Source organism: Rhizobium acidisoli, from assembly GCF_002531755.2.
Classification (GTDB): Bacteria; Pseudomonadota; Alphaproteobacteria; order Rhizobiales; family Rhizobiaceae; genus Rhizobium; species Rhizobium acidisoli.
In genome coordinates this window covers 115,344-173,014 of the sequence record NZ_CP035002.1, presented here as the reverse complement: position 1 = coordinate 173,014, position 57,671 = coordinate 115,344, and the positions used below count along the sequence as shown (strand labels likewise).

At 61.9% G+C, this 57,671-nt stretch carries 43 protein-coding genes and 1 riboswitch (2 of these 44 cut by a window edge); of the genes, 20 read left to right on the top strand and 23 right to left on the bottom strand.

Annotated features, from left to right (window positions below; all coding sequences use genetic code 11):
* Positions 1-264 carry the end of a proline iminopeptidase-family hydrolase gene (locus CO657_RS33210; protein ID WP_054184312.1) on the top strand. Its footprint begins 639 nt before the window's first position, so the window shows 264 of its 903 coding nt (coding positions 640-903); the start codon falls outside the window, past its left edge; the stop codon is at positions 262-264.
* Between the two features lie 46 nt (positions 265-310).
* Here CO657_RS33210 and CO657_RS33205 read toward each other — a convergent pair whose 3' ends face one another.
* The 3 genes from CO657_RS33205 to CO657_RS33195 form a co-directional block, all read right to left on the bottom strand.
* The gene (locus tag CO657_RS33205) at positions 311-1,222 is read right to left on the bottom strand and encodes an acetamidase/formamidase family protein (RefSeq protein WP_054184313.1); all 912 of its coding nucleotides are present in this window, start codon (positions 1,220-1,222) and stop codon (positions 311-313) included.
* 424 nt (positions 1,223-1,646) lie between these two features.
* Positions 1,647-5,120 (bottom strand): AAA family ATPase, encoded by a 3,474-nt coding sequence (locus CO657_RS33200; protein WP_054184315.1) that lies wholly within the window; start codon positions 5,118-5,120, stop codon positions 1,647-1,649.
* Positions 5,120-6,388 carry a metallophosphoesterase family protein gene (locus CO657_RS33195; protein ID WP_054184316.1) on the bottom strand — a complete coding sequence of 423 codons (1,269 nt, stop codon included), beginning with the start codon at positions 6,386-6,388 and terminating at the stop codon, positions 5,120-5,122. Before CO657_RS33195 ends, CO657_RS33200 begins: the two co-directional genes overlap by 1 nt.
* 372 nt (positions 6,389-6,760) lie before the next feature.
* Here CO657_RS33195 and CO657_RS33190 point away from each other — a divergent pair, with 372 nt between their 5' ends.
* Both CO657_RS33190 and CO657_RS33185 read left to right on the top strand, forming a co-directional pair.
* Positions 6,761-7,465, top strand: coding sequence for a GntR family transcriptional regulator (locus tag CO657_RS33190; RefSeq protein WP_054184317.1), 705 nt, complete (start codon positions 6,761-6,763; stop codon positions 7,463-7,465).
* Between the two features lie 112 nt (positions 7,466-7,577).
* Positions 7,578-8,546 carry a dihydrodipicolinate synthase family protein gene (locus CO657_RS33185; protein WP_054184318.1) on the top strand — a complete coding sequence of 323 codons (969 nt, stop codon included), beginning with the start codon at positions 7,578-7,580 and terminating at the stop codon, positions 8,544-8,546.
* Between the two features lie 74 nt (positions 8,547-8,620).
* Here the strand turns inward: CO657_RS33185 and CO657_RS33180 are convergent, their stop codons facing one another.
* Positions 8,621-9,655 (bottom strand): Ldh family oxidoreductase, encoded by a 1,035-nt coding sequence (locus CO657_RS33180; protein WP_054184319.1) that lies wholly within the window; start codon positions 9,653-9,655, stop codon positions 8,621-8,623.
* Between the two features lie 137 nt (positions 9,656-9,792).
* Here CO657_RS33180 and CO657_RS33175 point away from each other — a divergent pair, with 137 nt between their 5' ends.
* Positions 9,793-10,032, top strand: a complete 240-nt coding sequence (locus CO657_RS33175; RefSeq protein WP_054184320.1) for a ribbon-helix-helix domain-containing protein — start codon at positions 9,793-9,795, stop codon at positions 10,030-10,032.
* Positions 10,033-10,069: 37 nt separating this feature from the next.
* Here the strand turns inward: CO657_RS33175 and rbsK are convergent, their stop codons facing one another.
* The 6 genes from rbsK to CO657_RS33145 form a co-directional block, all read right to left on the bottom strand.
* Positions 10,070-11,002 (bottom strand): ribokinase, encoded by a 933-nt coding sequence (gene rbsK / locus CO657_RS33170; protein ID WP_054184321.1) that lies wholly within the window; start codon positions 11,000-11,002, stop codon positions 10,070-10,072.
* On the bottom strand, positions 10,999-11,460 hold the full coding sequence (locus tag CO657_RS33165) for an RbsD/FucU family protein (protein ID WP_054184322.1): 462 nt from the start codon (positions 11,458-11,460) through the stop codon (positions 10,999-11,001). The genes rbsK and CO657_RS33165 overlap by 4 nt, the downstream gene beginning before the upstream one ends.
* Before the next feature lie 42 nt (positions 11,461-11,502).
* Positions 11,503-12,531, bottom strand: a complete 1,029-nt coding sequence (locus tag CO657_RS33160) for a LacI family DNA-binding transcriptional regulator (protein WP_054184323.1) — start codon at positions 12,529-12,531, stop codon at positions 11,503-11,505.
* Positions 12,532-12,547: 16 nt separating this feature from the next.
* Positions 12,548-13,459, bottom strand: a complete 912-nt coding sequence (locus tag CO657_RS33155) for a carbohydrate ABC transporter permease (RefSeq protein ID WP_054184324.1) — start codon at positions 13,457-13,459, stop codon at positions 12,548-12,550.
* On the bottom strand, positions 13,459-14,577 hold the full coding sequence (locus tag CO657_RS33150) for a carbohydrate ABC transporter permease (protein WP_054184325.1): 1,119 nt from the start codon (positions 14,575-14,577) through the stop codon (positions 13,459-13,461). Before CO657_RS33150 ends, CO657_RS33155 begins: the two co-directional genes overlap by 1 nt.
* Positions 14,578-14,649: 72 nt before the next feature.
* Complete coding sequence (locus tag CO657_RS33145) at positions 14,650-16,290, bottom strand: extracellular solute-binding protein (protein WP_054184326.1); 1,641 nt, start codon at positions 16,288-16,290, stop codon at positions 14,650-14,652.
* 339 nt (positions 16,291-16,629) lie between these two features.
* Here CO657_RS33145 and CO657_RS33140 point away from each other — a divergent pair, with 339 nt between their 5' ends.
* Positions 16,630-17,697 (top strand): ABC transporter ATP-binding protein, encoded by a 1,068-nt coding sequence (locus CO657_RS33140; RefSeq protein WP_054184327.1) that lies wholly within the window; start codon positions 16,630-16,632, stop codon positions 17,695-17,697.
* 115 nt (positions 17,698-17,812) lie between these two features.
* On the opposite strand, the gene CO657_RS33135 is transcribed toward CO657_RS33140, so the two are convergent.
* Positions 17,813-18,259: a GNAT family N-acetyltransferase gene (locus CO657_RS33135; protein WP_054184328.1), complete on the bottom strand. Its 447-nt coding sequence runs from the start codon at positions 18,257-18,259 to the stop codon at positions 17,813-17,815.
* A gap of 135 nt (positions 18,260-18,394) precedes the next feature.
* Positions 18,395-18,525, top strand: a riboswitch (TPP riboswitch).
* Positions 18,526-18,618: 93 nt separating this feature from the next.
* On the opposite strand from CO657_RS33135, the gene thiC reads away from it, so the two are divergent.
* From thiC to CO657_RS33090, 9 genes are all read left to right on the top strand, one after another.
* A complete protein-coding gene (thiC, locus tag CO657_RS33130) occupies positions 18,619-20,445 on the top strand; it encodes a phosphomethylpyrimidine synthase ThiC (RefSeq protein WP_054184329.1) in 1,827 nt (608 codons plus the stop codon).
* A 1-nt stretch (position 20,446) separates the two neighbouring features.
* Positions 20,447-21,397, top strand: a complete 951-nt coding sequence (gene thiO / locus CO657_RS33125) for a glycine oxidase ThiO (RefSeq protein WP_054184330.1) — start codon at positions 20,447-20,449, stop codon at positions 21,395-21,397.
* 19 nt (positions 21,398-21,416) lie between these two features.
* Entirely contained in the window at positions 21,417-21,614 is a 198-nt protein-coding gene (gene thiS, locus CO657_RS33120) for a sulfur carrier protein ThiS (RefSeq protein ID WP_054184331.1), read from the top strand.
* Positions 21,615-21,616: 2 nt separating this feature from the next.
* A complete protein-coding gene (locus CO657_RS33115) occupies positions 21,617-22,390 on the top strand; it encodes a thiazole synthase (RefSeq protein WP_054184332.1) in 774 nt (257 codons plus the stop codon).
* Positions 22,391-22,652: 262 nt separating this feature from the next.
* The gene (locus CO657_RS33110) at positions 22,653-23,060 is read left to right on the top strand and encodes a hypothetical protein (RefSeq protein ID WP_054184333.1); all 408 of its coding nucleotides are present in this window, start codon (positions 22,653-22,655) and stop codon (positions 23,058-23,060) included.
* A 211-nt stretch (positions 23,061-23,271) separates the two neighbouring features.
* Positions 23,272-23,559 carry a DUF971 domain-containing protein gene (locus CO657_RS33105; protein ID WP_054184334.1) on the top strand — a complete coding sequence of 96 codons (288 nt, stop codon included), beginning with the start codon at positions 23,272-23,274 and terminating at the stop codon, positions 23,557-23,559.
* A gap of 10 nt (positions 23,560-23,569) precedes the next feature.
* Complete coding sequence (locus CO657_RS33100) at positions 23,570-25,306, top strand: fumarate reductase/succinate dehydrogenase flavoprotein subunit (protein WP_054184335.1); 1,737 nt, start codon at positions 23,570-23,572, stop codon at positions 25,304-25,306.
* An 11-nt stretch (positions 25,307-25,317) separates the two neighbouring features.
* A complete protein-coding gene (locus CO657_RS33095; RefSeq protein ID WP_054184336.1) occupies positions 25,318-25,551 on the top strand; it encodes a 4Fe-4S dicluster domain-containing protein in 234 nt (77 codons plus the stop codon).
* Position 25,552: 1 nt separating this feature from the next.
* Complete coding sequence (locus tag CO657_RS33090; RefSeq protein WP_054184337.1) at positions 25,553-26,509, top strand: HEAT repeat domain-containing protein; 957 nt, start codon at positions 25,553-25,555, stop codon at positions 26,507-26,509.
* 18 nt (positions 26,510-26,527) lie between these two features.
* On the opposite strand, the gene CO657_RS33085 is transcribed toward CO657_RS33090, so the two are convergent.
* Entirely contained in the window at positions 26,528-27,334 is an 807-nt protein-coding gene (locus CO657_RS33085; RefSeq protein WP_082366310.1) for a Crp/Fnr family transcriptional regulator, read from the bottom strand.
* 338 nt (positions 27,335-27,672) lie between these two features.
* On the opposite strand from CO657_RS33085, the gene CO657_RS33080 reads away from it, so the two are divergent.
* Genes CO657_RS33080 through CO657_RS33070 form a run of 3 tightly spaced genes read left to right on the top strand, consistent with a single transcriptional unit; the run spans position 27,673 to position 30,727 of the window.
* Positions 27,673-29,085 carry an ABC transporter substrate-binding protein gene (locus tag CO657_RS33080; RefSeq protein ID WP_054184338.1) on the top strand — a complete coding sequence of 471 codons (1,413 nt, stop codon included), beginning with the start codon at positions 27,673-27,675 and terminating at the stop codon, positions 29,083-29,085.
* 8 nt (positions 29,086-29,093) lie between these two features.
* Positions 29,094-29,888: an ABC transporter permease gene (locus tag CO657_RS33075; RefSeq protein ID WP_054184339.1), complete on the top strand. Its 795-nt coding sequence runs from the start codon at positions 29,094-29,096 to the stop codon at positions 29,886-29,888.
* Complete coding sequence (locus tag CO657_RS33070; protein ID WP_054184340.1) at positions 29,885-30,727, top strand: ABC transporter ATP-binding protein; 843 nt, start codon at positions 29,885-29,887, stop codon at positions 30,725-30,727. The genes CO657_RS33075 and CO657_RS33070 overlap by 4 nt, the downstream gene beginning before the upstream one ends.
* A 179-nt stretch (positions 30,728-30,906) precedes the next feature.
* On the opposite strand, the gene CO657_RS33065 is transcribed toward CO657_RS33070, so the two are convergent.
* The 9 genes from CO657_RS33065 to CO657_RS33025 all read right to left on the bottom strand — a co-directional run bounded on the left by CO657_RS33065 (position 30,907) and on the right by CO657_RS33025 (position 51,925).
* Positions 30,907-31,803: a GGDEF domain-containing protein gene (locus tag CO657_RS33065; RefSeq protein ID WP_054184352.1), complete on the bottom strand. Its 897-nt coding sequence runs from the start codon at positions 31,801-31,803 to the stop codon at positions 30,907-30,909.
* Between the two features lie 191 nt (positions 31,804-31,994).
* Entirely contained in the window at positions 31,995-32,780 is a 786-nt protein-coding gene (locus CO657_RS33060) for a DUF6030 family protein (protein WP_054184353.1), read from the bottom strand.
* A 458-nt stretch (positions 32,781-33,238) separates the two neighbouring features.
* Positions 33,239-34,681 (bottom strand): HlyD family type I secretion periplasmic adaptor subunit, encoded by a 1,443-nt coding sequence (locus CO657_RS33055; protein ID WP_054184341.1) that lies wholly within the window; start codon positions 34,679-34,681, stop codon positions 33,239-33,241.
* The gene (locus CO657_RS33050) at positions 34,678-36,822 is read right to left on the bottom strand and encodes a peptidase domain-containing ABC transporter (RefSeq protein WP_054184342.1); all 2,145 of its coding nucleotides are present in this window, start codon (positions 36,820-36,822) and stop codon (positions 34,678-34,680) included. Before CO657_RS33050 ends, CO657_RS33055 begins: the two co-directional genes overlap by 4 nt.
* A 43-nt stretch (positions 36,823-36,865) precedes the next feature.
* Positions 36,866-37,168, bottom strand: coding sequence for a hypothetical protein (locus CO657_RS33045; RefSeq protein WP_003595516.1), 303 nt, complete (start codon positions 37,166-37,168; stop codon positions 36,866-36,868).
* Between the two features lie 65 nt (positions 37,169-37,233).
* Entirely contained in the window at positions 37,234-38,466 is a 1,233-nt protein-coding gene (locus tag CO657_RS33040; RefSeq protein WP_054184343.1) for a GTP-binding protein, read from the bottom strand.
* A 48-nt stretch (positions 38,467-38,514) separates the two neighbouring features.
* Positions 38,515-43,860, bottom strand: a complete 5,346-nt coding sequence (locus tag CO657_RS33035) for a DUF4082 domain-containing protein (protein WP_054184344.1) — start codon at positions 43,858-43,860, stop codon at positions 38,515-38,517.
* 213 nt (positions 43,861-44,073) lie between these two features.
* Positions 44,074-45,258: a GTP-binding protein gene (locus CO657_RS33030; RefSeq protein ID WP_054184354.1), complete on the bottom strand. Its 1,185-nt coding sequence runs from the start codon at positions 45,256-45,258 to the stop codon at positions 44,074-44,076.
* Between the two features lie 100 nt (positions 45,259-45,358).
* The gene (locus CO657_RS33025) at positions 45,359-51,925 is read right to left on the bottom strand and encodes a DUF4082 domain-containing protein (protein WP_425376001.1); all 6,567 of its coding nucleotides are present in this window, start codon (positions 51,923-51,925) and stop codon (positions 45,359-45,361) included.
* Positions 51,926-52,009: 84 nt separating this feature from the next.
* Here CO657_RS33025 and CO657_RS37810 point away from each other — a divergent pair, with 84 nt between their 5' ends.
* From CO657_RS37810 to CO657_RS33015, 3 genes are all read left to right on the top strand, one after another.
* Positions 52,010-52,339, top strand: a complete 330-nt coding sequence (locus CO657_RS37810; protein WP_245293055.1) for a hypothetical protein — start codon at positions 52,010-52,012, stop codon at positions 52,337-52,339.
* Positions 52,340-52,898: 559 nt separating this feature from the next.
* Entirely contained in the window at positions 52,899-54,215 is a 1,317-nt protein-coding gene (locus CO657_RS33020) for a polysaccharide biosynthesis/export family protein (RefSeq protein ID WP_054185805.1), read from the top strand.
* Positions 54,216-54,348: 133 nt separating this feature from the next.
* A complete protein-coding gene (locus CO657_RS33015) occupies positions 54,349-55,857 on the top strand; it encodes an O-antigen translocase (RefSeq protein ID WP_054185804.1) in 1,509 nt (502 codons plus the stop codon).
* Between the two features lie 71 nt (positions 55,858-55,928).
* Here CO657_RS33015 and CO657_RS33010 read toward each other — a convergent pair whose 3' ends face one another.
* Both CO657_RS33010 and CO657_RS33005 read right to left on the bottom strand, forming a co-directional pair.
* Positions 55,929-57,146 carry a DegT/DnrJ/EryC1/StrS family aminotransferase gene (locus CO657_RS33010; RefSeq protein ID WP_054185803.1) on the bottom strand — a complete coding sequence of 406 codons (1,218 nt, stop codon included), beginning with the start codon at positions 57,144-57,146 and terminating at the stop codon, positions 55,929-55,931.
* Positions 57,143-57,671 carry the 3' portion of an NAD-dependent epimerase/dehydratase family protein gene (locus tag CO657_RS33005; RefSeq protein WP_054185802.1) on the bottom strand. Its footprint extends 443 nt past the window's final position, so only the last 529 of its 972 coding nucleotides appear in the window; the start codon falls outside the window, past its right edge; the stop codon is at positions 57,143-57,145. The genes CO657_RS33010 and CO657_RS33005 overlap by 4 nt, the downstream gene beginning before the upstream one ends.

Below are 57,671 nucleotides of genomic sequence, written 5' to 3'. Positions count from 1 at the left end.
AATATGAATGGCCCGACCGAATTTCATGTCATCGGCACGATGAAGGACTGGACGATCGAAAACAGGCTCGACCGCATCGAAGCCCCAACGCTGCTGATCTCCGGCCAGTACGATGAGGCGACACCCCTGGTGGTAAGGCCCTATCTCGACCGGGTTCCCGGCTGCGAATGGGTGCTCTTCGAAAATTCCAGCCATATGCCGCATGTCGAGGAAAAGCAGCTCTGCCTGGCGACCGTTTCCGCTTTCCTGTCACGGCACGATTGAGAAAGCGGCCGACCCGTGGTGATCAAGATCGCCAGTTGGCGATCGCCTATCGACGAACCAGCCATTTCTTGGCGACCCGGCAGGCCATCGTATAGGCCGGATCAAAGACGTTGCCGACGTCGTAACGCACGATCTGCCCGAGCATATGGCTGGCTGCCGTTCTGTCCAGCCCATAATCCGACGCCAGCCAATTCAGCATTTCGGTGGTGGCATGCTGGAGCGCCTGATCGAGGGGCCGGGCGTTGCCGATCGTGAAGATGTCCTCGGCGGTTTCTCCGCGTGGCCAGACCAGCCCGGCCTTCTTTTCCACCGTCAGCCGCACGGTGACTTCGAAGGTGGTCTCGATGCCGGTACCGACAATCTCGCCATCTCCCTGCAGGGCATGGCAATCGCCGAGAAAGAACAGGGCGCCGGGAGCCGATACCGGGAAACGAACCGTGGTGCCGGGTCCGAACAGCCGATAGTCCATGTTGCCGCCATATTCGCCGCTGGTCGCGGTCGAGATCGCCTGGCCGAGGCTCGGCGCCACGCCGAAACAGCCGATCATCGGGGCAAGCGGCAGAACGAAATTTTCAAGGCCTGCGACCGGCTCGGACAGCCGGACCGTCAAGGCCTCGCGGTCGATGGCCCAGATGGCGATATCGCGCGGCGGCAGGTCGCGCACCGTTTCGGCATCGATCACGCTGGCGGCGACGACGCTTCGGGTAAACCCCGTGTCCCTGGTCGGGATCATGCTGACGATCTCGACCTTCAGCGCATCCCCGGGTTCGGCGCCTTCCACGAAGATCGGGCCGTTCATTGGATTGCCGCCGGTCGCCTGCTTGACGCCGTCCTTGTCATGTCCGGCGGCGTCGAGCGTCTCGGTCACGACGGTGTCGCCATCGGCGATGCGCAGCGCCGGCGGAAGGGAGCCGATGACATTGTGAAAACTCGTCGGGATGAAGCGGTGAGTGGTCATGAGAATACAGCTCTCACTCGTTTCGAATGCCATGAGGCCTGCGGCTCAATTGCCGGGCAGAGAGAGCTGGACTAAATCAGAGATTGCCGGCAATGCCAATATCCGCAGCTTCACTCGGGGCTTTCTTCGATCTGGATGATCGGCTCGGATAGCCAAGGCCGATATAGGTCTCGCGTCGCGCTTTAAGATGCCTCAGCCGGTCGAGCGAAGCATTGGTCACGATGCGGGCGAGCAGCTTGATGGCCGTTCTTGGACGATGTTCTCCAAAGACGAAAGGGAGCGCCGTTTGTGGCATGACTTGTGCCGGTTTTGTCTGTTTTGGTGAACGGGTAGGACGGCTGCTGATGTCTGATCTCGCCCTACATTCTCTGACAGCAGATGTAAGTAAGTACCTATGCGGCGGGCGACATGTCTTTACGGCCAATCATGGCAGCTGGTGGATGGTCACGTTCGGAACGACGTCCCGTGCGATCTCGCAGAGATGCCAGTGATGCGTGAGATAGATGACCTGTCCGACCTTTGCCATGTCGCCGAGCAGGCGGAAAACCTCTTCGGAGCGAGGATTGTCGAAGCTCTCCATAATGTCGTCGGCGACGAAGGGCACGGGCCTCCGAAGCGCTGCGAATTCCTCATAGCCTGCCAGCCGAAGGGCGAGATAGAGCTGGAACTGCGTGCCCGTCGACATCGCATCCGCAAGCTTCGAGCCGCCATCACGGGACACTCCGATCAGTATTTCCCTGTCCCGGTCGGGTTGGGTCGTCAGGCCGGAATAGTTGCCACCGGTGATCAGACGAAAGGCTTCCGATGCGCGGTTCATCATCGAGCTGCGATGTTTTTCGCGATAGATATGCAGCGCCTGCTCGGCCGCAAGCGTGCCGGCACGGAGCGTCAGATGCCGCACGGCCAGTTCCTCGATCTCAAGGAAGGTGGTTCGGCGCTTGGCCTCGATGCGCGCCACCGCGTCGTCCCCGCCGACGGCCTCGAGCTTCTGCCGCGCCAGCGACACATCGGAATAAAGAAGCTTCGCCCGCTCGGTGAGATCCTCGATCCGGGCGTCGAGTTCCATTGCATCGCGCTCGACGGCATCGGCGTCGACATCGGCAAGGCGGCGTTCGGCCTCGGCAAAACTCGTCGCGCGCAATGCTTCGGTGATCTGGCCGCGCAAGGTGGCGGCCCGCGCCTCCAGCCGGTCCCGATCCCGGGCCTGGCTCAGGAATGCGTCGACTGAGGCAAGCGAGTCCGTGCCGAAATAGCTGGTCAATTCGTTCCTGCGGGCATTGTGAACGGCCAGTTCTTCCTCCAGCGCCCGTCGTTTCTCCAGGTGTTTTTCGAGATCCGCCTGCCGGTCTGCCCGAAGTTGCGCCGCATGCCGCGCTGCCTCATAGCGTTCCACGAGCGCATTGGCGGAGGCGAGCGTATCGGCTGCCGACGGGCTGAGGCCGCAATCTGCGAGAAGACCGGCAATATCCCCGCGGAATTGCTCCTGGTCGCGTTCCATCGCGGCAACGCGGCTTGCGAGGTCATCCCGTTCCTTCAGGATGGCAGGCAGTGTGCCGAGTGCATTCAGCATGGCGCGGACGGCCGCCATCGAGCCGGCCTTGTCGGCAAACCAGCTTCGCGACAGCGCCTCCGCCCATTCCCGGTCCCAGGCCGCCATGGTGGCTTCCGCCTCCTGCCGGTCGCGCTCCCGCTCCCTCAGATCGCGGCTGAGATCGCCGATGGCCTTCTCATGCGCCTGCCGCGCCGCCCGCTCGGCTTTGCCGGCAGCAAGCATATCATTTGCAGTCTGCATCAGCTCGGTGACCGGCAGATGGTTTGCGTCGCCAAGACCGGCATCCGCAAGACTGGCCGCAAGCGTCGCAGCATGCCCGTCCAGTTCGCCGCGAAGCGCGTCCACCGTCTCTTCGGCCCGCTGCAGATCGCCCCAGGCGGCCAGCGCCGCGGCCCGCCTGGTGCTCCAGGTCTCGAGTGCCGCAATACGCGCCGAAGCTTCGGCGTCATATTCGATTGTGCCGGGCAGCAGACCACGAATGCGCTCGGCAAGCGCATCATGTTCGGCGCGCGCCTCGGCGAGCAGTTCCCTTTGCCGTTCGATCGCTGCTGCCGTCGCCGCTTCCGTCTGACGCAGCTGGCGCAGTTCCGCTAGGTCCTGCGCCCGCGACAGCCGGCCGGCGGACACCATGTCGTCCTGCCGCATCCGCTCCTCGAATGCCCGGGCCGTGGCGGCATCCAGACTGGCGAGATGCACCTGCCAGGCGGCATCGCGTTCATCGCGCAGCCTCATGGCCTCGGCATCGTCTATCGAACCGCCGGCAATGAAGGCTGCGATCCGGGCTTTGGTCAGCGCCTGCTCAGTGCCGAGATCGCGAAGCCGCGCCTCGTGGTCCCCAATCCGCTTGTCGACAGCAGTCGCCTGGCCACGCCAGGCCTCGATCTGTCGAGGCTCCGCGGCGCTTGTCAATTGCAGGGCCACAACGTCGCCGGTCCAGGGTGCAAGCTGTGCAAACTGGTTCGCCTGTATTCGCTGCGCCTGGACAAGGGTCCGTTCATCCAGGGTGAGTCGCACTGCGAGATCGGATCCGGTCAGCCGGCTCAGCGCCGCCTCAATGCGCCCAAGCCGCGCGGGATCGAGAACCGCAGCTCCGTTTTGCGAGCCGTCTTTCTTGCCCAGCCTTTCGAGATTCTCCCGCGCTCGCACCAGTTCGCGGCTCGCGGCGGCCAGCTTCGCCTCGACGCCGGAGCGTCGTTCGATGAGATCGCGGATGATGCCAATCAGCGAGGCGGGCAGCAGCAGCGCCTCGGGCGTTGCATGGCCCGGCTGTTCCAGATCGGCCAGAAGCCGGGCGAGCACCGCTTCCTGTTCGGCCAGCGCCAGCCGGCGTTTCGGCAGGTCGCTCTCAGCGGCGAGATAGCGCGCCCGACCCTGATCCAGCATGTCCATATGCGCGGCCACCGTCAGCGCCTTGTCGTCGATCACGATCGCCTCGATCTCATCGGTAAGCTGGCGCAGCGTGCGGTCGGCAGTTTCGAGAAGCGCCTGCAGCCGCGTCTCATCGCGGGAAAGCTGCGGCAGGAGCGCGAACCATTCGGACGGCGGCCGCGGCAGATCGCCCATATCGGCCGCATCTTTGTCCAGCCGCCAGAGCTCCAGCGCCGCGGGCAGGGCGCCGAGAAGACGTGTCAGGTCCTGATGCCGGGCCTTGGCCTCGGCCAGTTCCCGCGTGGTTGCGATATAGGCGGCATCGGCGTGCTCATGGGTCGATTTCAGCGTCGAATAGGCGGAGGCAAGCGTGTCGATGGCATTGCGCTCGGCCTTCAACGCTTCGAGCGAGCGTTTGAGTTCCGCGAGCTTCGTGCTCGACGACCGCTTCTTGTAGATCACATTGGCTTCGTCGGCGGCCGTCACCAGCGAACGGCTGAGGCCGGCGAGGCCCGAACTTGCCGAGAACAGCAACTCGCCGAGTTCGCCCTTGCTCTGGATGATGGCGTTACCGCCCTCTTTAAGCGACTGGTCGTCGAGTGAGAACATCGTGCGATAGGCCTCGCGGCCGATGCCGCCGAGTGCGCCGGCCAGGAGCGCCTCGTTCACAGCCTGCCCCCGATCGTCGACGAGGCTGCCGGTCCGAAGCTTGAGCCGCGCCAGCTCGTACTCCGCGCCATCGAATTCCAGCCGGGCGCCAATCTTCATCGTGTTGTACGGATGCAGGAAATTGTAGGTGCTGCGCTCACCGATGCCGAAGAGCAGATCGAGATAGGCGGCGAAGGTGGTCGACTTGCCCGCTTCGTTCAGACCATAGACGATGTGCAAGTCGGGCGAACCTGGATGCACCGCGCCGAAATCGATCGAGTGATCGGTGAACTTGCCATAGCGGGTGAGATCGAGGCGTCGAAGGCGCATCAGCTTTCTGCCCGGTCCGCGGCCTTCATCCGGGCGGCAATGTCTTCGGCGCCATCGGCGAGAAGGCTGTCGATGAAGCGTTCGAAGCCAGCCTCGTCATGCCCGGCGAATGCTCGGCTCTCGGGCGGCAGGTCGGCGAGCAGGTCGCGAACCACCTCCCTGATATCGTCGCGAAACCCGCTGCGGGCGATGACCTCGTCCCGCATCAGCGCGCCCAGTTCGACGACAGGATCGGCGGTGGATGCGTCTGAGGGGGTCAAGGGCGCTTCGAAGGCGAGTTCCAGCTTCTCGATCCAGGTCCGGCCGATCCGGTCGCCGCGCTGCTCGGCTTCCGCTTGCATGAGGTCGATATCACGCCGAAGCTGCCAGGCAAGCTGCGTGCGGCCGGAAAGCCTCAGGCGCGCGACGAGATGCGGCGAGGCCGTGCGGTCGCGCTGCGCTGTCAGTGCCGCTTCCACCGCCAAGGCCGCATCACGCCAATCATTGACACCCGTCAGATCGACATCGACGCGCTCGAACTGCGCGACGCTGGTGAGCCGCTCCTCGACCGTCACCGTCCGGTCGTCCGCCACGGTCACGAGCGATACGGTCTTGATGCCCGACTCGTTAATGTCGCGGCCCTGCGGCATACCGGGCATGATGACCGTGGCCGTGCCGGGATGCTGGCTGCGCTGGTGGAGATGGCCGAGTGCCCAGTAGTCGAATCCCGAGGCGTGGAGGTCGAGCACGTTGCAGGGCGCATAGACGTCATGTCCGGCTGATCCGGCGAGACTCGTATGCATGATGCCGATATTGATCGCGCCTGTCACCGGCGGCTTGAACTTCGGCAGAAGCGAGTCTGGCGCTTGCGGCTTGGCGAAGCTCAGGCCGTGGATTGCGACCGACAGGTTCCCTTTCGTGGTCTCCACGATCTCGGCGTGGCCGCCGAAGATCTTCAGCGTATCGGGCATCACCAGTTCCTTGGCGATCTTCGACATCGCATCATGATTGCCGCGGATCTTGAAGACGTGAATCCCCGCTCGGTGCAGCCGTTCCAGCTGGCTTGCCAGGAAGCGCGCCGTCTTCATCGACGTCTGCTCGCCATCATAGAGATCGCCGGCGATGACGAGCGCATCGACCTGTTCCGCAAGGCACAGATCGACGATCGCCACCAGCGCCTGCCGGCTGGCGTCGCTCACGAGATCGGCCAGATCGGCGTTGCGAAGCGCCAACGACCGCAGGGGAGAGTCGAGATGGAGATCGGCGGTGTGGACGAAACGATAAGCCATGAATGCCGAAAGCGTTGCGATAGGATGATGAGCGGGGCCTCGGACAGATAACCGCGCGGTCGCTGTCACATGGCCGTAAACATCAGAATATGGAGCACGCGCCCAAGCCGCGCGAGCGAAATGGGCCCGGCAAACCGGCTCATCCACAATCAATATTAATCGATCAGCGGCGGCACCGTAGCCGATGCACCCTGCTGCCCCAGCCGCCATGTTCCATAACGTGCATTACGCCGCTTTGTTATGTTATAACATCTTTATCGGATGTTAAAATGCGGTTGTCGAGGATCCCTGACATCTTCCGCGGAACCGAACTTGAAGATTTGATGCAGCTCAAAACTCATTGTATCTGTCGTGTCGACAAGAGGAGTTTTTATGCCCGACATCGACCCCGGTTCTCTTCCCGAACGCAAACGCGGCTCCGGCGTGAAGCTGGTCTACGACCTGCTGCGCAACGAGATACTCGACCTGAAGCTCGCCCCCGGCAGCCCGATTGACGAGGTGCAGTTGGCGGAGCGGTTCAAGATGTCGCGGACACCGATCCGCGAGGCGCTTGTCCGCTTGGCCGGTGACGGGCTGATAGAAACGCTGCCGAACCGCTCGACCATGGTGTCGAACATCGATTTTCTCAATCTCAGTACATTCTTCGACGCCCTCGTCCTGATGTATCGGGTAACGACGCGGCTGGCGGCGCAGAACCATCGCCGCGAGGACCTGGCCTCTATCCATCGTTTCCACGAGGACTATGCGGCGGCAATCGAAGCACGCGACACGCTGGCGATGATCGCGACCAACGCCGCCTTCCACGCTGCCATCGCCGAGGCCGGGCGCAACCCTTATTTCACCGGGCTTTTTCGCCGGCTGCTCGATGAAGGCCGGCGCATTCTCCGGCTTTACTACCAGTCCTATGATGAACATTTTCCGCAGCAGTTCGTCGACGAACATGCCGAGATCATTGCCGCGATCGAGGCACGGGATATCGAGGCGGCCGACGGTCTGGGCAAGGTGCACGCCGAACAGATCGTCGCCCAGGTGCAGAAGCTTTTCAGTCGCAACGGCAAGCTCGACATCGCCTTATAAAAGGCTTTGTATTTTTCTTGTCGACAAGTAGAACGCAGGATGTTATCTCCATCTGCGATCAGGTCGGCGACCTTTGCCGATCAAGCCTCCCCCAGCGCTCAAGGAGATCGACATGAAAGCCACAATTTTTTCCGGCGTCATTCCCGCCCTGATGACGCCCTGCAAGGACGATCGCACACCTGACTTCGACGCGCTGGTGCGCAAGGGCGGGGAATTGATCGAAAAGGGCATGTCCGCCGTCGTCTATTGCGGCTCGATGGGCGACTGGCCGCTGCTGACGGACGAACAGCGCATGCAGGGCGTTGAGCGCCTGGTGCAAGCCGGCATTCCGGTCATCGTCGGCACGGGCGCCGTCAACACTGCTTCGGCGGTTGCGCATGCTGCGCATGCCCAGAAGGTCGGTGCCCAGGGCCTGATGGTGATCCCGCGCGTCCTGTCGCGCGGCACGGTCGTCGCGGCCCAGAAGAACCACTTCAAGGCGATCCTTTCGGCCGCCCCGAACCTGCCGGCCGTCATCTACAACAGCCCCTATTACGGCTTTGCCACCCGCGCCGACCTGTTCTTCACGCTGCGTGAGGAGCACAAGAACCTCGTCGGCTTCAAGGAATTCGGCGGCGCGGCCGACATGCGTTATGCGGCCGAAAACATCACCAGCCGCGACGATGACGTCTCGCTGATGATCGGCGTCGACACCTGCGTCTTCCACGGCTTCGTCAACTGCGGCGCTGTCGGCGCGATCACCGGCATCGGCTGCGTGCTGCCGAAGGAAGTCATTCATATGTGCAAGCTCGCCCAGGCTGCGGCCGCCGGCGATCCGGATGCCCGCCAGCGCGCGCTGGAACTGGAATCGGCGCTTGCCGTGCTCTCCTCCTTCGACGAGGGCCCCGACCTGGTTCTCTACTTCAAACACATGATGGTGCTGAAGGGCGATCCGGAATACACGCTGCACTTCAACGAGACGGATGTGCTCTCCGAAAGCCAGCGCGGCTATGTCGAAGCCCAGCTGAAGCTGTTTGACACCTGGTACGCAGAGTGGAGCAAGCTGCCGGGCGCCGTGCAGAGATATAAAGCCTCGGCATAATCCGTCGGTTCAAGGTGACGGCCCTCCTCGCGGAGGGCCTTTTTATTTGTAAACCGGCGGAAAAGATTCCGTCGTCACGAGATCGCGTCGAGACCTTTGTCGAGAAGACGATCAAGCAGCTCCAACTCGGCTGCCGACAGTAGGACGCCTTCCGTCTCGGACTTCCGGCGGGCGGCGAAGCGGCGCTGCGACGGCAGGCGGGCGCCGCTGCCGACGATCGCCTCGAAAAGCAGCTCGGCGCGGGCGAAGGGATCGCCGGGCCGGCCGGCGGCAAAGGCCTGCGGCGACATCGCGATGATGAGTTCGCCGTGGAAGGGGGCAAGTGTCGTCGTGCCGAGATAGTCGAGCACCTCGGGGCTGGTGAGATCACCGATCATGATGCCGGCGAGCAGTTCGATCATCGTGCCGATGGCCGATCCCTTGTGTCCGCCGAAGGGCAGCATGGCGCCGGCAAGGGCGGCTTCCGGATCGGTCGTCGGATTGCCGTCAACATCGATCGCCCAGCCCTCGGGAAGCTGCTTGCCGGCGCGGCGGTGCAGCTCGATTTCTCCGCGGGCAGCGACGGAGGTCGCAAAGTCGAAAACATATGGCGACGTGTCCTGGCGCGGCCAGCCGAAGGCGAAGGGGTTCGTGCCGAGCAACGGCTTGTTGCCGCCGGCGGGCGCAACGGTCGCATAGCTCGGGCACATGACGAGGCCGGCAAGGCCCTCTTTGGTCACCGCCTCCACTTCGGGCCAAAGCGCGGAGAAGTGGGTGCAATCATTGATGACGAGGGCGGCAATGCCGAGTTTGCGTGTGCGTTCGGCCAGCGCCGGCACGCCGAGTTCGAAGGCCGCATTGGCAAAGCCCCCATCGGCATTGACCTTGACGATGGCGGACCCTTCATTGAGGTCCAGTTCCGGCACCGCGTCCGGCTTGACCTTCCCTGATTTGACGGTGCGCAGCGCGCCTTCTATGCGGTAGATGCCGTGCGATTTGCAGGCGTCGCGCTCACCGGCGACGATGACCCGGGCAAGCGCCCCGGCCTGCACGGCATTGAGGCCGGCCTTGCGGAAGATGGCTTCGACACGGCTATGCAGGTCGGCAATCGTCAAGGTGGTCGTCGTCATGCTGCGTTCTCCTCGGCCAGGTTTTCATCGCACGCTTATCCTGCATACATATAGTATGCAGGATAAATCAACGTCTGCAATTCGCTCGGTGGCAAATTTGCCGGGACACTCCCGCCTTTCCTGGCTATTGTAGCACTATGAGCACCATGAATATCTCGCTGCCGGAGAACCTGAAGCACTTCGTCGGTCAGCAGGTCGTCGGGCGAGGTTATGGCAGCTGTAGCGAATACGTATGCGAGTTGATCCGCCGCGACAGAGATCGGCAGCATTTGCGCGATCTCCTGCTCAAGGGTGCTTCATCCGAGACGACCACGCCAGTCGATGCCAGCTATTTCGACAATTTACGCGACCGTGCCTCGAGACAAAGCTCCAACTGACCGCAAGGTCCGGTTCCCCTGAATTCCCTCGCGGTGCTCAATATGAAGAGCTCAGCAAGGCGCTGATCTCGGCACGCGACGGCATGGCGGGGGCGGTGCCCGGCCGGGTTACGGCGATTGCAGCGGTCGCAGAGCCGAAACGGACGGCCTCGATCGGTGTTTGTCCTTCCGAAATCGCCGTCGCGAAACCGCCGAGAAATGCGTCCCCTGCCCCAGTGGTGTCGATGACATTTCCTGCCGAGAATGCAGGGACGAATTCGCTCTGATCAGCGGTGTGATAGTATGCGCCGCGTCCGCCAAGGGTGATGACCGCCGCCCGCGCCCCTCGATCGAGCAAGGCGCGGCCCGCCGCACGGACCTGCTCATCGGTTGTGATCGCATGACCCACCAATTCGGCGGCTTCCACCTCGTTGGGTACGATGAAATCGCACAGGCCGTAGATTTCGTCCGGAATGGCTCGCGCCGGCGCGGGATTGAAGATCGTCGTGACCCCTGCCTTTTTCGCCATCGAGAGACCATGCAAGGCGGCCTCGAGCGGCTGTTCGAGCTGGGTCATGAAAATCGCGGCGCTTTCGATCGCCGCCCGGTTCGCTTCGACGTCTTCGATGTCGATAAGACCCGCGGCACCCGGCACGACGATGATGGCGTTGTCGCCGCTCACCTCGTCGACGAAGATGAAGGCAGCACCGCTGGAAACACCGTCCATCTTCATCACATTGGCTTTGACGCCCGCCTGGGAATAGGCGGCAAGGGCCATCTCGCCGAACGGGTCGTTGCCGACCCGTGAGATGAAGGTCACCTTGCCACCGGCCTTTGCCGCGGCGATTGCCTGGTTCGAGCCCTTGCCTCCCGGCCCGAGCGTGAAACCCGATCCCATCAGCGTCTCGGCAATATGGGGCAGACGCTTTGCCTTATAGGCGGTGTCGGCGGCAAAAATGCCGAGAATGACGATTCCGCTTTTCTCGCTCATCGGACTGCCTCCGCCGCCGGAATGACGCCCTTGGTCAGAAGGAAGCATCCGTAGAAGCGCAGTTCCCCCGTTGCGATGACGCAATAGGCCTTCTTGGCGATATCATAGAAGGCCATGCGTTCGACGGGATACATCGGCGATGGTTTGCCTTCGGCGCGGTCGACGATCGCCTGGACTTCCTGCTGGATCGGGGGAATTTCACCCGGCTTGCCAATCACTTCCATGCGGCCGACCGAAGGCTGGATCGGCGTGTCCAGCGGCAAGACCGAAAGGATCGCATCGATCGCCTGCGGCGCGGGAATGTTTTCCATGGTCAGTAGCGTCCCCAGGCGAGTCTGCCGGGCAATCGAATCCGACGGAAAATTCATGTCTGAGATGACGAGATAATCGCCGTGTCCCATGTTGCAAAGTGCTTGAAGAATGTTGCCGTTGAGTTCGGCCCGAATTCCCTTGAGCATTGATCTTCCATCCTTTTCTCGTAGCCGGGGCACCGGCCTGCTTCAATTCGTATGGCCGGCGATATCTGCCTTGGGCTGCGGGCACGGGCCGCTCGAACCGCGCACGATCAGCGATCCGTCGACCATTTCGTCTTCCGCGCCGGGCGGTTCCGCCAAGAGAAGGCCGACCGCGCGCCGTGCCAGCATGTCGGCCGGCTGACGTATGGTCGTCAGCCTGGGAACGACGAGATTGGCGAGCGAAATGTCGTCGAAACCCGTGACGGACAGTTTTCGCGGCACGTCGATCTTAAGGTCGCGCGCAGCGCGCAACGCGCCGATGGCCTGCTGGTCGCTGGCAGCGGCGATCGCCGTCGACCGGTCCTGGGCCGGGCGCGAGAGCAGATCGCGGGCAATTCTTTCCCCGGACTCGTAGTCGAACCTGCCATAGGCAATTTCCAGTTCAACGGGTTGGCCGGTCTTGCCGAACTCCTCCATGCGGCCGACGAAGCCTTCCTTGCGCATGCGCCCTGCCTCGGTATCGGCCGGCCCGGCAATATAGGTGATGCGGCGATGTCCGAGCCCGTAGAGATGGTCGGCAATCAGCGCGGCCGCCTGCGCATGATTGGTCGACACCAGGGGAAAGGTGCCGAAGCGCCGGTCCAGCGATATGATCGGGACCGATGCCGGCAAATGAAGACCTGAGCCGTCGCTCGAAGCCACGACGATGATGCCGCGCACCGACCGGTGGAGAAAGGCTGAAACATGGCTTTGCTCCGCCTCGCGATCGTCATGCGAGCTTGCCAGCATCAGGCTATGCGCACGTTCGAGCGCCGCCCGCTCGACGCTTGCCGCAAGCTGCGCAAAGAACGGATTGGTGATGTCAGGAACAATGAGACCGATGACGTCGGTTCTGCTGGTGCGCAGGGCTCTAGCGGTGACGTTCGGCCGGTAACCAAGCGCAGAAATGGCGTCGTTGACCTTTTCGCGCAGCAAGGGTTTGACCGCGGCTTCGCCCGAGAGCACACGCGAAACCGTGCCGACGGAGACCCCTGCATATTCGGCAACATCCTTGACTGTCGGCATCTTCGACATTTTCGACATCCCGCAGCTATTTTACAGCGCCCGCAGTCATGCCGGCGATGATGTGCTTTTCCAGCAAAACGCCAACGACAACAAGCGGAAGGATACCGGCGGTGGAAAGGGCAGCCATCGACCACCAGTTGATGCCCTGGCTGCCCGTCTGGCTGGCAATCATCACCGGCAGCGTGTTGGTATTGGTAGACGTCAGCAGAGCGGCGAAGAAATATTCGTTCCAGCACAGGATCAACGCCAGGAGGAACGCGGCCACCATGCCCGGCAGTACGAGTGGCACGATGATGCGGGCGAACGCGCCCCAGATCGACAGACCATCGACCAGCGCGGCCTCCTCGAGCTCCACCGGTATGGTGGCGAACTGGTCGCGCATGATCCAGACGACGATCGGCAGGACCATAAGCGTGTAGACGGCGATCATGCCCGCATAGGTGTCGAGCAGCGCCAGCTCCCTGTAGAGAACCAGGAACGGCAGGGCGAGGACGACGGGCGGCATGATGAGCTGCGACAGGAAGAAAAAGGAAATGTCGGAATTGCGCATATGGCCGAACTTATAGGAAAAGCGGCTGAGACCGTAGGCCGCCAGCGATCCGAGCACGACCGCAAGGGCGGATGCCGCAACCGAGATGATGATGCTGTTCCAGAGCCTGCGCATGAACTCGTCACGCACCGTCGATACCTGGGATATCGTATCGGGAGAGAGCCCGAGCGAGCGCCAGCCGAGCCAACTGGGGGTAAAGTTGAACCAGGGGATCAGATTGCCGCGCATGACATCGGCGGCTGTTTTGAACGAGGTCGACACCGTCCAGAACAACGGGAAGATGCAGACACACGCCCAGGTGACGAGCAAGCCGTAGACGGCCAGACGCATGGCCCACCAGCGAATTCGCTGAGCCCGCCCGTATTTTTCGAAATCGATGCGAACCATCAGAGCCTTCCTGTCATCCGCTTCACGAGACGGTCCGAGATCTTCATCAGCATTGTCATCCCGAAGACGATGATCACCAGATAGACGAGCGCGAGCAAGGTACCGTATCCGACATTCGAACGGTCGCGATATTCACGATAGATGAAACTGGTGACGGAATCGGTCGCGCCGCCCGGACCTCCCGATGTCACCGTGATGATGATGTCGGCGAGCTTGAGCTTGAAGATCACCCGGATCATCACCGCCGTCACCGAAACCGGCAGCATGAGCGGGAAAGTGACCTTCCAGAAGCGCTGCCATCTGGTGGCGCCATCGACTTCGGCCGCCTCCAGCACCTCCCTGGACAAGCCCTGCAATCCGGCAAGCAGCATGATCATCATGAAGGGAATGAAGGTCCAGGCATCCATGATCATGATCGAAAGCTTCGCCGTCAGCGGATCGCCGAAGAAGGACGGGTTTTCCCAGCCGAGCCAGCGGGCGAAACGCGCGACCGGGCCGAAACGGGTCTCCAGCATCGACTTGCCGACCATCCAGCTCACCGCGACCGGCGACAGCATCAAGGGGACGAGGAAGATTACCCGCCAGAATTTTCGCGCAACAATGTCCTGGTTGAGGAGCAGCGCCAAGCCGAAGGCGATTGCATATTCGATCACGATCGCCAGGCAATAGAGGATCATGTTCAGCAGGGCATTGGCATAGAACGGATCGGCGATCATCCGGCGCACATTGTCGAGCCCGTTGAAGCGCCGCCCAGTCGAGGAGGCGAGGTTCCAATCGGAAAAGCCGATCCAGAGCGCAAAGAGCAGCGGGAAAACCACCATCGACACGACGAAGAGCGCGGCCGGCAGAACAAAAAGCGCCTTCTTGCCGGCCTCGCCGTAGATGACGACGCGCGTGACGCAAAGAATGACGGCCCAGAGAAAATAGGCGTAAAGAACCGGCCGCCAGTTCGCAAAACCCCATTCGGTCCAGCCCAATTCATGGGCTCCCTGCAAGATGAAGGATGTTATGAACCATATGGCGCTCAGCCATAGAGCCGTGCGGCCCCAAAAACGGCGGCTCGCGGAAATGGAGCCGGCTTCGACCGTGTGGAGCAGGTCGCCTTCGACTGTCGACATGATTTTCCTCGCCCGGACAGAATGAGCGCCGGCGAACCGCTTCCGGTCCGCCGGCGTATTGGTGTCAAACGATCAGATCCCGAGGCTCGCCCGATAGAGTTTCAGCTGGCTGTCGCGGCCGATCTGGTCGGTGATCTTTTCCCAGGCGGCCGCAATCGCATCCGCGGTCTCCTGCGCCGACTTGTATTGCCCGGCAAAACCCTTTGCCAATTCGTCCTCGGCGACCGAGTAATATTGGAAGATACCGGGAATGCGCGGTTCGATGGCGGCGTTCGGATGGTTATAGCTGTCCGCGTTCGAACCCAGATAATCCTCGATATAGGCGCGGTCGTAACCGGCCTTTTCCCATTCGTCGTAGTTGAAGTTGGACTGGCGGTAGGGCTGGAAACCGGAGGGATAGGCCGAGGTCCACAGTGACAGATCCTTGCCGCCGAGATGGGCGGCGGCGGACCAGGCCGCCTTGCGCTTCTTCTCGTCGCCGGAGACCTGCTTGGTGACATAGATGCCCCAGCCGAGATAGGCCATGTTGGGCGCTTCATTATACTTGTCTTCCCATTGCCCGGTCTTGCGGTTGTAGACCCGGTTGGAGCCGCGGTTGATGCCGAAACCGACCACATCGCCCACGACCGAGGTGTCCGAGGTGCGCGCGCTGGAGCCGACGTCGCCCCACCACATCAGCATTGCGCCGGTGCCCGCCAGGAACTGCGAGAAGGCGGTGGTGCCGGGATCGGCATTGATCTGATCGGCCGGATAGGCCTTGGCCGCAATCAGATCGAGGACGTCCTGGATCGCCTGGACCCATGCGGGGTTATTGACCAGCGGCTTCATGTTTTCAGGATCGAACAGCCAGGCCGGATCACCCGGATATTTGGCATAGGCCGTCGCGCGGTTCTCGATGAAATAGAAGCCGAAACCGCCCCAGCCCTTGAGCGGGTCGAGATAGCCGTAGGCCGGCTGACTGGTCAGCGGATCGGTCTTGCCGATCAGCGCCTTGGAGGCCGCGTTCACCTCCTGCCATGTCTTCGGCGGCTCGGCCATGCCGCTGATCGAGCCTTCGCCGAAGTAATCCTTGCGATAGGCGAAGGTGTGGCAGTCGCCGTCGATCGTCACGCGGTAGGTCTTGCCGTCCCAGGTTCCCACAGGTGGCTTCAGGTAACTCACCAGGTCGTCAGCCTCGATCTGCTTTGCAACCCAGTCAGGCATCTCGTCCAGAAGCCCTCGTCCGGCGGTATCGCCTTCAAAGGGTGCGCCCATTTCCAGAATGTCGAAATCGACCGTGCCGGTCGCGATCGACTGCTGAAGGCGGGCATTGTAGTCGGCTTGCGCAAGGTCGATCCAATTGATCTTGGCACCGGTATAAGCTTCCCACGGCTTCAGGAAGCCGCGGAACAGGAAGTTGTGCAGGTTCTGGTTGTTGAGCCCCATGAAGGTCAGCTCGACACCGGCAAATTCGCCCTGCTTGACGTTGGCCTTGGTCGGGCCGAGGCAAAGCTCGCCGACCTTCTGCCAGTCCGCGTCCGTCGGCGAGCCCTTGCCGACGCCCGGAATCTGCAGGATCTGGGCGCGCAGATCATCGGCGGCGAATGCCATGCCCGGAATTCCGCCCATCGCACCGGACAGGCCGAGCAGAGCCGCCGCACTTGCCGTTCCGCGCAAGACGTCGCGACGGCTTGCCTGACGGCGCATCAATGCATCGTATATTTCGACTTTCATATCTTCCTCCTCCACGTTTCGTTGCGCTGCCGCCAGCCGGCCCCTGTGGGCTGGCCCGGCTCCGATTTTAGGACTGGTCTCGTGCAGAGCTTTTTGGTAAACAAGAAAATGAAACGTTTCATATTTCTTGTTTGAAACCGCTCCTCTCGGTTTCGAGGGCGAGCATTAGACGGCAAACGGGAAAAGTCAATAAAAAATGAAACGTTTCATGGAGGAGGTTCGACGATAGTTCGGGCAAGGGGCGGAGCGCGATTTCGCCGAGCCCGACGGTTTGGATATTGTCGAGAGTCACACCTCTTGGAAGCGCCCGGGGGTGGCAGGAAAGCGAGTGGGAGGCATATGGCTGAGGTCAATATTTCAGAGGCGCGGAAGGCCTATGGCGCCGTAAACATCCTGCACGGCGTCGATATCGACATTCGCGACGGGGAGTTTGTGGTGCTCGTCGGTCCATCCGGTTGCGGCAAATCGACTTTGCTGCGCATGGTCGCAGGGCTAGAAAGCATCACCGGCGGCACGGTCTCGATCGGCGGAAAAGTCGTGAACAATCTGCCGCCGAAGGACCGCGACATCGCGATGGTCTTTCAGAGTTATGCGCTTTATCCGCACAAGACCGTCGCCGAAAACATGGTCTTTGCGCTGCGCCTGCAGAAGCAGCCGGCCGACATCATCAAGCAGCGGCTGCAGGCGGCGGCCGAAACGCTTGACCTCGTGCCCTATCTCGACCGCTATCCGCGCCAGCTTTCGGGCGGCCAGCGCCAGCGCGTGGCGATGGGACGCGCCATCGTCAGGTCGCCGCAAGTCTTCCTGTTCGACGAGCCCTTGTCGAACCTCGACGCCAAGCTGCGCGTGCAGATGCGCAAGGAGATCAAGGAGCTGCACCAGCGGCTGAGAACCACGACGATCTATGTCACCCATGACCAGGTCGAAGCGATGACGATGGCCGACAAGATCGTGGTCATGCAGGGCGGCAGGGTCGAACAGATCGGCACGCCCCTGGAACTCTACGATCGTCCCCGCAATACATTCGTGGCAGCCTTTATCGGCTCACCGTCGATGAATCTGCTGAAAGGCCGCTACAAGGCCGATGGTGCGATCTTCGTCACGGAGACTGGCGACGAGATTGCGCTCGCTTTCACCCCGCAGGCGTCCGACGGGCAGGCTGTGGTCCTGGGCGTGCGGCCTGAACACCTCTCCCTCAGCCAAAGCGGCCTCAACACGACCGTCAACGTCACCGAACCCACCGGGCACGAGACGATGGTCTTCCTGCGCTACGGATCCGGCGAGCTTGTCGCAGTGCTTTCCGACCGTTACGATTTTGCGCCCGGGCAGGTCGCGACGATAGCTGCTCGGCCAGGAAAGCTTCATCTATTCGATGCGGAATCTGGCAAGACGTTGCGACCGGATTGAGCGGGCATCGATTCGAAAGCCCCCGAGATAGGTTCAAAGTGGTAATATCGGGGTGACGAGCCTCGAATTCTTCCGCTCGCCCTCAACCTATGGCAAACCAATACCGCCCTAACCGCTACGCACTCGATTTGGAGTAAAGGCCGAGGTTGCTGCCGATGGCGAACCCGCAGCGCTGATAAAATGTCGACAATGCACCTTCCCGCTGTGAGACCAACCAGACGCTGTTGCATCCCTCGGCCTTTGCTGTTTCGAAAACTGCTGATAGCAGCGCGGTCCCTATTCCCGCACCTTGGGCTTCAGGCAGCACCGACAACTCATCAAGGTAAACGACCGGACCGGCATGGCGGCGCTGTCGTATGCCCAACGCGATCCCCAGCACCTTGCCTCCGTCAAAGGCCGCAAGCGCAATGGATTTCGGCGTTTCAAGCACGGTGTTTACGTTTTCAACCGCCGCTTCCAGCGACCAATTCTCGTTCCACGGCGGTCCGGAATAGGCCCTGACCAGCACAGTGGCGGCGCCATGGAGATGTTCTACCGTAAGACGTTCAATCCGAATCGCCATAGATCCACCTGACGTTGAGTGAATTGACATTTGCCGCAGTTCGTTCGGTAACGCAACAGGCTCCGAGCCGGACGATCTACGGAAACGACAAAGCTGTAAGCTTGACACAACCAGCGACCGCGCTTTACGACTGTCGGCATTCACCAGGGGGGTCCCGCAAGGGGCTGAGATACTGCTGGACAATAAGGCCTAGCCTGTTGTGGCGCAGTGACCCGTTGAACCTGATCCAGTTCATACTGGCGTAGGGACGGTGCAAGCGCTCGAAGGCTTCGGATTCACGCGTGGAATCCGTGCCGGCGTCTTTCCATCATTCCGGCTGATTAACTGGGTCTCCAACTTACAACTTGGAGCCTCAAACCATGACCATTGCCGCAAAGAATCTCACCCCGACCGTCACCACCGGCCCGCTGCCGGCATCGCGGAAGATCCATATTCCGGGAGATATCCATGGCGATATCCGCGTGCCGATGCGCGAAATCAGCGTCCATCCGACCGCGGGCGAACCGCCTGTCGCCGTCTATGATTCCTCCGGTCCCTACACGCTCGAAGGCGCCGAGATCCGCATCGAGCAGGGCCTGTCCCCACTGCGCCGCGACTGGGTGCTGGCCCGCGGCGACGTCGAAGCCTATGATGGCCGCCATGTCCGCCCCGAAGATAACGGCTTTGTCAGCGGCGACCGGCTGACGCCGGAATTTCCGGGGCGGCGCCGGCCGCTGCGTGCCAAGGACGGCAAAGCCGTCACCCAGCTCGCCTATGCACGGGCCGGCATCATCACGCCGGAGATGGAGTTCATCGCCATTCGCGAGAATCTCGGCCGCAACGCGAAGGCCGAAGCGCTGGTGCGTGACGGCGAGAGCTTCGGCGCCGATATTCCCGATCACGTGACGCCGGAATTCGTCCGCCGGGAAGTTGCCGCCGGCCGGGCGATCATCCCGGCCAACATCAACCATCCCGAAAGCGAACCGATGATCATCGGCCGGAATTTTCTGGTGAAGATCAACGCCAATATCGGCAACTCCGCCGTCACCTCATCGATGGCCGAGGAAGTCGAGAAGATGGTCTGGGCTGCCCGCTGGGGCGCCGATACGGTCATGGATCTGTCGACCGGCCGCAACATCCACAATATCCGCGAATGGATCATCCGCAATTCGCCGCTGCCGATCGGCACCGTGCCGCTCTATCAGGCGCTGGAAAAGGTCGGCGGCATCGCCGAGGACCTCAGCTGGGAGATCTATCGCGATACACTGATCGAGCAGGCCGAACAGGGCGTCGACTATTTCACCATCCATGCCGGCGTGCGGCTGCATTACATCCCGCTCACCGTCAATCGCGTCACCGGCATCGTCTCACGCGGCGGTTCGATCATGGCCAAGTGGTGTCTGCATCATCACCGCGAAAGCTTCCTCTACGAGCATTTCGAGGAGATCTGCGATATCTGCCGGGCCTATGACGTCTCCTTCTCGCTCGGCGACGGCCTTCGCCCCGGCTCGATCGCCGATGCCAACGACGCGGCGCAGTTTGCCGAACTCGAAACGCTCGGCGAACTGACGAAAGTCGCCTGGGCCAGGGATTGCCAGGTGATGATCGAGGGACCTGGCCATGTGCCGATGCACAAGATCAAGGAAAACATGGACAAACAGCTGGCCGTCTGCGGCGAGGCGCCCTTCTACACGCTGGGGCCGCTGACCACCGATATCGCCCCCGGCTACGACCATATCACCTCCGGCATCGGCGCGGCGATGATCGGCTGGTTCGGCACGGCCATGCTCTGCTACGTCACCCCGAAAGAACATCTTGGCCTGCCCGATCGCAACGACGTCAAGACCGGCGTCATCACCTACAAGATCGCTGCCCATGCGGCCGACCTTGCCAAGGGCCACCCGGCCGCCCGCCTGCGCGACGACGCCCTGTCGCGGGCGCGCTTCGAATTCCGTTGGGAAGACCAGTTCAACCTGTCGCTCGACCCCGACACCGCCCGCAGCTTCCATGACGAGACGCTGCCGAAGGAAGCGCACAAGGTGGCGCATTTCTGCTCGATGTGCGGCCCGAAATTCTGCTCGATGCGCATATCGCACGACATTCGCGCCGAAGCGCAGAAGGAAGGGCTGGACGCGATGGCGGCGAAATATCGCGAGGGCGGCGATCTCTATATGCCGATCGATACCCCCGCACATGGGGCGGACTGACATGCGCGTGCTTGTCAAAGGGGCCGGCGTCGCCGGCCTCACCGTCGCCCGCGAATTGCATGCTCGCGGTGCCGAGGTGACAATCTTCGACCCGCATCCGAACTTCGCTCATGCCGCCTCCTGGCTCGCCGGCGGCATGCTGGCGCCCTGGTGCGAGCGGGAAAGCGCCGATGAGGCCGTGCTGACGCGCGGTCTCGATGCCGCCGACCGCTGGGAAGCGATCCTGCCGGGCAGCACCGTCCGCAACGGCACGCTGGTCGTTGCCTCGACGCGCGACCATGGCGAGCTGAAGCGGTTTGCCAGCCGCACGACCGGTTATCAATGGGTGGAAGAGAACGATATCGCCACCCTCGAGCCCGCGCTCGCCGCCCGTTTCAGGCACGGCCTGTTCTTCCCACGCGAAGCGCATCTGGATCCGCGTCAAGCGTTGCGCGGATTGAAAGAACAACTGTCGGCAAACGGCATCACCTTTACCGACACGGACCCGAGCGAAGGCGATTTCTCCGATATCGTCGACTGCACCGGCGCTGCCCGCGTCAGGCAAGATCGCGATCTGCGCGGCGTGCGGGGCGAAATGCTCTATCTCCATACCGATGAGGTCACCCTCGCCCGGCCCGTCCGCCTGCTGCATCCGCGTTTTCCCGTCTATATCGTCCCCCGCGGCAACGGGTTTTTCATGGTCGGCGCAACGATGATCGAAACCGATTCCGACGGCCCGATCACCGCACGTTCGCTAATGGAACTGCTGAACACGGCCTATGCGCTGCACCCGGCCTTTGCCGATGCCGCCGTCGTCGAAACCGGCGCTGGCATCCGCCCTGCCCTGCCCGACAATCTTCCGCGCGTCATGCGGGAGGGAAAGGCCGTCGTGTTCAACGGCCTCTACCGCCACGGCTTTCTGCTGGCGCCGACCATGGCGGCCGAGGCCGCCGATCTCGTTTTTTCCAAATAGCTGAAGCAAAGGAACACCAATGCAACTGATCATCAATGGCGAGGCCCAGACAATCGCCGCCACCACGCTTTCGCAGCTTCTGGCCGCACTCGACTACGAAGGCGACTGGCTGGCGACCGCCGTCAACGGCGAACTGGTTCATCGCGAGGATCGCAACGAGCACATGCTGAGCGACAATGACAGGATCGAAATCCTGACCCCGATGCAGGGAGGCTGAGCATGCTTGATCTTTACGGAAGCCAAATCGCATCACGCCTTCTCCTCGGCACTGCACGTTACCCCTCGCCGGCGATCCTGACCGAAGCCATCACGCGCTCCAAAACCGAGATCGTCACCGTGTCGCTGCGCCGCGAAATGGCCGGCGGGCGCAACGGCGGCGCTTTCTTCGACATGATCCGTGCGCTCGGCGTTCACGTTCTTCCCAACACGGCCGGCTGCCATGGTGTGTCCGAGGCGGTGCTGACGGCGAAGATGGCCCGCGAAGTGTTTCGCACCGATTGGATCAAGCTGGAGGTGATCGGCAATCACGACACGCTGCAGCCGGATGTTTTCGCGCTCGTGGAGGCAGCCCGCATCCTGACCGGCGAAGGCTTTCAGGTCTTTCCGTATACGACGGACGATCTGGTCGTTGCCGAGCGTCTGATCGACGCCGGATGCCGGGTGCTGATGCCCTGGTGCGCGCCGATCGGATCGGCGGCGGGACCACAAAATCTTTCAGCCCTTCGATCGATGCGGGCGCATTTTCCCGATGTGCCGCTGATCGTCGATGCCGGTATCGGCCGGCCTTCGCATGCGATGATCGTCATGGAGCTCGGTTTCGATGCCGTGCTGCTGAACACCGCGGTTGCCGGCGCCGGCGACCCGGTCGCAATGGCAGAAGCCTTTGCCGGGGCAATCGATGCCGGCCGGCAGGCGTTCGGCGCCGGCATGCTGGAACCGCGCGACATGGCCGTGCCTTCGACACCCGTGATCGGAAAGGCGGTGTTTGCATGAAAATCGATCGTTTCTGATTGCTGGCGACATCGCTCGGCTCGGGATTGCCTTCGACCTGAGAGGCGGGCTAGAATCAAACAACGAAGTGCCTCGGAGAAATCGGCATAGCGCCGCCGCGGGCGGGATTTCGTGCCTATCCTGTCATTCGAGGCGGATTGACTGGCGTTTTTCGTTAAAGGTTTAATCGGCCTGTTCATCTACCTTTGCGTGTTGAGTGAGATGGTGACCCACGATAAGGATATCGCACGCGGCGGATTTAGGCATGAGCAGGAAGTTTCAAATCATTTGGTGGATTTTGGCGCTAGCCGTGTTACTCGGCCAAATCCACAAAGTGCATGCAACCTATTTCAGCCCCTCGCCACTTTCGATGGCGGAATGGTTCGACTGGCTCATGTCATTTCCCGAATGTGTAGTTGTCTGCCTCTTTGCAGCGAGAATTCAAGTGGGATCGGTCTTCTGGTGGCGCACCTATTCGTTCATATATCCCATTTACGCGTTACTAGTTGTTTGCGTTTGCGTGCGTCTCTATCTTTTTCGGTATATCCCTGACGGCCACCCCATACCTTACGGCATCGCTTTGGCCATGGTCATTTTGATGAAGGTCATGTCATTTCAGGCAATCTGGCAATACGCCCGCGACAATAAAATGTGTCGATACGCAACGGCGTGAGGTCAGCCCGAAACGCTTCGATCTTTCGAAAGCATTTGCCGCCATTCCCGTACTTTGACCATGGTCACTTGTCGCACTACTTCGGCGACAAAGTAGCAGCAACCACGCCCACGTGGCCCGTCCGAACGGGCGTGCGACGCGTCCATGGCAATTTATTGCGTGTCTCCGTCCGCCACTTTCTTAGAGTGGCGGCCGATTGACAGGGAAAGCCATGACACCGTTGCAATTGAAGCTCAAACCAGAACGCCGCACGCTTGCCATTACCTGGGAAGGCGGCGACATCTCCCTTCTTCCTGCCTCTGAACTGCGCCGGCGCAGCCGCGCCGCCCAGGCGGTGCGTGCATCCCTCGACGGGCGCGAGACGAGCTTCGACGACGTAACGGTGACGGGCATCGAGCCGATCGGCTCCTATGCCGTCAGGCTGGTTTTCTCCGATGGGCATGATCGGGGGATCTACCCCTGGCAATACCTGCGCGAAATCGCCGATTCATTGGCTTGAGGAATGATGCATGGATAATTTTGTAGAAGGCCTGTCCGAGGTCGCGTGCGACGTGCTGGTGATCGGCGGCGGCACGGCCGGGCCGATGGCGGCACTGAAGGCAAAACAACGCAATCCCAACTTGAACGTCATCCTGCTCGAAAAGGCCAACGTCAAGCGCTCGGGCGCGATCTCCATGGGCATGGACGGGCTGAACAATGCCGTCGTCCCCGGCTATGCGACGCCGGAGCAATACACCAAGGAAATCACCATCGCCAATGACGGCATTGTCGATCAGGCGCCGGTCTATAAATATGCATCGCGATGCTACGAGATCATCGAGGAGCTGGATCGTTTCGGCATCCGCTTCCAGAAGAACGCCAATGGCGATTTCGACCTGAAGAAGGTGCATCATCTCGGCACCTATGTCCTGCCGATGCCAAATGGAGACACCGTCAAGAAGGCGCTCTACCGGCAGCTGCGCCGCGAGCGCATTCTGATCTCCAACCGCTATATGGCGACGCGGCTCCTGACGGCGAAGGATGGCAGGATTGCTGGCGCGATCGCCGTCAATACGCGCTCGGCGGAATTTCTCGTGCTGCGCGCCAAGACGGTGATCCTCTGCATGGGGGCGGCGGGGCGGCTCGGCCTGCCCCATTCCGGCTATCTCTTCGGCACCTACGAGAACCCGACCAATTCCGGTGACGGCTATGCCATGGCCTATCATGCGGGTGCCGCGCTTGCGAACCTTGAATGTTATCAAATCAATCCGCTGATCAAGGACTATAACGGCCCGGCCTGCGCTTATGTCGCCGGCCCCTTCGGCGCCTATACCGCCAACAGCGAGGGAAACCGCTTCATCGAAAGCGACTACTGGTCGGGCCAGATGATGCAGGAATTCTACAACGAGCTGCAGTCCGGCAAGGGCCCGGTCTTCCTGAAGCTCAATCATCTCCATCACGATACCGTCGGCGAGATCGAGCAGATCCTGCACAAGGTCGAGCGCCCCTCGCGCGGACGCTTCCACGAGGCGCGCGGCACCGATTACCGCGAAAAGATGATCGAGATGCACATCTCCGAAATCGGCTTCTGTTCCGGCCACAGCGCCTCCGGCGTGTTCGTCGACGAATTCGCGCGCACGACCGTCGAAGGCCTCTATGCGGCCGGCGACATGGCGAATGTCCCGCACAATTACATGCTCGGCGCCTTCACCAACGGCGCCGTCGCTGGAGAGCATGCAGCCGACGTCGCCGCCGAAACCGAGCTTCCCGACTATGACCCTGAATTTGTCGCACGCGAGCGTGAACGCGTGCTGGCGCCGACGCGGCGCGACGACGGCATTCCGCCCAACCAGCTCGAATACAAGGCGCGCCGCCTGGTCAACGACTATCTGCAGCCGCCGAAGGTGACCGCCAAGATGCGGATCGGCCAGCAGCGGCTCAGCGAAGTCCGCGACGATCTGGAGACCGCGCTCGTCGCTCGCGACGCTCATGAACTGATGCGGGCGCTCGAAGTCTCCTCCATCCTCGACTGCGCCGATATGGCCGCCCATGCTTCGCTATTCCGCACGGAGAGCCGCTGGGGCCTTTACCACAACCGCGTCGACTATCCGGACAAGGACGACGACAACTGGTTCTGCCACACACTTCTCAGAAAGATCGACGGCCGCATGGTTTCGGAGAAGCGCAAGGTAGAGCCCTATGTCGTTCCGATCGAGACCGAGGAACGGACGGCCTACGACCGTCTGCGTGTTCAAAAGCAAGCCTGACAGGAAGATCCATGCCACTCGCCCTCTCCCCCAGCACAGTCCCGGTGACCGTCGACGACGCCAAATGCATCGCCGACAAGGGCTGCACGGTCTGTGTCGACGTCTGCCCGCTCGATGTGCTGCGCATCAGCGAACTAACCGGCAAGGCCTACATGAAGTTCGACGAATGCTGGTATTGCATGCCCTGCGAAACGGACTGCCCGACCGGCGCCGTCACCGTCAACATTCCCTATCTGTTGCGCTGATATGAGTGTCTTTGAACCTTTCGAAGCCTTCGGCAACATCGAGACCATCGCCGAACGCCTGCTGGATCCGGATGCCGCCATTCGCCGGCTCGCGGTGATCGAGCTTGCAGAAACGGCGAGTCCCGAGGCTTTGCCGCACCTGATCGACGCTGCCGGCGACGCGAGCAGCGAGGTCCGCCTTCAGGTGGCGATCGCCCTTGGCGAGTTCGATGGCGCCGGTGCTGCCGGCGGCTTGGCGCGGCTGGTCGTCGACGGCCAGCCTTCCGTCGCGCAAGCCGCGGCAGATGGTCTGGCGGAGCTGAAGCATCAGGAGGCAGGCGGCAGCCTGCTGCCGTTGCTGGATCACGCCAGCGCCTTCGTGCGTGCGGCGGCCTTTCGCGGATTGAAGGGGCTCCGGCTGCAGGGCTCGCTCGGCCCCGCCCTCATCGCGCTGCGCGACGCGGACGCGGCGGTCCGGGTGCAGGCGCTCGGCACGATCGCCTATCTCAAACTCGACTCGACGATCCCATCCCTGATTGCGGCAACGCGCGACGAGAATGCCGACGTGCGCGCCGCAGCGGTCAATGCCCTGACGTTCACGGCGCAACTGGCTGCGGCCGAGGCGGTGGCGGCGGCTCTCGGCGATGCGAACTGGCAAGTCCGGGCGGCGGCAGCGGAAGCGCTCGGCCGCATCGGCCACGGCTCGGCGGTCGAAGCGCTCGCCAAGGCGCTCTCCGACGACTATTGGCAGGTTCAGCAGAAATCGCTCGGTGCCCTCGGCAAGCTGAAGGCAAATGCGGCCCTGCCCCGGATCATCCCGCTGCTCGAAAGCGACATGCCCACCTTGCGGAAGGAGGCCGCGGCCGCGCTCGGCGAGATCGGCAACCCCGGCGCCTGGGAAGCGCTTACCGCGCATGCCGACGATCCCGACCCCGATGTGCGCAAGACGGTGCGCTGGGCGCTAACCCGCGTGGGTTAGGAAAGACTGGGCGGCGTCTTACGCGCCGCCCTTCGAGACCATCGCCATCAGCAGATGCGGCCGTTCGATGCGGATGTGCCGCGGCGTAACGGTCAGCAAGCCTTCTTTCTGAAAACGCTTCATCATCATCGTCACCCATTGCCGGGTGGAGCCGACCATGGCGGCGATCTGGTCATGGGTCACCTTGGCATTGATGATGATGGCGTGCCCGTCGCGCACGCCATGCAGCTTTCCGAGATTCATCAGAAACTGCGCCAGCCGCTCGATGACCGAGCGGGTGCCGAGCATCTGGGCCATGGCGGTATAGCTTTTGCCCTTCGACGCCAGGCCCTGGATAAGACAGAGCGCGAAATTGGGCAGTTCGACGATCAGTTTGCGCAGGACATGGCCGGGCAGAAACAGGATTTCGCAATCGTCGAGCGCCTGGCCCGACCAGATATGCGTGCCGCCGCCGGTCATCTCAGGTCCGCCGATGAAATTGCCCGGTGTCCAGTAGGCCAGCGTGATCTCGCGGCCTGAGGGCGCCGAATAGAAGACGCGCACCGAGCCGCGCTCGATAATGAAGACGCCGCCATGCCTGTCGCCCTGGGTGAAGATCGTTTCGCCCGCCGAGAAGCCGAGTTGCCGCCCGTGGCTGCGCAGGATCGCCCATTCCTCGAGCTTGAGCGGATCGAGGAAATGCGCGCCCTCGTCGAGCCCGTCGACCGTCTCGCTGAGAAACAATGACTGCGGGCCTGGCAGGATGACCTGCGGAGGCAGCTCCGGCCCTGTGGCGCGCAATCCGCGTTTCGGCTCCGGCCTTGCGATTTCAAAATCCAAGCTCATCGTCGATCGCCTCTCTGGTGTCGAATGAGTGGGTTAATAGATATAATATCTATGGATTATAAAGAAATATAATTGCGTATTCGACGCTGAAAGTGGTCGTTTATCGCCGCGGCGTCAGCACGTTTGCCGAAATGGCTTGACGGTAACCGACTGTAATTATTCGCTTATACACCAGATCCCAGCGCCTGCCCATACCGGTCCTGTGTCCGGCCGAGGACCGCCGGCGGGGCAATGCAAATAATTGCTTCCGCCGCCACAGGCCTCGCCACATAAATTTGCACGACTGGAATTCAACGATTTCCCGCCGCGAGGCGACGGGCAATATATGGGGTGGCACGATGCATTTTCGCTTAACATTGGCAGCTGCAGCTTTGGCTGCGGTCAGTTTCATCGGCACGGCGCAGGCGGAAACCATTCGCGTCGCCATCGGAACGCAAGACACCACGATCAACACCGCCACCGGCGGCCTGCTGATCCGCGAACTCAACCTTCTCGAAAAATATCTGCCGCATGACGGCAAATACAAGGATGCCACTTATGACATCCAGTGGAAGAACTTTACCAGCGGCGCGCCGATCACCAACGAACAGATCGCCGGCAAGCTCGATTTCGGGGTGATGGCGGATTTCCCCGGCTCGTTCAACGGCCTCGCGCATCTGAAGGCGGGACGCAAGAGCCTGTTCATCTCGGTCCTCTCCGGCAGCGTCAAGGGAAGCGGCAACGGCGTCGTCGTTCCGACGGAATCTCCGATCCAGTCCATCTCCGAACTGAAAGGCAAGACGATTTCGGTTCCCTTCGCCTCGACCTCGCATGGTCTCTTGCTGCGCGCCATCAAGGCCGAGGGCTGGGATCCGGAAAAGGATGTCAGCATCATCGCCCAGGCGCCTGAAGTCGCCGGCGCCGCGCTCAAGGCCAACCAGATCGAGGCCCATGCCGATTTCGTGCCCTTTGCCGAGCTTTATCCATGGCGGGGCTTCGCGCGAAAGATCTATGACGGCTCGCAGGCGAACGGCCCCACCTTCCACGGCGCGCTGGTTGATGCGGACTATGCGGAAAAATATCCCGAGGTCGTCACCGCCTATCTGCGCGCCGCCCTCGAAGCCGACCAGCTGATCGCCAGGGAACCGGAAAAATACAGCGAACTGATCGCCAAGGTGACCGGCGTCGAAGCGGAAGTGGACTATCTCTTCCACGGCCCGTTAGGCCTCCAGACCCGTGACCTGACCTGGAAGCCGGAATACCGGCAGGCCGTCGGCACCGCGATCGAAACGCTGCAATACCTGAAGAAGGCCGATACCGGGCTCGACGTCGACACATTTGTAGACGACCGCTTCATCAAGGCCGCCTTCAAGGCCTCGGGTCTCGATTATGAGGCAAGCCTGAAGAACTATGGCCAGCTTCCGCTCGACGCCAAGGACGCGGCGACCGGCGAACCGATCAAGGATCCGAAACGCGTCGCCGAGATCTGGGTCAAGGACGAGCCGCTCGTCCGCCACTACGCCACCGCGGAAAATGCCTTCAAGGCTTTGAAGGCGCTCGAGGGCGAAGGCAAGGCCATCCGCGTCTTCTACGCGCAGGATCGGGAGAGCGGCATCAAGCTCCTCGGTAATCAGGCTTGGTTCGTTCGTGACGAAAAGGGCGAGATCGGCGCCTTCCTGCTCAAGGACAGCGCCGAGAGCTGGGCCAAGGCGCATGGCGGCGCCGTGCTCGATTTCGCCAGCGCCAAATCCTCCGTCGTGGCAAGCAACTGAGGCCGATAATGACGACGTGGACGCACCCCGACTACGGATCTTGGCTGCGCCGCGCGGGATCGATCGCCATCTGCCTGCTCCTGTGGCAGATGGCATCCACCCTGCGGCTCGATCTCGGCCTGGTCACCTTCCGGAACGTGCCTTCGCCGGTCGAGGTATTCGCCGCCGCCCTGGGGTTCTTCCAGTCGCCGAAACTGTTCGCGCATGTTTCCAGCAGCCTTGAAAGGGTGTTTGCCGGATACGCGATCGCCGCTGTTGCCGGCATTGCCTTCGGCCTGATCATCGGCCGATCGCGACACGTCGGAGATTTCCTGCTTGCGCCCCTCGAACTCTTGCGGCCGATCCCGGCCGTCGCATGGATACCGCTCGCCGTGCTGATGTTTCCGTCGTCCGAACTGTCGATGATCTTCATCACCTTCACCGGCGCCTTGTTTCCCATCCTGCTCAATACGGTCCACGGGGTCGAAGGCGTCGATCCGCGCCTGATCGCGGCGGCAAAGAGTCTCGGCAGCACCCGTCGCGCGATGCTGTTCGAAGTCATCCTTCCGGGTGCGGCGCCCAGCATCGTCACCGGCCTTGCCATCGGCATGGGCACGTCGTGGTTCTGTCTGGTGACCGCCGAAATGATCTCCGGACAATTCGGCATCGGCTACTACACCTGGGAAGCCTATACCTTGCAGAACTACCCCGAGATCATCGTCGGCATGGTGGTGATCGGCGTGCTCGGCATGGGCAGCAGCACCTTGCTGCGTGCCTTAGGCAACGCGCTCATCCCCTGGCAAAAAAAGGAAACGGCACGATGAACAGTCATCAGCGCCTGATGCGGTCCGAGACCGGCAGAATCCTGGCGGAGCGGGTTTCCATCCGACTGGGCAGGGGCAAGGCCGCTTTCGAAGCGGTCTCGGATGTCAGTTTCTCCGTCGCGCCCGGTGAGTTCGTCTGCCTGCTCGGCCCCTCCGGTTGCGGAAAGTCAACGCTTCTCGGCGCGCTCGCCGGCCATATCGACATTGCCGGCGGTAGATTGGACGTCGACGGCATGGCCGTCAGCGGCCCGCATCCCGAACGCGGCATCGTCTTCCAGCACCACACTCTGTTTCCCTGGAAGAGCGCCCGCGACAATGTCGCCTTCGGACCCAAGATGCGTGGCGTCGGAAAGGAACAGCGCCGGCGCGAGGCGCAGCGAATGCTCGATCTCGTCGGCCTGAACGGCTTTGCCGATCGATATCCCGCCCAGCTTTCCGGCGGCATGCAGCAGCGGGTGGAAATTGCCCGCGTCCTCGTCAACCAGCCGCGGCTCCTGCTGATGGATGAACCCTTCGGAGCGCTCGACGCCCTGACGCGGCTGAAAATGCAGGAACTGCTGCTCGCCATATGGGAACAGTTCCGCAAGACCATCCTGTTCGTGACGCATGATATCGACGAAGCGCTGCTGCTCGCCGACCGGATCATCGTGATGAAGGCGCAACCCGGCCGCATTCACGAAGAGATCACTGTCCCCTTCCCGCGGCCACGTTCGACCGACATCGTCGCATCGCCCGAATTCTCGCGGCTCAAGCGTCACTGCCTTGAACTGCTCCATGAAGACAGAGGCACGGATACGCTTCCTCGCCTGACACCGCTTGGATTGGGAAGAGCTGTCTAGAACAGGATGATTTTAGGCCAGGTCGGCCTAAAATATGAATCCTGTTCTAAATTAAAGAGTTAGAGCATGATGTCGTCCGAAAACCGTTCACACTTTTCGGCATCATGCTCTAGCTACGAGGCTGGACCGAGGACACAATCCTGAGTTTGAAGCGTGGCCAATTGGATGCAGTGACAGTTTCAAGCAGCGCGGACCCGATCGCGGCCGCCAAGTTTGGCGGCGTATAGTGCTTGATCGGCGCGTCTATAAAGTTCAGCCGCGGTATCCTCTCTGAGGGAGACTGCAACGCCTGCCGAACACGTATAGGCAAAATCGGGGGATTCCGTCAGCGGGCGGGAAAACCGGATCATCGTCAACATGGTTTCGATGATCTCGACGGCGTCCTCCAAAGCCGTGCCCGGCATCGCCAAAACAAACTCTTCCCCTCCGACGCGCCCGAAACAGTCGCTGCGCCGCACATGCTGGTGGATTCGGTGCGCAAAGTCCTTCAGCACGAGATCACCGGCGTGATGGCCAAGCCTGTCGTTGATGTGCTTGAAGTTGTCGATGTCGAGCACGGCAAGACATCCCTCACCACCGTCTTTGGCGGCAACGAGCATGTCCTCTATCCGCGCCATGACGAACCGCCTGTTTGCAACCCCGGTCAGCTCATCGGTCTGCGAAGCCTTGACGGCAAAGTCGCGGTCCTGCCGGACACTTCGCTCCTCGGCACGCAGGGTGGTGATATCGCTCGCAACACACAGCATCCAGCCGTTTTTCTGGACAGCCTCGGTCATCCAGAGCCAGCGGCCGTCCATCAGGTCGGTTTCGAACGCCCGATAGCCGATTTTCCCCCGGCGGGACTGCGTCGATCGCAGCCACTCGTCGAAATTTTTTGCATGAATGACAGTGCCCTGGCCGCGTTCGAAATTGCGTCGCATGAGATCAGGCCAAAGCGGGGTCTCGTCCCGCTCGATGAAATACGCCGAACGGAGCGCCAGGTTGGCGTAGCGCAGCCGGTCGCTGGAGTCATAGACCGCCATGAGCGTCGAGGTATTCGCGGAGAGCTGCAGAAGCTGTTCAGCGATCTCGTCCATATCGGATCCCGTCTGGTTGCCGAATCCATCCATATCGCATCATTTCTACGTGAAAAGACCCGCGAGACAAAGGACCCTCAGCCGGTTATCTCCCCCTGGTCACGTTTACTCGGCCTCTACATGCCGGGCAGGCACCAGAGCTATCCCGATAAGCGCTGGCTCCAAGGCATGTTGCAGATATCGCCCCACCGTCATCGAGCGCAACTGGCCGATAGTGACGTGCCCAAGCTGTCCATGAGCCGCGGATCTGTTGTGGCTAGCCAGCGCTCTGTGGAAAAATATGTCTTCGTCCTCACCTGCGAATCTGACGTCGCCTTCAGACCAAGGACAAAATTGAAGTTATTTCCGCTGCCGGCTTCGCGCGTGAAACTGAGATAGGCGCCGAATCGTTCGTATTCGACATCTCGAAGGTTTTGGATCGACGCAAGAGTATCCTCGAAATCGCGCCAGCACGCCTGCTTCACGATGATCTCGAAAATGCGCAGGACGGCCGGGGCGAGATGCCCCTTCGCATCTGTCGCCGGCCCGATGATCTTGGCCCGGATATCGACGACATCGCCGATTTCATTTCCACGAACCTTGACGAAGGTGGAACTGAGGGGACGCACCTCGTCCCGTTCATAAATCCGCTGAAAATAACATTCATAACTGCGATTGCGCATCGACGCGGCTTTCCAGTCGCTCATCTCGATGCCGGCCTCTCGAAGAGCACCGCACATATTCGGGCCCGAAACGCGCCACATCCGCAGAAACTGACTTGCCCATCCCGGCTTCGGCACCTCGATCAGCGGCAGCGATATAGATATCGGCGGGAGAGGAGAAGGAGCCGCCGTATCGGGGCCGACGGCTACAGGCGCTGATCGGACAGCCGTGTCGAGAGCGCGATCGTCAGCGAGCCCGACCGGATCGTCGAGGTGGTGGAGTTCACGGTAAAAGACAAAGATGCCTGCAAAAAGCAAACCGGATATCAAAAGCATCGACCAAAGCAGCCAGCGGCGGCTCCGCAATCGGGAGTTCCAGCGCCGAGGGGGGATGTCGGGAGGAGGATCGACTGCTGATAACATTTTATCCACGGCGACCTCACAAGCAAAATCGGAGCGGATGCGAGTTTGAACCCAATCAACCTCGATCCCGTTTGCGACCAGCCGCTATCGGTCGGCGCGTCAGCCAATGCCCCTGCTGAGCAACGCATGTGCAAAACGGTACAGTCTGCCCGACTCACCTTCGACACTTGGAGTGTGAGGTCGCCTGTGTGGAGCGTCAAGCAGCCAGCTCGGCGGACGGCGCTCACCCCTAAAAATTGATGGGGCGAGCGCAATGGCGGCCTGAGGACAATCACATCGGACAACTTCACGACAACTGCGCTGTTCCAGCATCGTGACCCAGCCCATGGATCTTCTCACGCTCGGGATCGCGTACGGGGCGGACTGATCCCCTACGGTTCGCGTATCGCGTTATCCAGCCCCCGCAGCAACGGATACAGGAAATAGGAGATCACCGTGCGCTTGCCGACCTTGATTTCCGTGGACACGGTCATGCCGGGAAGCAGCCGCACCGGCACGTCTGCGGCGTTCAGCCTTGTATCGGCAAGCAGGATTCGGGCCTTGAAGAAGGGCGCTGCGGGCTGGCTGGGAGTGGCGGTCTGCTCCTGTTGGCCGGTGACGAACGTGTCCTGGCTGATGGTTCTCACCTCGCCCGTGGCGGTGCCGTATTTCTGGAAAGGATAGGCGTCGAGCTTGACACGCGCGTCCTTGCCGACGGCCACCCGACCGATATCGCGGGTGTTGATCGAGACTTCGGCTTCGAGCGGCACGTTGATGGGCACGAGTGTGACCACCGGCTCTGCCTCCCGCACCACCGAACCGACCGATCGTTGCGCCAGATCGAGCACGATGGCGTCGGCGGGTGCGGTCAGCGCCACCATGTTACGGCGCAGCTTCATCTTTTTCAGTTCCTCGTCGGCCATGTCACGCTGGCCGCGCAACTCCACCAATTGCTCCATTGCGGCGCGGCGGAAATCCTCGATGAAGGCCTGACGGTCGGCTCGGAGCTTGGCATAGGAGTGGGCGGCCTCGTCGGCTCGGCCGCGGACGGCAGTCAGATCGGATTCGACGTCGAGGCGGGCGTCGCGCGAGCCGAGCAGCGTGATCAGCGAACCGCTCTGGTTGTCATAGAGCCTCTCCCGCGCGGCTTCGATCTGCGAGAGCCCATCACGCCTGTCATTGAGCACCGCCTCCTGGTTCTTGCTCGCCACGAGAGCGGCCGATTGGCCGGCGATCTGCTGATCGAAATTCTGCAACTGCGCCACGTAGAAGGCCCGTCGCTGGCCGAAGAGCTGCGCCTGCAGCATCTGGTCGGGCGTATCTCCCGCCATCTTTGTATAGTCGTCGCCGGCAAGCTCGGCCTCGATGCGCTTCACCTGGGCATCGAGTGCGGAGAATTTCGCCTGCTGCTGGTCGACATCGGCCTGGCTGAAGGTGGCGTCGAGGGTCGCGAGCGTCTGACCGGTATGCACGACCTCGCCGGCCTTCACCTCGATCGTGCGGATGATCGAGGTTTCGAGCGGCTGGACGACGATGGTCGGCTGGGTGGTGACGAGCTTGCCGGGCGCAATCACCACCTCGTCGATCGAGGAAACCGAGGCCCAGGTGATCGCCGCCGCAAGCAGCGCCGTCACGCAGTAGAGCGTCATGCGCGCCACCCGCGGCGGCGCGCGTTCCTCGAGTTCGACGGCATCGGACTGGAATTCGGCAATTGCCGGCGGCAGCGGCGGGCGGGCCGTCAATGCCCTTCCCTTGTCTGAAAGGGCCTTGTCCGAGGGGCCCTTGTCTGAAGGAACCGGCAGGTTCTCGCTGGGTTTTCTGGCGTGCGCGTTCATGCGACCTGCCTCATTTGCTGGGCCCACAGGTGGCGATAGGTCATGCAGCGCGATACAAGCTGATCGTGCCGGCCGATATCGGCGACCTTGCCGCGATCGACGACGAGAATGGCATCGGCATCGACGAGCGTCGAAAGCCGGTGCGAGACGATGATGACGGTGCGGCCGGCAGCGATGCGGCTCAGATTCTCGCGGATGATCGCCTCGCTGTCGGGGTCGAGCGCGCTCGTCGCCTCGTCGAAAATCAACAGCTTCGGATCGGTGATCAGCGCGCGAGCGATGGCCAACCGCTGCTTCTGGCCACCGGAGAGGTTGGAGCCATTTTCCTCCAGCATCGTGTCGAAGCCGCGCGGCAGGCGCTCGATGAACTCCTCGGCGCCGGCGATGCGGGCAACCTCCATGATCTCCTCGATACTGGCATCGGGTTTGGCGGCGGCGATATTCTCGCGAACCGAGCCGCGAAACAGGAAATTATCCTGCAGCACGACGCCGATGCTGGTTCTTAAGTGCACGAGATCGATCTCGCGGCTGTCATAGCCGTCCATGCGCACCAGCCCTTCCTGGCTCTGATAGAGTCCCTGGATGAGCCTGGTGATCGTCGTCTTGCCCGAGCCGCTCTTGCCGACCACGCCGAAGACGCAGCCCGCCGGAACGGCGAAGGAGACATTGTCGAGCGCCGGCGCACTGTCCGGGGAGTAGCGGAAGGAGACCCTGTCGAATTCGATGCGGCCCTGCAGATGCGGCCGCACACCACGCCCGCGGCCTGCCTGCTCCGGCCGCTGGTTCATGATCTCGCCGAGCATGCGCACGGAGAGCGCCACTTCCTGATATTCATGCGCCATGGTGACGATCTGGACGAGCGGGCCGGAAACCCGGCCGGCGAGCATGTTGAAAGCGACAAGCGCGCCGATGGTCATCGCGCCGCTGAAGACGTCGAGCGCACCGAGGCCGATGATCGCGACACTCATCAGCTTCTCCAGCAGCCCGGTCATCGCTTGGGCGATGGTCGAGATCTTGTCGACCCGAAACCGCACGGAAATCGACTGCGCCGAATAGTCGTCCCAGACCTTGCGCTGGCGCGGCTCGAGCGCCAGCGATTTGACGGTGCGCATGCCGTGCACGGTTTCCACCAGCAAGGCCTGGCGGTCGCCTTCCGCCTGGTAAAGCGCCTGCAGGCGACGCTGGAACGGCCCGACGAGCATCATCACCACCAGCCCGACAAGCGCTGCAAAACCCAGCACAACCAGCGTCAGCTTGACGCTGTAGAGAAGCAGGATCGGCACGAAGACCAGGAGGGAAACGCCGTCCAGCAGTGTGAGGAACAGCCGCCCGGTCAGGAATTCGCGGATGCGCCCGGTCTGCTGCATATGCTTGACGAGAACGCCGGCCGAAGCCTGCTCGAAGAGCGCGATCGGCAGGTTCAGCAGATGGCCGAAGGTGCGCGTCGCGACGCGAATATCGATCCTGTTCGTCGCGTAGAGCAGCAGATAGCGCCGCAGGAAGGTGAAGGTCGCATCGAAGACGAGTGCGATCGCAATGCCCGCCGTCAGAACCGTCAGCGTCGCATAGCTCTGATGCACGAGCACCTTGTCGATGACGAGCTGAAAGAAGATCGGCGTCGTCAGCCCAAGGCCGTAAAGCACGATGGCTGCGAGCGCGACATCGCGGAAGAAGCTGCGCTGCTTGATGATTTCGGGGACGAACCAGCGGAAGCCGAAGGGCCGGTCCTCATCGGACATGCGATAATTGCGCTTCAGCAGAACGACCGATCCGAGCCAGGCCTTGGCGAATTGCTCTTCGCTGAGCATCATCACTTCGGCGCGTGACGCCAGCGGATCGAGAACGCGAATTCTCTCATCCTCACCGCTCCCGACAGCGCCGGCGATGACCACCCAATTGCCGTTCGTCAGTTCCGCCAGCGCCGGAAAGGCCTCGCCGAGCTGAAGCAGCGATCGCCAGTCGAGCGTCAGATGCCGGGCCCTGAGGCCGGCATCCTTGGCCATGCGCAGCAGCTGCCGCACGGCAACGGGATCGTTGCCGACGGCATAGTCATGCTGCAATCGCTCCGGCGCAAGATCGACGCCATGATGACGCGCGACGAGCGCCAGACAGTGCAGGTTGGTATGCAGAAAACCACTCATGGCCCACCCGAAACAATACGAGACCGAGTCAATATTCGTTCTGTCAGTTGAAGTTCGGCGAAGCGTTCGACGCGCCGGCCTGCTGGATATCGGCCGCCGCCGCCGCTGACATATCGCCGATACGACGGACCGCACCCGCCTCGACCAAGCCGCCGAGCGCCTTCTGCATCAGATCGACCGCATTGGCGAAAGCATCGACAGGCATGATGATGCGCTGGCGGAAGACCGGCTTCGGGTTGTTGTTGTCGTCACGATCGGTTGCCGAAAGCGACATCAGGTCGATGCGAACGATCGTTCCCGTAATGGTGATTTCGCCGATGCCGTCTGCGTAAAGTTCGTTGCTCATTGTTTTCTCCTCCGTTGATAATCAATACGTCTTCACTTAAGGCGCTTTACGCTGCTAGTGAGACTCTAACTATTTGAATGCGCAGGGATATGTCCGTGCTGCCAGGCCGGAAACGGATCGCGAATGCCGACGGCGGTCTGCGGATCGAAACCCGTCTCCTCTCCGATCAGGCAATAACCGAGAGCGGCGCGGATCGCTTCCTCGTCGAAGCCGGAACCGATGAAGACGAGCTCCTGGCGGCGGTCGCCCCAGACATCGTCCCAATGCCGGTCGATGAGCTGGCGGAACTGCGGAAAGCGCGGCCATTGTACCCGCGGCACCGAGGCCCACCAGTAGCCCCTGGTCTCGATGCGGCACTGGGTGCCGGCAATCGATAGAAGGCCGATCTCATCCGGCCTCGTCGCCAGCCAGAAATGACCCTTTGCGCGGATGAGGCCCGCCCATTTCCGGTCGAGGAAATCCTTGAGCCTCAGGGGATGGAAGGGCCGGCGGCTGCGATAGACGAAGCTTCTTATGCCGTATTCCTCGGTCTCCGGCACATGATCGCCCCAGCCGAAGAGTTCCTTGTGCCAGAGCGGATGGCGGGCAGCCTTCGCCTCGCTGAAGAGGCCGGTATCCAGGATCGCCCCAAGCGGCACCTGGCCGAAGACCGCCTCGACGACCTGAGCACCCGGATTGAGCGCCGCGACGACCCGGCGAACCTCGGCAAGGTCGGCGCACGGCACGTCGCCTGCCTTGTTGATGATGACGACATCGGAAAATTCGATCTGCTCGACGAGCAGTTCCACGAGCTTGCGCTCATCATGCCCGTCACGCCTCTCGCCGCGATCGGCAAGGAAATCGGCGCTCTGGTAGTCGGTGAGGAGATTGACCGCATCGACGACGCAGACCATCGTGTCGAGACGCGCCACGTCGCAGAGGGCCGCCCCGCTCTCGTCGCGGAAGGAGAAGGTGGCGGCGACCGGCAGCGGTTCGGCAATGCCGGTGCCCTCGATCAGCAGATAGTCGAAACGGCCGGCGGCTGCGAGCCGGCGCACTTCGCTCAGGAGATCGTCGCGCAGGGTGCAGCAGATGCAGCCGTTGGTGAGCTCTACCAGCGTCTCGTCGGTGCGCGAGAGATCTGCTCCCCCCTCGCGCACGAGCTCCGCATCGATGTTGACCTCGCTCATATCATTGACGATGACGGCAACCCGGCGGCCCTCCCGATTGCTCAGCACATGATTGAGGACAGTCGTCTTGCCGGCGCCGAGAAACCCGGCGAGAACCGTTACTGGCAATCTGTTGTCTGCACCCATCATCGAAACTCTCACTCTTTACAACATGCCTGGCCTTGCATCCTCGCGGGTTTACGCCGCGAGCTGTGGTTTGAAGGCCACATCCACATAGTAGTTCGTGCTGTTATAGCTGGCTGTCGGGAACAACCCGCCCGCCCCATAAGCATAGACGCCGTTGCTGCCGCCGAGCGCCTTGAGATCGCCGTTCGTCACGTCGCTGGCAAAGTAATTGCCGGTCGCCGAATAATTGCCGTTGGTCGAGTAGGAGACGACGTAGGTCGTATCCGCCTGGATAGCGATCTGCTGGGTGAGCTGCGCAGTCTGCCAGCCGCTGGCCGTCTCGTTGTTGAATGTGACGCTGCCGAGCAGCGTGCCCGAGGCGGTCCAGAGATAGCCGTTATGCGAGCCGGTATTATCGGCACCCTTGTAAAAGCGGATGCCGGTGATCCAGCCTGACGTATCGGCCTGGAATTTCATGCCGAGATTGACCTGCTGGTTGTCGTTGACCGAGACGACCGAAGGCGTCGCGTTGGCGGCAAAAAGATTCTGCTCCGGACCGGCGGCCCCGTTGCTGATGGTAAGCGCGACCTGCGCCGAGGCCGTGCCGCCCTTGCCGTCCGAGATCGCATAGCTGAAGCTTGCCGGTCCCGAATAGCCTGCCGTCGGCGTGAAGGTGACCGTCTGGGCCTGGGCGTTCCAGGCGACCGAGCCGTTGACCGCGGAGCTGACGCCAGTGATCGTCAGCGGATCGCTATCGCCATCGCTGTCGTTCGAGAGCAGCGCCGAGGCCTGGATGGTGACCGGCGTGCCGGTATTGGTCGTAAAGCCGCTGTCGTTGGCGGCCACCGGGACCGCATTCTGCGTGCCCTGCTGATAGAGCACGTCGACCCAGTAATTGCTGGCATTGTAGGAGGAATTGGGGAACAGGCTGCCCGTGCCATAGGCATAAACGCCGTTGCCGCCGCTGACCGAACTTGCCGGCGCCGTCAGCGCGCCACTCGTATGGTCCAATGTGAAGTAGTTCGCCGTTGCCGAATAGAAGCCGTTCGAATGGTAGCTCGCTACATAGGTGGTGCCGCCCGTCACATTGATCGGCTGGGTGAAGGAAACCGTCTGCCAGCCGCTCGCCGTCTCGTTGATGAAGGTCGCCTGGGCCAGAAGTTGGCCGCCCGCCGTCCAGAGCGAGCCGACATGCGTGCCGGTATCCTGAGCGCTCTTGTAATAGGTGAGCCCGGTGATCTGGCCGCTGGCGGAAGCGATGAACTTGACGCCAAGTTCGACCGAGTTGGCGTCGTTGGCGACGGCAACCCCCGACGTATCCGCGCCGGTAAACAGGCTCGACGTCGTGCCTCCGCCGGGCGGCGTGCCGACAGTGAGGCTGACCGTCGCCGAGGCTGTTCCGCCAAGCCCATCCGAGATCGAATAGGAGAAGCTTGCCGCACCCGTATAGCCAGCCGTCGGTGTGAAAGTGACTGATTTGGTCTGGCTGTTGAAGGTAACCGTTCCGTTGACCCCACCGTTGACGCCGGTGATGCTGAGCGGATCGCCATCGGCATCGGTGTCGTTTGCAAGCAGGCTGGCCGCGGCAATCGACAGCGCAGTGTCGGAATAGGTCGTGTAGCCATTATCGTTGGCGGCGACCGGCGCCGCGTTGCCTGTCGACTGGTTGTAGACGACATCCACCCAGTAGTTCGACGACTGGTAGCTGGAGGTCGGGAATGCCGAGCCTCCGACAGTGTAAACGCCATTGCTGCCGGCGAGCGCCGTCAGCGAGCCATTGGTATGGGCTGACGTGAAATAGTTTGCCGTCGCCACGTAGGAGCCTGTGGTGCTGTAGGAGGCGACATAGGTCGTGCCGGCCGCGATATGCACCGCGTTGGCGAATGTCGCGGTCTGCCAGCCGTTCACCAATCCGCTGTTGGCGAAGGTGACGGTCGCAACCAGCGTTCCATCAGCCGTCCACAGGGAGCCGGTATGGGGCCCGGTATCGCCTGATGCCTTGTAGTAGCGGATGCCGGTAATCATGCCGCTGGACGAAGCGACGAACTTCATACCCAGTTCCATCGCCTGGCCGTCGTTGAAGCTTGCGCCCGCCGGCCCTTCGCTTGATGTAAACAGCGTTTCCCCGGCAGGGCCCGGGTTGACGGTGAGGCTGACGCTGCCCTGATCCGTGCCGCCGCGCCCATCCGACAGCGTATAGGTGAAGCTTGCCGGCCCCGAATAATTGTTGGTCGGCGTGAAGATGACGGTGCCGTTCTGCTTGTTGAGCGTCACCGTGCCGTTGACGGCATTGCCGACGGCCGAAATCGTCATCGCGTCGCCATTGGCGTCCGTATCGTTTCCGACAAGCGAGGCGATCGAGATGGTCACGGTATCGTTGCCGGAGATGGTCAGCCCCGTATCGTCGGTCGCGACCGGGGCGCTGTTGGGGCCGGCATCGAAGACCACGTCGACCCAGTAATTAGTGCCGGTGCCGGGGCTTTGGCCGGGGAAGGTGCCGGCAGTGGTGCCATAGGCGAAGACGCCGCCGCCATCGACGGCCGTCACCGCGCCGCTGGCATAGGTGCCGCCGGTGAAATAATTGCTTGTCAGCGAATAGAAACCGCTGCTGTGGTATGAGGCCACATAGGTGGTACCGGCGGTAATCTGGATCGGGCTGGAGAACATCACCGTCTGCCAGCCGGAGAGCGACTCATTGACGGAACCGCCTGATGCCAGCAGCGTTCCGTTGGCGCTCCAGAGGCTGACGGCATGGTCGCCGATATTGTAGAAGCCCTTGTAGAAGCGGATGCCCTGCACGAAGCCTGCCGTGGTGGTCTGGAAGCGCAGGCCGAGCTCGACGGAATCGCGATCGATCGCTGTTTCCACAGCGGGCTTTTCCGCAAGCGTCCACAGGCCCGTCGTTCCCGGCAGGGTGACGGTGACCTGCTTGCCGGCCGATGGCACCTCCAGATTGACGCTGTCGTCGACGGCGCGCGACATGACCGTATAAGTGCCGCTTGCCTGCACGACCCAGTTATAGCTCCAGCTCTCTCGGCCGGTGGCCTTGAACCAATGCTGGCCGCCATCGGTTGAGACTTCCACGCCGGCAATGATGCCGCCGCCGAAATCCTGCGCTGTGCCCGTGATCGTCACATGCTGGCCTTCGAGGAAGCTTGCGCCGACGATCGGCGAGGTGACGGACGAGGTCGGCTTCAGCGTGTCGGTCGATTGGGTCGCGAGGATCAGGCTTGCATCCAGCGTGGTCGGCTGGATACCCATGTCCGCGAACATGTTGACCATCGCCTGCTGGACGTTGCGATCGGTCGAGGTCGTCGGGCCCTGGTGGTTGTCACTGAGGCCCCAGGACCAGAAGACCGTACCGGCGCCGAAAACGAGCGCGCCGCTTGCGGCCCGGTACATGGTGAGGCTGTGGGTGGCGACGGCCGAACCGATAGTCGCGCCGTAATCGCGCAGATAGGTGTCGACCGAGATGGACGAGAGTGACAGGTTGACGAGCCCATCCGGCCGGAAGCCGTTCTCGACATCGGAATCCCATTCGTAGCCGAGCAGGTTCTGCACCAGATTGTAGGTGCCGCCCTCCTGGGTCTGCGAGACATCGGTGTTGCGCCAGAAGCGCAGGTTTGAATAGTCGTAGGGGATGGAAATCGTATCCTGGCGGTAGCTGTCCACCTGGAACATCGTGCCGGTCAGCGAATTTTCCGGCTCCTGACCAGGATCGGCATAGCGCGGATCGCGCCAGGTTCCGGTGCCGACATTGCTCGGATCGGTGCTCGTACCCCAGGTTTCCTTGTAGCAGACCATGGTGCGATAGGCTTGCCCGCTGCCATCGATGCTGCTTTCCCAGCGGACCTTCCAGTAGCACTCGTTGCCGCTCCAGAAGGCGAGGTTGACACCAGCATCGCGGGCGGCCTCGACATTGGCGCGCTGTTCGGCCGACCAGTATTCGTCATGCCCGACGGAGAGATAAGCATCGTGGTTGAGAAGCAGCGTGCCGCTGCGCGCCGCATCGACGCCGGATATATAGGAAACGTTGTAGCCGTTCTGCTCCAGCCACGAAATGGCGGAGGATTCGACGCCGAAGATGTAATCGTGCGAGCCGCCGATCGGACTCGTATTGGTGATGATCGGCCTGTTATAGCTGACGGCCGAGGCGCGGCCGATGGCGGTCAGGCCGCAGCTGCAGTTCGGCGGCAGGTAGCCGATCATATCGGCCGGATCGACGGGCACTTCACCGTAATAGAGGCTGGCGCCGCCCCAGGCATTATAGGCCTGCCAGGTCGTGTCCGACGTCTGGAAGACGATATCGCTGGTCGAGGCATCGTCGCGCACGACGAAGGGGATGATGCTTGCATCCTCGGTGCCATCCTCGCGCACCAGCTTGGCGAAATACACGCCGGAGACCGCATCCGTCGGAATCTGCCAGCTCGCGGAAACCGACCAGTTGCCGCAGTCGATGAGGCCGAGCGACATGTCGACGATCGGATGTGGCTGGATCTGCGCCGTGGTCAGCTGCTGCTCGATGGAGTCGACCTTGCGGGCGCCGTCGCCGCCATAATAGCCCATGCGGTAGATATCGATGCGGTAGTGGGTGGAATCGGTGGCGATCTTGAAATTGACCGTCTGACCGATATTGGTGCTGATTTCGGTGGCGAAGCCCTGGATGGTGCCGCCGCCGTCGCCCTCCAGACCCCACTCGCTGATCGGGTTGCCCTGCTTCAGATTTTCGAGCGCGATCTTGTTGGGCGTCGCCGCAGCCGCTGCAGCCGCCGGCGCCGCCAGTGCTGCCGGGGCCGCGGTCGTCTCAGCGGAAGCATCCTGGCTCGGCTCCACCGAGATGGATGCTATCGAGGCCTGCAGGCGCAACGAAGCCGCGCCGACACTGGTGGAGGAACTGACCGGCGCCGCGGTCTTGGCGCTGCCGGTATCGGCATTGCTGGTAACACCGGTAAGGGCGGGGGCGGCAGGCAGTGTCGCAGCCTCCTCAGCCGGATCCGGGCCAAGCACGGTGCGCTTGGATGTCGAGGACGGCGTCTGGAAGACCGTGGCAGCCGACGCCGTCTTCGTGGACGTGCCCTGCGTGCCGCCATCGGCAGCAGCGGCCGGCATCGCGGTCGACGATGCCGGGGACGATTGCATGTCGCCTGATGTTATCAGGGCAGATGTAACCGAGCCGGTGAAGGAGGATTGGACGGTTGCGCTGCCCTGATCGGCAAAGCTCGGGGCGCCATCGGTACTCCTCGACGACACGACGGTCGCGGAAGCAAGGACTGCACTCCAGGCAGAAGATGCACGAAAGACACTCAACGCTCCACCAAATGTACTCAGATACTCACGATTACCAACATGAATTCTCCGCATCAGCGGCGTCCCCTTCCGCATCGACCGGCCTTTCGACCGCTGTAGCAAGATGTCCATTCTGGCACCTTTGCGAAGGGAACGTACGACAGCAATCCGGGGTATGAGGGAGGTATCCCCTACTCCGATATGATGACCCTCACCCCATACCGACCGCCAAGGCCCCAATCGTGACTACGGCTTCTGACAAGTGGCTGACCCCGATTGAAAAGGAATTTTAGGCCAGTCCGGCGGGCCCAGCCGGTCAACTCGAGCGTTGTCCTGCGCCGCGTGCTACCAGGCCGGAAACGGATCTTCGAGCGTAGCCCAGTCGCGCGGATCGGCGCTGGCGAGGCACCCGTCCAGCGCGGTCCGCACACCAGTCTCGTCCATATCAACGCCGATAAAAACCAGTTCCTGCCGACGGTCGCCCCAAGCGCTGTCCCACCGGCTCTCGAGATGCTGACGAAACTGCTGATGGCTCGGCCAGTCCTGCCGGGGCACGGCTGCCCACCAGAGCCCCATGGGCTCGCAGCGCCGCTGGACGCCGGCGGCCGACATCATGCCCACATGACGCGGGCGCGTGGCAAGCCAGAAGTGGCCTTTGGCACGCATCACTCCCGGCCAGGGCTCGTCCAGAAATGCTCGAAATCGCTTCGGGTCGAAGGGGCGCCTCGTGCGATAGACAAAGCTCGATACCCCGTATTCCTCCGTTTCCGGTACATGGTCGCCCGGGCTGTACAGTTCCTTGTGCCACAGTGGGTGCGCGGCGGCCTTTGCTTCATCGAAGAGGCCCGTATTGAGGATGGCTGCCAGAGAAACCTTGCCGAAATCCGTCTCCACCTGACGCGCATCGGGGTTGAGCGCGGCAACTATTTTGCGGACTTCCGCGCGGATCTCTTCGCTCACGTCCGAGATCTTGTTGATCACGACAACATCGGCAAACTCGATCTGATCGACCAGCAGGTCGATGAGTGTGCGCCGATCCTCACCGTCGCGCTGCATGCCGCGGTCGGCAAGCAGATCAGCACTGCTGTAGTCGGCTAACAGGTTTGCAGCGTCCACCACGGTGACCATAGTATCGAGGCTGGCAAAATCGGCGAGCGAGACGCCCTTCTCGTCGCGGAAGGAAAAGGTTGCCGCGATAGGGCATGGCTCGGCAATGCCGGTCCCCTCTATCAACAGATAATCGTATCGCCCCTCTTCGGCCAGTCGCCGCACTTCCGCCAGCAGGTCGTCGCGCAGCGTGCAACATATGCAGCCGTTGCTGAGCTCGATCAATGTCTCCGTCGTATGCGACAGGTTGCAGCCGCCGTCTCGGATGAGACTGGCGTCTATATTCACTTCGCTCATATCGTTGACAATGACGGCGACCCGTAGGCCTTGACGATTCATCAGCGCGTGGCTGAGAAGCGTCGTCTTCCCGGCGCCGAGAAAGCCGGTGAGCACTGTCACAGGTAGCCGGTCGATCCCGTTCATCGACATCCCCCGGATATGGACGTTCGGGGCGACCGTCGCCGCGGCAAGCATTTGCGTCGTATGAGCCTCATTCCGATCCCGTTCCGACCTCCCCGATCCTTCACGCGGCAAGCTGCGGTCGGAAGACCACATCGGCATAGTAATTCGCTGAATTGAAGGTGCTGGTCGGGAAGAGACCTGCGGTAGCGGAGCCGCCATAGGCATAGAGGCCATTGCCGCTGGCTGGCGCCGTCAGCGGACCGTTGGTGACGGCAGCCGTAAAGAAGCTGTCGGTCGCGACGTAGGCACCGGTCGTGTGGTAGGAGGCGACATAGGTCGTGTTGGCGGCAATGGTGAAGGGTGTTGTGAAGTTCGCCGTCTGCCAGCCACTTGCCGTGGTGTTGGTGAAGGTAGCGGTGGCAAGTTTGGTGCCCGTGGAACTCCACAGGTCGACGACGTTCTGGCCGTTGTCGTTGGCGCTGCGGTAGAACCTGATGCCGGTAATGTCGCCGGCGACGTTCGAGGTGAACTTGACGCCGAGTTCGAGCTGCTGGCCGTCGTTGAGGTTGGTCTGGGCCGGCGTGCTCGAGGCGGAAAACAGGCTGTAGGTTGATGGCCCTGCCGCGGCAGCGATGTTGAAGGTCTCGTTGGCCGAGAGGCCGCCGATATCGGTCGCCGTGACCTTGACGCCATAGGTGCCTGCTGCCGTCGGTGTGCCGGAGAAGGTGCGCGTCGTGGCGTTGAAGGAGAGCCAGGCGGGCAGTGCCGTGCCGTCGGCAGCCGTTGCCGAATAGGTCAGCGTCTCGCCGCTGTCGACATCGGTGAAGGTCGTGGTCGGCACTGCGAAGGAGAAGGCGGAGCCGACGGTGGCGTTCTGGGTCGTCGTCTGGACGGCGAGCACCGGTGCGTCATTGGCGCCATGGATGGTGATGGTCAGGTTCGCCGTGGCGGTGGTGCCGGCGGTGTCGCGCATCGTGTAGCTGAAGACGTCGTTCAGCGTGTTGGTCGACAGGCGAAGCCCCTGGACAGTGGCATTGCTCTCGTTGATCGCATAGCTATAGGCGCCCGATGCGTTGAGCACGAGACTGCCATAGGTGCCGTTCAGTGCTGAGCCGAGCGTGCCCGACGTCGCGCCGAAGTTGACCGCCGTCACCGTCTTGGTGTCGCCGGAATCCGGATCGGTGTCATTGGTCAGCACGTTGCCGCTGGCAACCGCGCCGCCCGAACCATTGGCGACACCGCCCTTCTCAGTCGCGTCCCCCACATCGGCGACCGCCGTCGGCGTCGTGTTGCCGGGAACCGACACGGCAATGTTGAAGGTCTCGTTGGCGGCGAGGCCGCCGATATCGGTTGCCGTGACCTTGACGCCGTAAGTGCCGCCTGTCGTCGGCGTGCCGGAGAAGGTGCGCGTCGAAGCGTTGAAGGAGAGCCAGGAAGGCAGTGCCGTGCCGTCGGCAGCCGTTGCCGAATAGGTCAGCGTCTCACCGCTGTCGACATCGGTGAAGGTCGTCGTCGGCACTGCAAAGGAGAAGGCCGAGTTGACGGTGGCGTTCTGGGTCGCCGTCTGGACGGCGAGCACCGGCGCGTCGTTGGCGCCATGAATGGTGACGGTGAGGTTCGCCGTGGCGGTGGCCCCGGCGGTGTCGCGCATCGTATAGTTGAAGACGTCGCTCAGCGTGTTGGTCGACAGGCGAAGCCCCTGCACGGCGGTATTGGTCTCGTTGATCGTATAGGTATAGGCGCCCGACGCATTAAGCACGAGGCTGCCATAGGTGCCGGCGAGTGCCGTGCCGAGCGTGCCTGACGTCGCCCCGAATTTGATTGCGGTTACCGTCTTGGTGTCGCCGGCATCCGGATCGGTGTCGTTGGTCAGCACGTTGCCGCTGGCAACTGCGCCGCCCGAACCGTTGGCAACGCCGCCCTTCTCCGTCGCATCCCCCGCATCGGCAACCGCCGTCGGCGTCGTGTTGTTCGCATTCGTGGGGCGGAAGACCACATCGGCCCAATAATTGGTAGCACCGAACGTGGCATTTGGGAAAATGCCGGCGGTGGCAGAGCCGCCATAGCGGTAGACGCCATTGCCGCTGGCTGGCGCCGTCAGCGGACCGTTGGTGACGGCAGCCGTAAAGAAGCTGTCGGTCGCGACGTAGGCACCGGTCGTGTGGTAGGAGGCGACATAGGTCGTGTTGGCGGCAATGGTGAAGGGTGTTGTGAAGTTCGCCGTCTGCCAGCCACTTGCCGTGGTGTTGGTGAAGGTAGCGGTGGCAAGTTTGGTGCCCGTGGAACTCCACAGGTCGACGACGTTCTGGCCGTTGTCGTTGGCGCTGCGGTAGAACCTGATGCCGGTAATGTCGCCGGCGACGTTCGAGGTGAACTTGACGCCGAGTTCGAGCTGCTGGCCGTCGTTGAGGTTGGTCTGGGCCGGCGTGCTCGAGGCGGAAAACAGGCTGTAGGTTGATGGCCCTGCCGCGGCAGCGATGTTGAAGGTCTCGTTGGCCGAGAGGCCGCCGATATCGGTCGCCGTGACCTTGACGCCATAGGTGCCTGCTGCCGTCGGTGTGCCGGAGAAGGTGCGCGTCGTGGCGTTGAAGGAGAGCCAGGCGGGCAGTGCCGTGCCGTCGGCAGCCGTTGCCGAATAGGTCAGCGTCTCGCCGCTGTCGACATCGGTGAAGGTCGTGGTCGGCACTGCGAAGGAGAAGGCGGAGCCGACGGTGGCGTTCTGGGTCGTCGTCTGGACGGCGAGCACCGGTGCGTCATTGGCGCCATGGATGGTGATGGTCAGGTTCGCCGTGGCGGTGGTGCCGGCGGTGTCGCGCATCGTGTAGCTGAAGACGTCGTTCAGCGTGTTGGTCGACAGGCGAAGCCCCTGGACAGTGGCATTGCTCTCGTTGATCGCATAGCTATAGGCGCCCGATGCGTTGAGCACGAGACTGCCATAGGTGCCGTTCAGTGCTGAGCCGAGCGTGCCCGACGTCGCGCCGAAGTTGACCGCCGTCACCGTCTTGGTGTCGCCGGAATCCGGATCGGTGTCATTGGTCAGCACGTTGCCGCTGGCAACCGCGCCGCCCGAACCATTGGCGACACCGCCCTTCTCAGTCGCGTCCCCCACATCGGCGACCGCCGTCGGCGTCGTGTTGCCGGGAACCGACACGGCAATGTTGAAGGTCTCGTTGGCGGCGAGGCCGCCGATATCGGTTGCCGTGACCTTGACGCCGTAAGTGCCGCCTGTCGTCGGCGTGCCGGAGAAGGTGCGCGTCGAAGCGTTGAAGGAGAGCCAGGAAGGCAGTGCCGTGCCGTCGGCAGCCGTTGCCGAATAGGTCAGCGTCTCACCGCTGTCGACATCGGTGAAGGTCGTCGTCGGCACTGCAAAGGAGAAGGCCGAGTTGACGGTGGCGTTCTGGGTCGCCGTCTGGACGGCGAGCACCGGCGCGTCGTTGGCGCCATGAATGGTGACGGTGAGGTTCGCCGTGGCGGTGGCCCCGGCGGTGTCGCGCATCGTATAGTTGAAGACGTCGCTCAGCGTGTTGGTCGACAGGCGAAGCCCCTGCACGGCGGTATTGGTCTCGTTGATCGTATAGGTATAGGCGCCCGACGCATTAAGCACGAGGCTGCCATAGGTGCCGGCGAGTGCCGTGCCGAGCGTGCCTGACGTCGCCCCGAATTTGATTGCGGTTACCGTCTTGGTGTCGCCGGCATCCGGATCGGTGTCGTTGGTCAGCACGTTGCCGCTGGCAACTGCGCCGCCCGAACCGTTGGCAACGCCGCCCTTCTCCGTCGCATCCCCCGCATCGGCAACCGCCGTCGGCGTCGTGTTGTTCGCATTCGTGGGGTTGAACATCACATCGACCCAATAGTTCGTCTGGTCGAAGCTGTTCGTCGGGAACACGCTCGCGCTGCTGTAATTATAGACGCCATTGCCGCTTGCCGGCGCCGTCAGCGGACCACTCGTCACATTGGAGAGGAAGTAGTTGGCGGTCGTCGAATAGTTGCCGACATTCGTATGGTAAGAGGCCGTATAGGTCTGCCCGGCCGTCAACGTCACCGGGCTCGAGAAAGTAGCGCTCTGCCAGCCGCTTGCAGTCTCATTGGTGAAGGTGAGGGTCGCAAGCCGCGTACCCGTGCTTGACCAGAGTGACCCGGTATGGGTGCCCGTATCCAGGCTGCTCTTGTAAAACCGGATACCGCTCACCGTGCCCGCCACGGAGGACTGGAATTTGACTCCGAGCTCGACGGCTGAATTATCGTCAGTGTTGACGACGGCCGGCGTCGCGCCACCGAAGAGTGATGTAAAAGTCGGTCCGGTGACGGTGACAGTGCGCCCCGCGGAGGGTGTCTCGAGATTGATACTGTCGTCCACCGCCCGCGACCGGATGGTATAGGTGCCTGCAATCGCCGGCGTCCATGAGTAGGTCCAGTTCTCGTCGCCCGTCGCCGGATGCCAGCTCGCACCGTTGTCGGTCGAAACCTCGACGCTGGCGATGACCCCGCCGCCCGTATCGGCAGCGGTGCCTGAAATCGTCACGGTTGAATTAGCGACCACCGTCCCTGGCACAGTGATGACCGAGGTCGGGGCAACAGTATCGGTGGAACCGGTCGCGGCGGTAAGCCCGGATTGCAGCGTCCCCGGCTGAATGCCCATGTCGGCAAGCAGATTGACCATTGCCTGCTGCACGCGAGGATCGGTGGGGGTCGCCTCGTTATCGTGATTGTTGCTCAGGCCCCATGTCCAGTAGACCGTACCGGCGCCGAACACCAGCGCACCGCTGGGGGCGCGGTAGAGGGTCAGGTTGTGGGTCGCAGTCGCGCTGCCGGTCGTGTTTCCATAGTCGAGCAGATAGGTGTTGACCGGCAGCGTCGTTGACGAGAGCTTCACGAGCCCGGCCGGATCGAAGCCATTGTCAGGCGCTTCATCCCATTCGTAACCAAGATAATTCTTGGTAAGCGTTGCCGTCTGGCCGGGCTGAAGGTTTGCGACGCTCGTATTGCGCCAGAAACGCAGGTTGGCATCATCAGAGCCAACCGTGATTGCGGCGAGGTTGCCGCCGACGTCGTCGACCTTGAAGAGTTGGCCAGTCAGCGAATTCTCAGGATTGCCGCCACCGATGGCAGGCGGGCTGAGGCGCGGGTCGCGGAAGGTGCCCGTCCATTCGTTGGAAGGATCGAGGCTGGTTCCCGCGGGGCCCCATGTTTCCTTGTAGGAGATCAGGGTGCGATAAGGCGTTCCGTCGGCGCTGTAGGCATTGCCCCAACGGGTACGCCAGTAGACCTCGTTACCGCTCCAGAACATCAGGTTGACGCCCGCATCGCGTGCGGCTTCGACATTGGTCCTCTGCTGTCCCGACCAGTATTCGTCGTGCCCGGCATCAACATAGGTCTTGTGATTGAGCAACAGGCTGCCATAGCGATCGACGTCGACGCCCGACAGATAGGAGACGTCGTAGCCGTTCTGTTCCAGCCAGTAGATGCCTGCATATTCGGCGCCGAACAAATAGTCCTGTGGGCCGGCATAGGTGCCGACCCCGTCGCGGGTCGCAATCGGCCTGTTGTAGCTGAGCGCATAGGCGCGGCCTGCCCCCTGCCCCGTCGCCGGGCCGTTGCCACCATAGAAGTTTGCACCACCCCAGCCGTTGTAAGCTTGCCAGGTCTCGTCTGCGGTCTGGAAGACAATATCGCTGTGGCTGGCGTCGTCGCGCACGATGAACGGGATCTGATTTTCGCCGAAGGTGCCGTCCTGACGCACGAGCTTGGCGATATAGACGCCTGAGACGGCATCGCTAGGTACGGCCCAGGACGCCGAGACCGCCCAGTTGCCGGCGTCCACCGTGCCGGTCGTGGCATTGCGCAGCGGATTGGGCTGCGTCTGCAATCCGGTATGCTGTATGGTCGTGACCTTGCGGGCGCCCATGCCGCCATAATAGCCGAGCCGATAGATATCGATACGATAGTTGGTGGAATTGGTATTGATCTTGAAGTTGATCGTGCTGCCGTTGTCGACGCTGATGTCGGTCGCAAACCCTTCGATGTTCGTGCTGGCAGTGTCGATGCCCCACTCGCTCTCCGGATTGCCCTGCTTCTGGTTTTCCAGCACGATCGCGTTGCTCGCCACCGCCGCGGCGGCCGCCAGATCTTGCGTTGCCAACGACCGCTGCGCAGAAGGTTGAGGTGGCGTCGTCACCGAGCCGGAAAGAACAGCTCTACCCTTGGTGCCGGTTCCCGTTCCCATCTCTCCGCCGCCGGGCAATGATCCGTTCAAGAGCGCCGAATCCGTCAACGCCGCGGTTGCGCGCCAGCCCGCGAACGGGGATACGTCACGATCGAGAAGCGGATCGCTGACCGAGGCGCCGATGGCCTTCTTGGCGGTCGACACATAATCCGGCCCGTCGGTAAATTTGGTCCCCGGCAACTGGCCATCCTGCTGAAGCAGGGCGCCGCCATGGGCCCAATCGAGAATCCGCGTGGGGGACGTATAGTAGCCGCACCCGCACACGCCAAAGGGCATGCCAAATGCCAGCGCATTCGCTCCAGCATGCTGCCCGGCCGACTGCGCTGACGGCGCCGATTCGAGAATGACGACCTTGCCCGAGTTCGTACGCTCAGCCGTCACCGCAGCGGAAGCTTGCCCAGAAGCTGTCGGTGCAGAGCCTTGCGGCAGGTAAGAAGCCAGAGGATCGTCGCCTATGGCGCTCATCCCAGCGTAGGTGCGCGGAAGAGACGATGTGGCCGCGAACGCAGCCCTGTTTGCGTCAGGCGCGAAATGGGCAAAATCCGGCGTTTGAGCGGAGAGCACGGACCGGGTTATCTCACCGCTTCGCTCCCCTATTTCGCGATTGATTGTGAAAGCGTCAGGCAAAGGCGGCGCTGCGGGGCTGTCGTCAGCCCGGCGGTCCGCGTCGCCATTCACGGCCGCGTTCTGCCGAGCATCATGCTCGTTGAGCGCAACGTCCTTATGAGGATCGTCGACAAGGGGGGCCTGCTTGTTTCCATCCACGGTTTGCACCGCTACCGCAAGCTGCGCGCCATCTTCGTGCTTTCCAGGCTTGCGTGGCCTTTCCTTTCCGCCGACGGTCAACCATCGGGGAACCAACGAATCCAGCAGGAGTGAGCGCGAAGTCCACCGGCGAGCGTGGCGATACATGGCAGGTACCTCTCGCGAGATTGTCAGGGTCGAATCTATGAGAATCGCTTAAACGCGAAGTTCTGAAGTATAGTCCAAAATCAGAAGAGTATATCCTACGCCTTTCGCTCTACTGGCGGCATCCTTTGGGCAGGCGGCCGTGTTGCCGGACAGGAAGTCGCGCACTGGACTATTGGAGCGATGGCAAAGGCCGTTGGAATTGCGGTATCTTCGATCGGACACGACTTGGTCCCACGCCGCAGCCGGTCGCCGTTCTTTTCGGCCAGCGCGCCTATCCCTCCGTGCAAACCTTTGATCTTCCGGGATGATACCTCTGCGCTACGCGGGATATGTGCTCCTGCCCGATTAGGCTGAGGCCCCGCCCCCGCCTCATCAATAATGATGAGGCAAAGCAAACGGCCTTCACCTTCCTCAAGGCTTCGCCAGACTGCACACTAGCGATGCGGCTTCGGACCTGTCGTTCGGCGGCCGAATGGCGTCAAGGCATTGGACTGACATCCGTTTAAGGATGTTTTGCAGGCGAGATATGTACATGATTTCATCGCACCGCGCCCCCCATCTGTTCCTCCGCGCGACGTTTATCCTCGGCGCACTCTTCTTTCTTGCCGGAACTGCGCCGCCGGCTCTCGCCGACAACGCGTCCTTGGCGCCACAAACGAAAATCCGCCTGACGATCGTCCAATGGATGCAGTCCAGGGGCCAGTATGAACGATGGGATGCGCTTGGCGGCGAATACAGGGTCTCGGATGACGGCACGGTCTTTTTGCCGTTTCTTGGGTCCCTTTCCGTCGGCAATCGCACAGACACCGACCTCACAAACGAGATCGGCAAGCGTCTGCAGGAAAAAATCGGGTTGGTTCAGCCGCCAGCGGTCAGCATCGAAATTCTCGAATACCCGCCGATCTACGTCGTGGGAGACGTAACCACGCCTGGGCAGTACAGCTTCCGCCCCGGGCTGACCGTCCTGCAATCGCTGGCAATGAGCGGCGGGCCGCGTCGTGCCAAAGATGAGCAGCAAACGCATTCGATCCAGATCGTCGGGGAATTGCGCGAAATCGATCACTCGATCCTGCGCAGCACCGCGAGGCTGGCACGGCTCCAGGCGGAGATGGATGGGGCTCAGGAGATTATCTTCGATCAGGCGACCGGCGCCGATCAGCAATTTGCGGCCGGCATATTCAACGAGGAAAGGATCATCTTTCGGGCTCGCGCCAATGCGCTGGAGAGGCAGGCAAGGGCGTTCACCGAATTACGCGATCTTTTGACCACTGAGATATCGACGTTGGAAGAGAAACTGACAGGCGCGGACGACAATATCAAATCCGTCGAGGACCAATTGGTCAGCGTCAAGTCCCTGGTCCAGAAAGGCCTGACGATCTCGTCAAGGCAGATGGATCTGGAACGGCTGCTGACGACTTACCGCTCCGACAAGCTCGACCTTCTCACCGCCGTCATGCGGGGCCGCCAGGCGGTCAGCGAGACGACGCGGAACCTCGAGGGACTTTACGATGCACGTCGGAGCGAAGTGGCGACCGAAGCGCAGTCCGAACGAGCAAGTCTCGATCAATTCAAGCTGAAGCGCGAAACACTGCAGAAGCTGCTCATCGCGGACCTTGGGAGCAATGACGGCGTCAAGAACCTTGTCGAGGACCTCCCGCTTACCTTTAGCGTGACCCGTCGCAGCGATGGACAGATCAATAAGATCGAAGCCTCGGAAACGACGACGTTGGCACCGGGCGATGTGGTGAGAGTCGCTCAGCCGCATATCTTGGATAATTCGCCTCAGGCCAACACAGCCCCGTCTTTCGAGTCCCAAACGCTTGCAGATCGGGCCGGCCAGTGAGCGACACGCCCGTGTTCTCAACACTGCTGGAGCGGATGTTCGAGCGTCATCAAGGCGCTCAGGCCGCCGGCCTGGAAGAAATCGCTTCTGATATGGTCCGGTCTGAACCGAACCTGACAGCTAGGGTTGAGCGATGACTGTGCGCATGATCCCACCCAGCGGCCAGACTTATACTCAGATCCTCAAGTCGACGATGCTGATGGGCGGTTCCTCGCTGGTCAATGTCGCCCTGAGCATCATCCGCAACAAGGCGCTCGCCCTTCTGCTCGGCCCTGAAGGCGTCGGGCTTCTCGGCCTTTACGGGGCAATCCTCGATATCGCGCAGGCGATAGCCGGTCTTGGTGTGAGCAGCAGCGGTGTGCGCCGGGTCGCCGAGGCGGCGGGCGGCGGCGACGGAGAGAAGATCGCGCGGTCGGCGGCAGTGCTCAGGCGCATCTCGCTGGTGCTCGGGTTGCTCGGCGGGCTTTTGCTGGCGATGCTGGCGTTTCCGGTCTCGAAATTCACCTTCGGCGATTACCAGCACACCGGCGGCGTTGCGCTGCTCTCCCTGGCCGTCTTCTGTCGGATCGTAGCTGCCGGGCAAGCTGCATTGATCCAGGGCTTGCGGGGCATTGCAAATCTTGCCCGCATCAATGTGCTTTCAGGGCTCTTTGGCACGATCGTCAGCATCCCGCTAATCTATCTGTTCGGCGAGCAGGCGATCGTACCCTCTCTCGTGGCGATCGCGGCCGTCTCGGTCCTTCCCACCTGGTGGTACAGCAAACAAATATCCAGGCACCCACCGCCAATGTCGGCGCGCCAATTCGGCCAGGAAGCGAAATCCCTGTTCAGACTCGGCGTCGCTTTCATGGCAAGCGGGCTTCTGACCTTCGGCGCGGCCTATGCCATCCGCATCATCGTGCTGAATGAAGGGGGCGTCGTCGCGGCGGGATTGTATCAGGCAGCCTGGGCGCTTGGCGGTCTCTATGCCGGCTTTATCCTGCAGGCGATGGGAACGGACTTCTATCCGCGCTTGACCGCAATCGCGCACGATAATGCTGAGTGCAACCGGCTGGTCAATGAGCAGGCGGAAATCAGCTTGCTGCTGGCCGGCCCTGGACTGCTCGCCACCCTGACCCTGGCACCGCTCGTGATGAGTTTGTTCTATTCGGCGGAGTTTCACGGGGCCGTGGAGCTTCTGCGCTGGATCTGCCTTGGAATGATGCTCAGGATCGTCGCTTGGCCGATGGGTTTCATCGTGCTCGCGAAGGGTGCGCAGACGATCTTCTTTTGGACCGAGGTCGCAGCAACGCTGGTGCATGTGGGGCTGGCGTGGCTCTTCGTATCAGAATTCGGCACGACAGGGGCCGGCATGGCGTTCTTCGGCCTCTACGTCTGGCATAGTATTCTGATTTACGTGATCGTGCGTCGGCTCACCGGCTTTCGCTGGTCGCCCGCCAATCGCAGGCACGCGCTTCTCTTCCTGCCTGTATCGGGATTGGTCGTCTCGGCCTTTTTGTTCTTATCGCCATGGTCGGCGACGGTAGTTGGCTGTGTCGCCGTTGTTCTCTGCGGGCTCTATTCGCTGCGCATGCTGATCGACCTGCTTCCGCCGGAATCCGTGCCGGCAACCATCCGCGAATGGATCACGAAATCGGCATAACGAACAATGCGCGCATCCGAAGATACGCGCATTGTTGGTTATGCCGATTGTTACGTCAGGCAAATGCGGGTTCAGGCGACAGCGACATCCTTGGCACGTTGCACGTTGACGGCTCCGACGGTCGCGTCGGCAACGGCGGCGCGAAGTGCCTCGACAACCCGGTCCATGTCGGACACCGTCATCTGGGCATAAAGCGGCAGGATGATCGTTTGCTGCTGCGCAGATACGCTCCGCATCAAGCTCGTGGCAGCGCGGTAGGAGCTCTCACCTGAATAGGCTCCCTCCAGATGAATGTTCATCACACCACGCCGGGTCGAGATACCCTGATCGAGCAGCGTCTGCATGACCGCCCGCTGGTCGACCGTATCGGGCAATCTCACACAGAAGCTCTGCCAGTTGCTGCGAGCCCAGCGCGGTTCGGCCGGGAGAGAAAGCCCGGCAATCGTCTGCAGACGTTCGCAATATTGCTCGGCAAGCAGCCTGCGCTGGGCAACCAACTCCGGCAGCCGCCGCAATTGCTCGCGACCGACGGCCGCCTGAAGATCGGTCATCCGGTAATTGTAACCCAACTCGTCATAGTCTTCGAAGATCACCTGCTTCGAGCCGTGACGGACGGCATCGGTGACGCTCATGCCGTGCTGGCGCCAGAGCCGGAACTTCCGGTCATATTCGGGATTGGCCGTGGTCAACATACCGCCATCGCCGGTGGTGACGACCTTCCTGGGGTGGAAGGAGAAGCACGCAATGTCACCATGTGCTTTGCCGATCTTTTCCCAACGCCCGTCCCACAGGATTTCGCTTCCCGTCGCACAGGCAGCATCCTCGATGATCGGTATCTGATGGCGCTTGCCGATCTCGACGATGGCGCGAAGATCACAAGGCATGCCGAGTTGATGCACGCAGAGAATTGCCTTGGTCCGAGGCGTGATTGCCCGCTCGATCAGATTGGCGTCGATATTGTAACCATCGTCTTCGATATCGACGAAAACGGGCAGCGCATCGCAGTATCGAACCGCATTGGCGGTCGCGATGAAAGAATGGCTGACGGTCACGACTTCATCGCCGGCGGATACGCCGACCGCCTTCAGCGCCAGATGTAACGCGGTGGTGCAGTTGGACATGGCACAAGCATGCGCGGCGCCCACAAAGGCAGCGAATTCACGCTCGAAAGCGGCGACCTCCGGCCCCTGCGTCACCCATCCCGACAGAATGACGCGGCGCGCAGCTTCAGCCTCTTCCTCGCCGAGGACGGGTTTGGCGACAGGAATTGTCGATTGAGATGAACTCATGCTGCCTGCCCCCCTGCGTCGGTCTGCATTTGCCACCAGGCAACGAGATCACGAAGCCCTTGCTCCATGGAGATCTCCGTCTTGAAGCCGAGGAGCCGTTCGGCCTTGCTGATATCGGCAAGACGACGAGTCACGCCGTTGACCGTGCGGGCTTCTTTGTGCTCCGGCTCAACTGAAGAACCCATAATGTCGCTCAGCATTTTCGCGAGTTGCAGCAGGCTTATTTCCGTGCCGCTCGCGACGTTGAACACTTCGTCCGTGACATCGCTTTTCGCCGCCAAAATGTTTGCGCGGGCGATGTCACGGGCATCGACGAAGTCCATCGTCTGACTGCCGTCGCCGTAGACGAGGGGCGGCATTCCCGCCGCCAGACGCTCCATCCAACGGATCAGAACTTCCGTATAGGCGCCGTAAACGTCCATGCGCGGCCCGTAGACGTTGAAATAACGGAGCGCCACATAGCGCAGGCCGTACATTTCCGCAAAGCTGCGCATCAGCCCCTCGTTGAATACCTTCGCCGCGCCG

Excerpts from the sequence above, each read along its gene's own strand:
- CO657_RS33205 (WP_054184313.1), bottom strand. The coding sequence starts at position 1,222 with ATGACCACTCACCGCTTCATCCCGACGAGTTTTCACAATGTCATCGGC.
- CO657_RS33200 (WP_054184315.1), bottom strand. The coding sequence starts at position 5,120 with ATGCGCCTTCGACGCCTCGATCTCACCCGCTATGGCAAGTTCACCGAT.
- CO657_RS33195 (WP_054184316.1), bottom strand. The coding sequence starts at position 6,388 with ATGGCTTATCGTTTCGTCCACACCGCCGATCTCCATCTCGACTCTCCC.
- CO657_RS33190 (WP_054184317.1), top strand. The coding sequence starts at position 6,761 with ATGCCCGACATCGACCCCGGTTCTCTTCCCGAACGCAAACGCGGCTCC.
- CO657_RS33185 (WP_054184318.1), top strand. The coding sequence starts at position 7,578 with ATGAAAGCCACAATTTTTTCCGGCGTCATTCCCGCCCTGATGACGCCC.
- CO657_RS33180 (WP_054184319.1), bottom strand. The coding sequence starts at position 9,655 with ATGACGACGACCACCTTGACGATTGCCGACCTGCATAGCCGTGTCGAA.
- CO657_RS33175 (WP_054184320.1), top strand. The coding sequence starts at position 9,793 with ATGAGCACCATGAATATCTCGCTGCCGGAGAACCTGAAGCACTTCGTC.
- rbsK (WP_054184321.1), bottom strand. The coding sequence starts at position 11,002 with ATGAGCGAGAAAAGCGGAATCGTCATTCTCGGCATTTTTGCCGCCGAC.
- CO657_RS33165 (WP_054184322.1), bottom strand. The coding sequence starts at position 11,460 with ATGCTCAAGGGAATTCGGGCCGAACTCAACGGCAACATTCTTCAAGCA.
- CO657_RS33160 (WP_054184323.1), bottom strand. The coding sequence starts at position 12,531 with ATGTCGAAGATGCCGACAGTCAAGGATGTTGCCGAATATGCAGGGGTC.
- CO657_RS33155 (WP_054184324.1), bottom strand. The coding sequence starts at position 13,459 with ATGGTTCGCATCGATTTCGAAAAATACGGGCGGGCTCAGCGAATTCGC.
- CO657_RS33150 (WP_054184325.1), bottom strand. The coding sequence starts at position 14,577 with ATGTCGACAGTCGAAGGCGACCTGCTCCACACGGTCGAAGCCGGCTCC.
- CO657_RS33145 (WP_054184326.1), bottom strand. The coding sequence starts at position 16,290 with ATGAAAGTCGAAATATACGATGCATTGATGCGCCGTCAGGCAAGCCGT.
- CO657_RS33140 (WP_054184327.1), top strand. The coding sequence starts at position 16,630 with ATGGCTGAGGTCAATATTTCAGAGGCGCGGAAGGCCTATGGCGCCGTA.
- CO657_RS33135 (WP_054184328.1), bottom strand. The coding sequence starts at position 18,259 with ATGGCGATTCGGATTGAACGTCTTACGGTAGAACATCTCCATGGCGCC.
- thiC (WP_054184329.1), top strand. The coding sequence starts at position 18,619 with ATGACCATTGCCGCAAAGAATCTCACCCCGACCGTCACCACCGGCCCG.
- thiO (WP_054184330.1), top strand. The coding sequence starts at position 20,447 with ATGCGCGTGCTTGTCAAAGGGGCCGGCGTCGCCGGCCTCACCGTCGCC.
- thiS (WP_054184331.1), top strand. The coding sequence starts at position 21,417 with ATGCAACTGATCATCAATGGCGAGGCCCAGACAATCGCCGCCACCACG.
- CO657_RS33115 (WP_054184332.1), top strand. The coding sequence starts at position 21,617 with ATGCTTGATCTTTACGGAAGCCAAATCGCATCACGCCTTCTCCTCGGC.
- CO657_RS33110 (WP_054184333.1), top strand. The coding sequence starts at position 22,653 with ATGAGCAGGAAGTTTCAAATCATTTGGTGGATTTTGGCGCTAGCCGTG.
- CO657_RS33105 (WP_054184334.1), top strand. The coding sequence starts at position 23,272 with ATGACACCGTTGCAATTGAAGCTCAAACCAGAACGCCGCACGCTTGCC.
- CO657_RS33100 (WP_054184335.1), top strand. The coding sequence starts at position 23,570 with ATGGATAATTTTGTAGAAGGCCTGTCCGAGGTCGCGTGCGACGTGCTG.
- CO657_RS33095 (WP_054184336.1), top strand. The coding sequence starts at position 25,318 with ATGCCACTCGCCCTCTCCCCCAGCACAGTCCCGGTGACCGTCGACGAC.
- CO657_RS33090 (WP_054184337.1), top strand. The coding sequence starts at position 25,553 with ATGAGTGTCTTTGAACCTTTCGAAGCCTTCGGCAACATCGAGACCATC.
- CO657_RS33085 (WP_082366310.1), bottom strand. The coding sequence starts at position 27,334 with ATGAGCTTGGATTTTGAAATCGCAAGGCCGGAGCCGAAACGCGGATTG.
- CO657_RS33080 (WP_054184338.1), top strand. The coding sequence starts at position 27,673 with ATGCATTTTCGCTTAACATTGGCAGCTGCAGCTTTGGCTGCGGTCAGT.
- CO657_RS33075 (WP_054184339.1), top strand. The coding sequence starts at position 29,094 with ATGACGACGTGGACGCACCCCGACTACGGATCTTGGCTGCGCCGCGCG.
- CO657_RS33070 (WP_054184340.1), top strand. The coding sequence starts at position 29,885 with ATGAACAGTCATCAGCGCCTGATGCGGTCCGAGACCGGCAGAATCCTG.
- CO657_RS33065 (WP_054184352.1), bottom strand. The coding sequence starts at position 31,803 with ATGGACGAGATCGCTGAACAGCTTCTGCAGCTCTCCGCGAATACCTCG.
- CO657_RS33060 (WP_054184353.1), bottom strand. The coding sequence starts at position 32,780 with ATGCTTTTGATATCCGGTTTGCTTTTTGCAGGCATCTTTGTCTTTTAC.
- CO657_RS33055 (WP_054184341.1), bottom strand. The coding sequence starts at position 34,681 with ATGAACGCGCACGCCAGAAAACCCAGCGAGAACCTGCCGGTTCCTTCA.
- CO657_RS33050 (WP_054184342.1), bottom strand. The coding sequence starts at position 36,822 with ATGAGTGGTTTTCTGCATACCAACCTGCACTGTCTGGCGCTCGTCGCG.
- CO657_RS33045 (WP_003595516.1), bottom strand. The coding sequence starts at position 37,168 with ATGAGCAACGAACTTTACGCAGACGGCATCGGCGAAATCACCATTACG.
- CO657_RS33040 (WP_054184343.1), bottom strand. The coding sequence starts at position 38,466 with ATGATGGGTGCAGACAACAGATTGCCAGTAACGGTTCTCGCCGGGTTT.
- CO657_RS33035 (WP_054184344.1), bottom strand. The coding sequence starts at position 43,860 with ATGGACATCTTGCTACAGCGGTCGAAAGGCCGGTCGATGCGGAAGGGG.
- CO657_RS33030 (WP_054184354.1), bottom strand. The coding sequence starts at position 45,258 with ATGAACGGGATCGACCGGCTACCTGTGACAGTGCTCACCGGCTTTCTC.
- CO657_RS33025 (WP_425376001.1), bottom strand. The coding sequence starts at position 51,925 with ATGAGCGCCATAGGCGACGATCCTCTGGCTTCTTACCTGCCGCAAGGC.
- CO657_RS33020 (WP_054185805.1), top strand. The coding sequence starts at position 52,899 with ATGTACATGATTTCATCGCACCGCGCCCCCCATCTGTTCCTCCGCGCG.
- CO657_RS33015 (WP_054185804.1), top strand. The coding sequence starts at position 54,349 with ATGACTGTGCGCATGATCCCACCCAGCGGCCAGACTTATACTCAGATC.
- CO657_RS33010 (WP_054185803.1), bottom strand. The coding sequence starts at position 57,146 with ATGAGTTCATCTCAATCGACAATTCCTGTCGCCAAACCCGTCCTCGGC.